At 66.1% G+C, this 56329-nt stretch carries 52 protein-coding genes, 1 tRNA gene and 1 pseudogene (1 of these 54 cut by a window edge); 37 read left to right on the top strand and 17 right to left on the bottom strand.

Features of this window, described 5'->3' with window-relative positions:
• On the top strand, positions 1-643 hold the 3' portion of the coding sequence (locus tag JMF82_RS03675; RefSeq protein WP_201313188.1) for a VOC family protein. 104 nt of this gene lie to the left of the window's left edge; only the last 643 of its 747 coding nucleotides appear in the window; the start codon falls outside the window, past its left edge; the stop codon is at positions 641-643.
• A gap of 162 nt (positions 644-805) precedes the next feature.
• On the opposite strand, the gene JMF82_RS03670 is transcribed toward JMF82_RS03675, so the two are convergent.
• Positions 806-882 (bottom strand) — tRNA-Pro (locus JMF82_RS03670).
• A gap of 202 nt (positions 883-1084) precedes the next feature.
• Here JMF82_RS03670 and hisS point away from each other — a divergent pair.
• Both hisS and JMF82_RS03660 read left to right on the top strand, forming a co-directional pair.
• Complete coding sequence (hisS, locus tag JMF82_RS03665; RefSeq protein ID WP_201313187.1) at positions 1085-2458, top strand: histidine--tRNA ligase; 1374 nt, start codon at positions 1085-1087, stop codon at positions 2456-2458.
• An 84-nt stretch (positions 2459-2542) separates the two neighbouring features.
• Entirely contained in the window at positions 2543-4435 is a 1893-nt protein-coding gene (locus JMF82_RS03660) for an aromatic amino acid lyase (RefSeq protein WP_201313186.1), read from the top strand.
• Between the two features lie 59 nt (positions 4436-4494).
• Here the strand turns inward: JMF82_RS03660 and JMF82_RS03655 are convergent, their stop codons facing one another.
• The 3 genes from JMF82_RS03655 to JMF82_RS03645 are packed head-to-tail and all read right to left on the bottom strand — an operon-like array spanning position 4495 to position 7079.
• Positions 4495-5115: a DUF998 domain-containing protein gene (locus JMF82_RS03655; protein WP_201313185.1), complete on the bottom strand. Its 621-nt coding sequence runs from the start codon at positions 5113-5115 to the stop codon at positions 4495-4497.
• An 18-nt stretch (positions 5116-5133) separates the two neighbouring features.
• Entirely contained in the window at positions 5134-6648 is a 1515-nt protein-coding gene (locus JMF82_RS03650) for an MDR family MFS transporter (protein ID WP_201313184.1), read from the bottom strand.
• Positions 6645-7079: a MarR family winged helix-turn-helix transcriptional regulator gene (locus tag JMF82_RS03645; protein ID WP_236585282.1), complete on the bottom strand. Its 435-nt coding sequence runs from the start codon at positions 7077-7079 to the stop codon at positions 6645-6647. The genes JMF82_RS03650 and JMF82_RS03645 overlap by 4 nt, the downstream gene beginning before the upstream one ends.
• Positions 7080-7652: 573 nt before the next feature.
• Here JMF82_RS03645 and JMF82_RS03640 point away from each other — a divergent pair.
• The 14 genes from JMF82_RS03640 to JMF82_RS03575 all read left to right on the top strand — a co-directional run bounded on the left by JMF82_RS03640 (position 7653) and on the right by JMF82_RS03575 (position 20727).
• Positions 7653-7988 carry a YerC/YecD family TrpR-related protein gene (locus JMF82_RS03640; protein ID WP_201313182.1) on the top strand — a complete coding sequence of 112 codons (336 nt, stop codon included), beginning with the start codon at positions 7653-7655 and terminating at the stop codon, positions 7986-7988.
• Positions 7985-8878: an ATP phosphoribosyltransferase gene (gene hisG, locus JMF82_RS03635; protein WP_201313181.1), complete on the top strand. Its 894-nt coding sequence runs from the start codon at positions 7985-7987 to the stop codon at positions 8876-8878. Before JMF82_RS03640 ends, hisG begins: the two co-directional genes overlap by 4 nt.
• A gap of 27 nt (positions 8879-8905) precedes the next feature.
• Positions 8906-10213 carry a histidinol dehydrogenase gene (gene hisD / locus JMF82_RS03630; RefSeq protein ID WP_201313180.1) on the top strand — a complete coding sequence of 436 codons (1308 nt, stop codon included), beginning with the start codon at positions 8906-8908 and terminating at the stop codon, positions 10211-10213.
• Entirely contained in the window at positions 10210-11271 is a 1062-nt protein-coding gene (hisC, locus tag JMF82_RS03625; protein ID WP_201313179.1) for a histidinol-phosphate transaminase, read from the top strand. Before hisD ends, hisC begins: the two co-directional genes overlap by 4 nt.
• Positions 11268-12332: a bifunctional histidinol-phosphatase/imidazoleglycerol-phosphate dehydratase HisB gene (gene hisB, locus JMF82_RS03620; protein WP_201313178.1), complete on the top strand. Its 1065-nt coding sequence runs from the start codon at positions 11268-11270 to the stop codon at positions 12330-12332. Before hisC ends, hisB begins: the two co-directional genes overlap by 4 nt.
• The gene (hisH, locus tag JMF82_RS03615) at positions 12332-12922 is read left to right on the top strand and encodes an imidazole glycerol phosphate synthase subunit HisH (protein WP_201313177.1); all 591 of its coding nucleotides are present in this window, start codon (positions 12332-12334) and stop codon (positions 12920-12922) included. The genes hisB and hisH overlap by 1 nt, the downstream gene beginning before the upstream one ends.
• Positions 12919-13647 carry a 1-(5-phosphoribosyl)-5-[(5-phosphoribosylamino)methylideneamino]imidazole-4-carboxamide isomerase gene (hisA, locus tag JMF82_RS03610; RefSeq protein WP_201313176.1) on the top strand — a complete coding sequence of 243 codons (729 nt, stop codon included), beginning with the start codon at positions 12919-12921 and terminating at the stop codon, positions 13645-13647. Before hisH ends, hisA begins: the two co-directional genes overlap by 4 nt.
• Positions 13641-14411, top strand: coding sequence for an imidazole glycerol phosphate synthase subunit HisF (hisF, locus tag JMF82_RS03605; protein ID WP_201313175.1), 771 nt, complete (start codon positions 13641-13643; stop codon positions 14409-14411). The genes hisA and hisF overlap by 7 nt, the downstream gene beginning before the upstream one ends.
• A 59-nt stretch (positions 14412-14470) precedes the next feature.
• Positions 14471-15103, top strand: a complete 633-nt coding sequence (gene hisIE / locus JMF82_RS03600; RefSeq protein ID WP_201313174.1) for a bifunctional phosphoribosyl-AMP cyclohydrolase/phosphoribosyl-ATP diphosphatase HisIE — start codon at positions 14471-14473, stop codon at positions 15101-15103.
• Between the two features lie 278 nt (positions 15104-15381).
• Positions 15382-16785 (top strand): FAD/NAD(P)-binding protein, encoded by a 1404-nt coding sequence (locus tag JMF82_RS03595; protein WP_201313173.1) that lies wholly within the window; start codon positions 15382-15384, stop codon positions 16783-16785.
• Between the two features lie 124 nt (positions 16786-16909).
• Positions 16910-17911: a sulfate ABC transporter substrate-binding protein gene (locus JMF82_RS03590; RefSeq protein WP_201313172.1), complete on the top strand. Its 1002-nt coding sequence runs from the start codon at positions 16910-16912 to the stop codon at positions 17909-17911.
• Between the two features lie 4 nt (positions 17912-17915).
• The gene (cysT, locus tag JMF82_RS03585; RefSeq protein ID WP_201313171.1) at positions 17916-18740 is read left to right on the top strand and encodes a sulfate ABC transporter permease subunit CysT; all 825 of its coding nucleotides are present in this window, start codon (positions 17916-17918) and stop codon (positions 18738-18740) included.
• Positions 18737-19600, top strand: a complete 864-nt coding sequence (gene cysW / locus JMF82_RS03580) for a sulfate ABC transporter permease subunit CysW (protein WP_201313170.1) — start codon at positions 18737-18739, stop codon at positions 19598-19600. The genes cysT and cysW overlap by 4 nt, the downstream gene beginning before the upstream one ends.
• An 8-nt stretch (positions 19601-19608) precedes the next feature.
• Complete coding sequence (locus JMF82_RS03575; protein ID WP_201313169.1) at positions 19609-20727, top strand: TOBE-like domain-containing protein; 1119 nt, start codon at positions 19609-19611, stop codon at positions 20725-20727.
• Between the two features lie 10 nt (positions 20728-20737).
• On the opposite strand, the gene JMF82_RS03570 is transcribed toward JMF82_RS03575, so the two are convergent.
• The 4 genes from JMF82_RS03570 to JMF82_RS03555 all read right to left on the bottom strand — a co-directional run bounded on the left by JMF82_RS03570 (position 20738) and on the right by JMF82_RS03555 (position 23830).
• Positions 20738-21757: a C13 family peptidase gene (locus tag JMF82_RS03570; protein ID WP_201313168.1), complete on the bottom strand. Its 1020-nt coding sequence runs from the start codon at positions 21755-21757 to the stop codon at positions 20738-20740.
• Positions 21758-21775: 18 nt separating this feature from the next.
• Positions 21776-22462, bottom strand: coding sequence for an acireductone synthase (gene mtnC / locus JMF82_RS03565; protein ID WP_201313167.1), 687 nt, complete (start codon positions 22460-22462; stop codon positions 21776-21778).
• 157 nt (positions 22463-22619) lie between these two features.
• A complete protein-coding gene (locus JMF82_RS03560; RefSeq protein WP_201313166.1) occupies positions 22620-23186 on the bottom strand; it encodes an acireductone dioxygenase in 567 nt (188 codons plus the stop codon).
• On the bottom strand, positions 23183-23830 hold the full coding sequence (locus JMF82_RS03555; RefSeq protein WP_201313165.1) for a methylthioribulose 1-phosphate dehydratase: 648 nt from the start codon (positions 23828-23830) through the stop codon (positions 23183-23185). Before JMF82_RS03555 ends, JMF82_RS03560 begins: the two co-directional genes overlap by 4 nt.
• 160 nt (positions 23831-23990) lie before the next feature.
• Here JMF82_RS03555 and JMF82_RS03550 point away from each other — a divergent pair, with 160 nt between their 5' ends.
• Positions 23991-24326 carry a high-potential iron-sulfur protein gene (locus JMF82_RS03550; protein WP_201313220.1) on the top strand — a complete coding sequence of 112 codons (336 nt, stop codon included), beginning with the start codon at positions 23991-23993 and terminating at the stop codon, positions 24324-24326.
• A 500-nt stretch (positions 24327-24826) separates the two neighbouring features.
• On the opposite strand, the gene JMF82_RS03545 is transcribed toward JMF82_RS03550, so the two are convergent.
• Both JMF82_RS03545 and JMF82_RS03540 read right to left on the bottom strand, forming a co-directional pair.
• Positions 24827-26299: an amino acid permease gene (locus JMF82_RS03545; RefSeq protein WP_201313164.1), complete on the bottom strand. Its 1473-nt coding sequence runs from the start codon at positions 26297-26299 to the stop codon at positions 24827-24829.
• Between the two features lie 84 nt (positions 26300-26383).
• Positions 26384-27934 (bottom strand): amino acid permease, encoded by a 1551-nt coding sequence (locus JMF82_RS03540; RefSeq protein WP_201313163.1) that lies wholly within the window; start codon positions 27932-27934, stop codon positions 26384-26386.
• A gap of 243 nt (positions 27935-28177) precedes the next feature.
• Here JMF82_RS03540 and JMF82_RS03535 point away from each other — a divergent pair, with 243 nt between their 5' ends.
• Positions 28178-28708, top strand: coding sequence for an NUDIX hydrolase (locus JMF82_RS03535; protein WP_201313162.1), 531 nt, complete (start codon positions 28178-28180; stop codon positions 28706-28708).
• A 426-nt stretch (positions 28709-29134) separates the two neighbouring features.
• On the opposite strand, the gene JMF82_RS03530 is transcribed toward JMF82_RS03535, so the two are convergent.
• From JMF82_RS03530 to JMF82_RS03515, 4 genes are all read right to left on the bottom strand, one after another.
• Positions 29135-29656 carry a 3-hydroxyanthranilate 3,4-dioxygenase gene (locus tag JMF82_RS03530; protein WP_201313161.1) on the bottom strand — a complete coding sequence of 174 codons (522 nt, stop codon included), beginning with the start codon at positions 29654-29656 and terminating at the stop codon, positions 29135-29137.
• Between the two features lie 62 nt (positions 29657-29718).
• Entirely contained in the window at positions 29719-30789 is a 1071-nt protein-coding gene (locus tag JMF82_RS03525; protein ID WP_201313160.1) for a PLP-dependent cysteine synthase family protein, read from the bottom strand.
• Between the two features lie 256 nt (positions 30790-31045).
• Positions 31046-32935 (bottom strand): DNA topoisomerase IV subunit B, encoded by a 1890-nt coding sequence (gene parE / locus JMF82_RS03520; protein WP_201313159.1) that lies wholly within the window; start codon positions 32933-32935, stop codon positions 31046-31048.
• A gap of 266 nt (positions 32936-33201) precedes the next feature.
• Positions 33202-35001 carry an aminopeptidase P family protein gene (locus JMF82_RS03515; protein WP_201313158.1) on the bottom strand — a complete coding sequence of 600 codons (1800 nt, stop codon included), beginning with the start codon at positions 34999-35001 and terminating at the stop codon, positions 33202-33204.
• Between the two features lie 224 nt (positions 35002-35225).
• Here JMF82_RS03515 and cyoA point away from each other — a divergent pair, with 224 nt between their 5' ends.
• The 12 genes from cyoA to truD all read left to right on the top strand — a co-directional run bounded on the left by cyoA (position 35226) and on the right by truD (position 47503).
• A complete protein-coding gene (cyoA, locus tag JMF82_RS03510) occupies positions 35226-36194 on the top strand; it encodes a ubiquinol oxidase subunit II (RefSeq protein ID WP_201313157.1) in 969 nt (322 codons plus the stop codon).
• A 3-nt stretch (positions 36195-36197) separates the two neighbouring features.
• Entirely contained in the window at positions 36198-38222 is a 2025-nt protein-coding gene (gene cyoB, locus JMF82_RS03505) for a cytochrome o ubiquinol oxidase subunit I (protein ID WP_201313156.1), read from the top strand.
• A gap of 3 nt (positions 38223-38225) precedes the next feature.
• Complete coding sequence (gene cyoC, locus JMF82_RS03500) at positions 38226-38861, top strand: cytochrome o ubiquinol oxidase subunit III (RefSeq protein ID WP_201313155.1); 636 nt, start codon at positions 38226-38228, stop codon at positions 38859-38861.
• Positions 38861-39238: a cytochrome o ubiquinol oxidase subunit IV gene (gene cyoD / locus JMF82_RS03495; RefSeq protein WP_201313154.1), complete on the top strand. Its 378-nt coding sequence runs from the start codon at positions 38861-38863 to the stop codon at positions 39236-39238. The genes cyoC and cyoD overlap by 1 nt, the downstream gene beginning before the upstream one ends.
• Before the next feature lie 351 nt (positions 39239-39589).
• On the top strand, positions 39590-41260 hold the full coding sequence (locus tag JMF82_RS03490) for a CTP synthase (protein WP_201313153.1): 1671 nt from the start codon (positions 39590-39592) through the stop codon (positions 41258-41260).
• Positions 41257-42090: a 3-deoxy-8-phosphooctulonate synthase gene (kdsA, locus tag JMF82_RS03485; protein WP_201313152.1), complete on the top strand. Its 834-nt coding sequence runs from the start codon at positions 41257-41259 to the stop codon at positions 42088-42090. Before JMF82_RS03490 ends, kdsA begins: the two co-directional genes overlap by 4 nt.
• A 95-nt stretch (positions 42091-42185) precedes the next feature.
• On the top strand, positions 42186-43499 hold the full coding sequence (gene eno / locus JMF82_RS03480; protein WP_201313151.1) for a phosphopyruvate hydratase: 1314 nt from the start codon (positions 42186-42188) through the stop codon (positions 43497-43499).
• 19 nt (positions 43500-43518) lie between these two features.
• On the top strand, positions 43519-43842 hold the full coding sequence (gene ftsB, locus JMF82_RS03475) for a cell division protein FtsB (RefSeq protein WP_201313150.1): 324 nt from the start codon (positions 43519-43521) through the stop codon (positions 43840-43842).
• 1 nt (position 43843) lies between these two features.
• A complete protein-coding gene (gene ispD / locus JMF82_RS03470) occupies positions 43844-44533 on the top strand; it encodes a 2-C-methyl-D-erythritol 4-phosphate cytidylyltransferase (protein WP_201313149.1) in 690 nt (229 codons plus the stop codon).
• A gap of 14 nt (positions 44534-44547) precedes the next feature.
• A complete protein-coding gene (gene ispF / locus JMF82_RS03465) occupies positions 44548-45021 on the top strand; it encodes a 2-C-methyl-D-erythritol 2,4-cyclodiphosphate synthase (RefSeq protein ID WP_304487910.1) in 474 nt (157 codons plus the stop codon).
• Positions 45018-46436 (top strand): magnesium transporter, encoded by a 1419-nt coding sequence (mgtE, locus tag JMF82_RS03460; RefSeq protein WP_201313147.1) that lies wholly within the window; start codon positions 45018-45020, stop codon positions 46434-46436. Before ispF ends, mgtE begins: the two co-directional genes overlap by 4 nt.
• 53 nt (positions 46437-46489) lie before the next feature.
• The gene (gene truD / locus JMF82_RS03455; protein ID WP_201313146.1) at positions 46490-47503 is read left to right on the top strand and encodes a tRNA pseudouridine(13) synthase TruD; all 1014 of its coding nucleotides are present in this window, start codon (positions 46490-46492) and stop codon (positions 47501-47503) included.
• Positions 47504-48579: 1076 nt separating this feature from the next.
• Here truD and JMF82_RS03450 read toward each other — a convergent pair.
• Positions 48580-49126 (bottom strand): annotated as a pseudogene (locus JMF82_RS03450) (Smr/MutS family protein).
• Positions 49127-49311: 185 nt separating this feature from the next.
• Between JMF82_RS03450 and surE the strand changes: the two are divergent.
• The 4 genes from surE to JMF82_RS03430 all read left to right on the top strand — a co-directional run bounded on the left by surE (position 49312) and on the right by JMF82_RS03430 (position 52471).
• Entirely contained in the window at positions 49312-50103 is a 792-nt protein-coding gene (gene surE, locus JMF82_RS03445; protein WP_201313145.1) for a 5'/3'-nucleotidase SurE, read from the top strand.
• Between the two features lie 4 nt (positions 50104-50107).
• Entirely contained in the window at positions 50108-50788 is a 681-nt protein-coding gene (locus tag JMF82_RS03440) for a protein-L-isoaspartate(D-aspartate) O-methyltransferase (protein ID WP_201313144.1), read from the top strand.
• A gap of 31 nt (positions 50789-50819) precedes the next feature.
• The gene (locus tag JMF82_RS03435; RefSeq protein WP_201313143.1) at positions 50820-51428 is read left to right on the top strand and encodes a DedA family protein; all 609 of its coding nucleotides are present in this window, start codon (positions 50820-50822) and stop codon (positions 51426-51428) included.
• A 77-nt stretch (positions 51429-51505) separates the two neighbouring features.
• Positions 51506-52471 carry a peptidoglycan DD-metalloendopeptidase family protein gene (locus tag JMF82_RS03430; protein WP_236585281.1) on the top strand — a complete coding sequence of 322 codons (966 nt, stop codon included), beginning with the start codon at positions 51506-51508 and terminating at the stop codon, positions 52469-52471.
• 128 nt (positions 52472-52599) lie between these two features.
• Here JMF82_RS03430 and JMF82_RS03425 read toward each other — a convergent pair whose 3' ends face one another.
• Positions 52600-52974, bottom strand: a complete 375-nt coding sequence (locus tag JMF82_RS03425) for an Mth938-like domain-containing protein (RefSeq protein WP_201313141.1) — start codon at positions 52972-52974, stop codon at positions 52600-52602.
• Entirely contained in the window at positions 52974-53270 is a 297-nt protein-coding gene (gene yhbY / locus JMF82_RS03420) for a ribosome assembly RNA-binding protein YhbY (protein ID WP_201313140.1), read from the bottom strand. The genes JMF82_RS03425 and yhbY overlap by 1 nt, the downstream gene beginning before the upstream one ends.
• An 84-nt stretch (positions 53271-53354) precedes the next feature.
• Between yhbY and rlmE the strand changes: the two genes are divergently transcribed.
• Complete coding sequence (gene rlmE / locus JMF82_RS03415; protein WP_201313139.1) at positions 53355-54005, top strand: 23S rRNA (uridine(2552)-2'-O)-methyltransferase RlmE; 651 nt, start codon at positions 53355-53357, stop codon at positions 54003-54005.
• Positions 54002-55951 carry an ATP-dependent zinc metalloprotease FtsH gene (gene ftsH, locus JMF82_RS03410; protein WP_201313138.1) on the top strand — a complete coding sequence of 650 codons (1950 nt, stop codon included), beginning with the start codon at positions 54002-54004 and terminating at the stop codon, positions 55949-55951. The genes rlmE and ftsH overlap by 4 nt, the downstream gene beginning before the upstream one ends.
• Positions 55952-56329: the final 378 nt, after the last annotated feature.

Below are 56329 nucleotides of genomic sequence, written 5' to 3'. Positions count from 1 at the left end.
GATGCAGGTGGGCGGCCAGGCCTATCACGTCATCATGAATGCCGGTGAGCACATGGGCGGCTATCGCGCGTCGCAGCCAGGCGAAGCCTGCCAGTGGGGCATTTATCTCAGCGTGGCCGATGTCGACAGGAGCTATGCGCAAGCGCTCGAAGCGGGTGCGTCATCCTGCATGCCGCCCACCGATTTTCCGCCGGTGGGACGTGGTGCGACGCTGCTCGATCCGGCCGGCGCGATGTTCTCGATCTGGCGCGGAAGCAACGACGACACGCCGGATGGCGAGCTGTCGCCCGGCCAATGGTGCTGGCACGAACTTCATACGACCGACGACGCAAAGGCGCTGGCGTTCTACGAATGGCTGTTCGGTCTCGGCCACGACTCCATGCCGGCCGGCGAGGACACCTACTACGTGCTCAAGAGCGGCGATGCACGGCGTGGCGGCCTGATGCGGAACCTGGGCGGCGCGGGTCCGTCGCTGTGGATTCCGTACGTGCTTGTGCGGGATGTGGATGCGAGCGCGGCGAAGGCCCAATCCCTGGGGGCGGAAGTGACCACGGCGCCGGAGGACATTCCCGGCATCGGACGCTACGCCATGCTGCGCGATCCGCAGGGTGCGCGGTTTGCGGTGTTTTTGCCGAATCGCTGAAGCCGCAGCGTTGCCTGTAGGAGCGCACCCAGTGCGCGACCGCGGAGTTGCGGCGTTGCGGCTCCATAGGCTTTTCGCGCACTGGGTGCGCTCCTGCATAAGGAGTCCGCAAAAATGGGCCACAAAAAAGCCGGCGCAAGGCCGGCTTTTTCATCGAATCTTTGGTCGGGGTGACATGATTCGAACATGCGACTTCTACGTCCCGAACGTAGCGCTCTACCAGGCTGAGCTACACCCCGTGGGAGCCGCGTATCTTAATGACCTTCCCTGACCTTGGCAACAGGATTGTGAAATTTTTTCTCCGGCGGAGCAGGGCGCCTTGCTGGAACGGCTCGAACCCAAGGCTCGGGGGCAGCCTTCTGCTAACCTATGCGGCTCTGTCGGACCCATCGCCATCTGGCGGTTTCCCGACGCTTTTTTCACCGCTTAGCAGAGGATTTCATGGCGCTTACCCCGGCCCGTACCATGCCCGGCGTGCTCGAGCTGCTGCCGCTCGACCAGATCGCGTTCCAGCGCATGCTCGACGTGATCCGCCGCAACTATGAGCGCTTTGGTTTCCTGCCGGTCGAGACGCCGGTGATCGAATACTCCGACGTGCTGCTGACCAAGACCGGCGGCGAGACGGAGCGCCAGGTCTACTTCGTGCAGTCCACCGGCGCGCTGGAGCAGGGCGAGAAGCCCGAGCTGGCGCTGCGCTTCGATCTCACCGTGCCGCTGGCCCGCTACGTGGCCGAACACGAGCACGACTTGTCGTTCCCGTTCCGCCGCTACCAGATGCAGCGCGTATACCGTGGCGAGCGCGCCCAGCGCGGCCGTTTCCGCGAGTTCTACCAATGCGACATCGACGTGATCGGCAAGGACAGCCTGTCGGTCCGCTATGACGCCGAGTTGCCCGCGGTGATCTACAGCGTGTTCCGCGAACTGAACATCGGCGCCTTCACCATCCAGCTCAACAACCGCAAGCTGATGCGCGGCTTTTTCGAAAGCCTGGGCGTCACCGACGGCGAGCAGCAGACGCTGGTGCTGCGCGAAGTGGACAAGCTGGACAAGCGCGGCGCCGACTACGTGCGCGACACGCTCACCGGCGAGCAGTTCGGGCTGAGTGCCGGGGTGGCGCAGAAGATCCTGGACTTCGTGCAGGTGCGTTCCAGCTCGCTGCAGGATGCGTTCGACAAGCTCGACGCGCTGGGTCCCGGCCCGGAGTCGATGGAGCAGGGCCGCGCGGAACTGAAGGAAGTGCTCGGCCTGATCCGCGACTTCGGTGTGCCGGAAACGCACTACGTGCTCAACCTCTCGATCGCGCGCGGCCTGGACTACTACACCGGCACCGTCTACGAGACCACGCTCAACGATCATCCGCAGATCGGCTCGATCTGCTCGGGCGGCCGCTACGAGAACCTGGCCAGCCAGTACACCAAGTCGAAGCTGCCGGGCGTGGGCATTTCCATCGGCCTCACGCGCCTTTACTGGCAGCTGCGCGACGCCGGCCTGATCGCCACCGGCCAGAGCACGGTCGATGTGCTGGTGACGCAGATGGACGCGGCGCAGATGCCGGCGTATCTCGCGCTCGCCAATGAGCTGCGCTCGGCGGGCATTGCCACCGAAGTGGTGCTGGAAGGCGGCAAGCTCGGCAAGCAGTTCAAGTACGCCGACCGCGCGGGCATCCGCTTCGTGATCGTGTTGGGCGAGGACGAGATCGCCAAGGGCGTGGTCACCGTGAAGGACCTGCGTCGCGAAGACCAGTTCGAAGTGTCGCGCGCCGAGCTGATCAAGTCGCTGCGCGTGGAACTGGCGCAGGCCGAAGTCGGCCGTTAATCCATCGCGCCTGAAGCGGGGCCGCACTCGCCGGGTGCGGCCGCATCAACTCAATACATGGGCCCGTCCGGGCTGGAGCAAGGCATGACCGCAAAGACGATACTCCTGGACGGCAACAGCCTCACCCGCGAGCAACTGGTGGCCGTGGCGCGACAGGGCCTGCATGTGGCGCTGGATGAAACCCAGCTCAAGCGCGTACAGCGCGCGGCCGACTTTCTTGCCGACAAGGTGAGCTGCGGCGAGCCGACCTACGGCGTCACCACCGGCTTCGGCAGCAACGCCGACAAGCTGCTGGGCGCGCACCGCCTGCGCGACGAGCTTCCCGGCGGCAACCCTGGCAAGCCGGAAGGCACGCTGCTGGAAGAACTGCAGCACAACCTCATCACCACACACGCGGTGTGCGTGGGCAAGCCGTTCGCGCCGGACGTGGTGCGCGCGATGCTGGTGATCCGCATCAACACCTTGATGCGTGGCCACTCCGGCATTCGCGTGGAGACGCTCAAGGCGCTCACCGCGATGCTCAATGCCGGCGTGGTGCCGGTGGTGCCGGAGAAGGGTTCGGTGGGCGCCAGCGGCGACCTCGCGCCGCTCTCGCACCTGGCCATCGTGCTGCTGGGTGGTGGTGAGGCGTTCTACCAGGGCGAGCGCCTGCCGGGCGCCGAAGCGCTGAAGCGCGCGGGCCTGTCGCCCATTCGCCTGTCCTTCAAGGAAGGCCTGGCGCTCAACAACGGTACGGCGCAAATGCTGGCCACCGGCGCGTTGGCGCTGGAGGACCTGGAGCATCTGCTCGACCTCGCCGATCTCGCCGCCGCGATGACGCTTGATGCCTTCGCCGGCCGCAGTGGCGCGCTGCGCCCCGAGGTACATGCGCTTCGCCCGCATCCTGGGCAGGTGGACACGGCCGCGCATGTGCGTGACCTGCTGGAAGGCAGCACGCTGGTCGACATTCCCTATCACCTGGTCCCGCGCTTCAAGCCGTGGGCGGCCGAAGCCTGGGCCGACCCCGCCGACCAGGCGCTTACTTTCGATATCGGTTGGGATTGGGTGCCGGCGAACCAGCGCCATGGCCGCGAGGCGTTCTATGCGCGATTCCTGCCGTTCAAGGGCGGCAAGAAGCACCAGCCGCAGGATGCCTATTGCCTGCGCTGCATGCCGCAAGTGCACGGCGCGGTGCGCGATGCGTGGGCGCAGGCCTGCCGCGTGTTCGACATCGAGCTCAATGCCGTTACCGACAACCCGCTGATCTTCCCGGATGCCGAGAACGCGCAGTTCATCGAGGAGCAGGTGATCTCCGCGGGCCACTTCCACGGCATGCCGCTGGCGCTGGCGATGAGCTACGTGAAGGCGGCGATCCCGGTGCTGGCCTCCATCTCCGAGCGTCGCCTCAACAAGCTGGTGGACCCGGCCACCAACGACGGCCTGCCGGCCTTCCTCACCGGCAACGAGGACGGCACCGATTCGGGCTTCATGATCGTGCAGTACACCGCGGCGGCACTGGTGAACGACCTCGCCACGCGCGCGCATCCGGCCAGCGTGTATTCGGTGCCCACCAGCGCGAACGCGGAAGACCATGTGTCGATGGGCGCCAACGAGGCACGCCACGTGCTGGAGATGATGGAAGACCTCGGCCACGTGCTTTCGCTGGAGCTCTACACCGCGGCGCAGGCGCTGGATTTCCGCCAGGCGATGCTCAACGCGGCATGCCGCCTGGCGTCCCGTGGCGATTGGCAGGCGCTGGCCGGCAAGGTGTCCAACGCGCCGCGCGAAGGCCATCCGCATTACGCGCAGTTCGTGGCCGAAGTGCAGCAGCTCACCCGGGCATTGGCGAGCGTGGGCGATTTCCACGCGGGTGAGGCCGTGCGCAAGGCACACGACGCGCTGCGCGAGCACATCGCCTTCATGCCGCGCGACCGCGCCATGGATGGCGACGTGCGCACGGTGTGCGAGCTGGTGCGCCGGCGCGTGTTCGCGGCGTAAGAGCGGCGCGTCGTTTCCGCATCGACGCTCCTTTTGCAGGAGCGCACCCAGTGCGCGAATCAATCTCGCCGCTGCCCCCGCCATAGCTGCCACGCCGCCCATCCCAACCACAGCAGGATGAGCACGATCAGCAGCTTTTGGGTCAGGCCGGGCGGCAGGCCCCTCCACAGCGCCAGCACCCACATCTGCACGAAGGCGAGCCAGGCCAGCACGAGGCCGGCTCGCCGCGTGCGTGTGCCTTCCTGTCGTTGCCAGCGCGACGACCACAACAGCATGCCCATGACCAGGCAAAGAAAGGTGGCCTGCGCCGCCAGGCCATGCACCAGTCGAGCAAGGTTTTCCTGCGCCGTGTTCTCGAACAACACCGTGTAAGCCACGACCGGCAGCGCCAGCGCCGCGATTATGAAAAGGGCGCTGGCCAGTGCGCTGCGTGACGTATGTGCCGCGGCGCGATAGCCGGCGAAGGCGAATGCGGCCAGCGATGCCGCCATCAGGTAGTAGGCGCCGCGCAACCAGTAACCGCCGGGACCGCGCAGATACGTGCTGAGCGGCATGGCGACGGGATCGAGATCGGCGCGCGTGAACTGCAACGCGCCTGCTGTCAACGCAAAGACAGCGACGGCGGCGCAGAGCAGGGTGATGGACAATCGTTGCAATGCTGCATGATGAGGCTTGTCCATCGTGCTCCTCTCCTGGGTTCAGCTGCCCGCGGCTGCCGGTGCGCCGTGATGATCGCGCAACGGCAGCTCCGGCATCAGCAGGATGAGCAGGAATGCGCAGGCGATCACGCAAGTGCCCACGAGGAAGGTCGTGGTGATGGCGTGTCGATAGAGCGGCACGGCGGTGCTCGCTGCGTGCGACCAGTCGAACGCTGCGCCACCTTCGCCAGGGAGCGGCGAGACGGTCGTTGCGCCGCCATGGGTGCGTAGCTGCCACGCCAGGATCGCGCCCGACCCCGCCACGCCGACCAGTCCGCCCAGCGAGCGGAAGAATGCCAGCGTGGCCGTACCGACGCCGCGATGGACGGGCGCCAACGCGTTTTGCACGGCGATGGTCATGTTGGGCATCACCAGTCCCAGGCCCAGGCCCAGTGCGAGGATCGCCGGCTCGATCACCGCCAGGCTCCGGGACGTCGCCGCGCCCCAGGTGAGCACGGCAAAGGCGAGCGTGGCCGCGGCCAGCCCGGTGACCTGCGCCGGCTTGTAGCGCCCGGCACGCAACAGCACGCGACCATTGAACAGGGACGCGGCCGCCATGCCGATCATCAACGGCCCGATCAGCAGGCCGGACCGGGCGGGACTCGCGCCCATGACCAACTGGAAGAACAACGGGAAGAACAGGCTGGCGCCCATCAGGCCCATGAAGGTCATCGCCATCACCGAGCTGGCGATGACGAACAGCCGGTTGTGGAACAGGCCCAACGGAAGCACCGGTTCTGGCTCGTACTGCACGTGGCGCACGAACAGCGCGCCGCACACCAGGGCAAGTGCCGCCATGCTTGCGAGCGGCGTCGAGAACCACGGCCAGGTCGATCCGCCCAGCGTAAGCACCAGCAGGAAGGCGACCGTCGCCACCGTCATCAGCAACGAGCCGATGTAGTCGATGCGTCGCGCATGCAGCGGCGTGTACTGGCGCAGGGCGCGCCCGATCATCACCATGGCCACCGCGCCGACAGGCAGGTTGATGTAGAAGATCCAATGCCACGACAGCAGGTCGGTGATGACGCCGCCAAGCAGCGGGCCGAGCACGCTGCAGATGGCGAAGATCGCCGCGATCACGCCCTGCCATCGCCCGCGGCGGGTTGGCGTGAGCATGTCGCCGATGATGATCTGCGCCAGCGGCACCAGGCCACCCGCGCCCAGGCCTTGCACGGCGCGAAACACGATCAGCTCGACCAGGTTGCGCGAGGCGCCGCTCAGCACCGAGCCCAGCAGGAAAGTGATCACCGCCACGTAGACCATCGGCTTGCGGCCGTACTGGTCGCTCAGCTTGCCGTACAGCGGCATGGTCGCGGTGGAGGCAAGCACGTACGCCGTCACCACCCACGACAGATGATTGATGCCGCCGAGGTCGCTCACGATGCGCGGCAGCGCGGTCGCCACGATGCTCTGGTCGATGGCGCCGAGCGCCAGCATGATGATCAGGCCGATGAAGACCTGGCGTATCTCGCGTTCGGTGGGAACGATCGTGGTGTCGATGTGCGGGGAGGTCATAGATCCAGTTCGTTCAGGGCCGGGATGGCGGCGCGGATGGCGTTCCGCGACTCGACCGGAAGCTTGGCCAGGGCCTGCGCGAGCCGGTCGGTGCGCCGTTTGCGATGGGCATCGATGGCGTCGTTGCCCTGTGCGGTGGCGACCAGGCCCACGCGGCGCCGGTCGCCCGCGGCCGGTTCGGTGCGCTCCACCAGGCCCGCGGCGACCATCGCGTTGACATGGCCGCTGATGGTCGGGCTGCGCAGGTTTTCCTGCCGCGCCAGGTCGCCGACGCCGATGCCTGGCTGGTCGATGATGGCGATCAGCAACTGCTTGCGTAGGGGCGGAATGCCGTCGTTGTGGGCATCGCGGCGAAGCTGCCGGTAGATGCGCCGCAGTGGCGTGCGCAATTCTTCGGCCAGCAGCCGGGCATCGCTGGGGATCGGGGACATGGCGGCTTTCATCTAAATAGGTAGGCTACCTATTTAATATAGCGCGCTCGATGGCTGCACGGGAAGGGCGTCTGCGAAACATGGGCGGCCACAGGGGGATCACCCCAGTTTTTGCTGCTGTTGCAGGAGCCCACCCAGTGGGCGACCGCGGCGCGTCGGCGTCACCGCTCCGTTGGCTTGTCGCGCACTGGGTGCGCTCCTACAGGGGGGATCACCAGTTTTTGCTGCTGTTGTAGGAGTCCACCTGGTGGATGACCGCCGCGCGTCGGCGTCACCGCTCGGTTGGCTTGTCGCGCACAGGGTGCGCTCCCACAGGCGCGATCACCTTCAGTCTTTGCTGCTGTTGTAGGAGCCCACCCAGTGGGCGACCGCCGCGCATCGGCGTCGCCGCTCCGTTGGCTTGTCGCGCACTGGGTGCGCTCCTACAGGCCCGGGTCGCGTTCGATTCGCAAGAAAACACGCCGGCGGGCCGGTCGCTCGCTTAACGCCTCGCGCGAGTAGCGGCGCGCCCGGTTGCTGCACCGCATCGTGTCGCGTATGATGCGCTCCATTGTATTAACGCATTAGTACGCTATGAAGCGCCGATCGCTCGATCCCGAAACCCCTGCCGAGTCCGCCGAGCTCAGTCTTTGCGAGGCTTTGCTTTCGCTGAAGAACGCCGAGGAAATGTCGGCCTTCCTGCACGACTTGTGCACCCCGGCCGAGCTGGAGGTGCTGGTCGATCGCTGGCGCGTGGTGCCTTACCTGCTCGATGGCGTGGCCTATCGCGAGATCCACGAGCGGACGGCGGTGAGCATCACCACCATCGGGCGCGTGGCGCGTTTCCTCAATCAGGGCAATGGCGGCTACCTCGCTGCCGCCGCCCGCGCTGCCCGTCGCCGGGCAGCCAGCAAGAAGGCCAAGGCATGAAACCGCGGGATCGACTACGTATAGCGATGCAGAAGTCTGGCCGGCTCACCGAGCCCGCGCTGGAACTGCTCAACCGTTGCGGCCTCACGTTTCGCCAGAGCCGCGACAAGCTGTTCTGCTTCGGCGAGGGCGAGCCCGTCGACCTGCTGCTGGTGCGAGACGACGACATTCCGGGGCTGATCGCGCAGGGCGTGTGCGACCTGGGCATCGTGGGCCGCAACGTGCTCAGCGAGTTCCGCTACACCGCCGGACGCGAGGCGCCGGCGCTGGCCGAATGGCGGTCGCTCGGCTTCGGTCGCTGCCGCCTGTCGATCGCCGTGCCGCAGGAGCTCGACTATCGCGAACCCGCGCAATTGCAGGGCTTGCGCATCGCCACCTCGTACCCGGGCCTGCTCGGCGAGTGGTTGCGCACGCATGGCGTGGATGCGGGGGTGGTGACGCTGGCCGGTTCGGTGGAAATCGCGCCGCGCCTCGGCACGGCCGATGCCATCTGCGATCTCGTGCAGAGCGGCGGCACGCTGGTGGCGAACCAGCTGCGCGAAGCCGACGTACTGCTGGAAAGCGAAGCCGTGCTCGCGGGCCCCGAGGCGCTGCCCACCGACGAGCGCGGCGACATGATCGACCTGTTGCTCAAGCGCCTCGACGGCGTGATCCAGGTGCGCGAGTCGCGCCTGCTGCTGCTGCAGACCTCGCGCAACGCATTGGACGCGGTGATCCGCCTGTTGCCCGGTGGTCCGCAACCGACCTTGCTGCCGGTGGCCGGCCAGCCCGACCAGCTGATGCTGCAGGCGCTCTGCGCGGGCGAAGTGAGTTGGCGGCAGCTCGAAGAGATCAAGAAGGCCGGTGCGCGCGAAATGTTCGTGCTCCCGGTCGAGAAGATGCTTGCGTGATGCAGGCGGACTGAAAGGTAGAACGTCATGAACCGCCTTGATTGGAATGCACTCGACAACGCGGCGCGTCGCGCGGCGCTGGCCCGTCCGGCGCAGTCGCGCGCCGAGACGCTGCGCAACGGCGTGGAGCAGATCGTCGCGCGCGTGCGCGCGGACGGCGACCAGGCGCTGCGCGAGCTCAGCGCACGCTTCGACCGCTGCACCCTCGATGCCATTGAAGTATCCGCGCAGGAAATCGACGAAGCCGAAGCGCGCCTGGCACCGGCACTGAAAGCCGCCATCGAGGAGGCCTCCGCGCGCATCGATGCGTTCCACCGCGCGGCGGCTCCCCAGCCGGTGGCGCTGGACACGGCCAATGGCGTGCGCGTCGAGCGCATACTGCGGCCGATCCGTCGGGTTGGCCTGTACGTGCCTGCGGGCAGCGCGCCGTTGCCGTCCACCGCGCTGATGCTGGGCGTGCCCGCACGCATCGCCGGTTGCGCCGAGGTTGTGCTGTGCTCGCCGGCGCGCGCGGACGGACGCTGCGACGAAGCCGTGTTGTATGCGGCACGGATCACCGGCGTGCACAAGGTGTTCAAGCTGGGCGGCGCGCAGGCGATCGCGGCCATGGCCTATGGCACCGTATCGGTGCCCAAGTGCGACAAGCTGTTTGGTCCCGGCAATGCCTGGGTGACCGAGGCGAAGCTGCAGGTGTCGTCCGACCCGGAGGGTGCCGCCATCGACATGCCGGCCGGTCCCTCGGAAGTGCTGGTGATTGCCGATGAGCAGGCCAATGCGGCCTTCGTCGCCGCCGACCTGTTGTCGCAGGCCGAGCATGGCCCGGATTCGCAGGTGATCCTGCTCAGCCCGTCGGCGTCGTTGCTGGACGCCGTCGAAAGCGAGGTGGCGCAACAGTGCGCACTGCTGCCGCGCGCGGACATCGCCACGCAGGCACTCTCGCAGAGCCGGCTGATTGCCGTGTCGTCGCTGGCGCAGGCGGTGGAGGTGAGCAATCGCTACGCGCCCGAGCACCTGATCCTGCAGGTGGAACAGCCGCGCGACCTGCTGGCGGGCGTGCAGAGCGCCGGTTCGGTGTTCCTCGGCGCGTGGACGCCGGAGTCCGTGGGTGACTATTGCAGCGGCAGCAACCACGTGCTGCCTACCTACGGTTATGCACGCAGCTACAGCGGCGTTTCCGTGGCGAGCTACCAGAAGCAGATCACCGTGCAGGAACTCTCGCCGGCTGGCCTGCGCGAGATCGGTCCCTGCACGGCGACGCTGGCCGCCGCCGAGCAGTTGGAGGCGCACCGCCGCGCCGTCACCCTGCGCCTTGCCGCGTTGGAGACGGCCGCATGAGCATCGTGGACATTGCACGCCCGGAGATTCGCGCCATGCAGCCGTATTCCTCCGCGCGCATGGAGGCGAGCGGCGGCGCGATCCTGCTCAACGCGAACGAATCCTCCTGGGCGCCACCCGGCGATGACGCGCTGGACTGCAACCGCTATCCCGACCCGCAACCGCCCGCGCTGATCGAAGCGCTGGCGACGCTCTATGGCGTGCGTCCGGCGCAGGTGCTGGTGGGGCGGGGCAGCGACGAGGCGATCGACTTGCTGGTCCGCGCGTTTTGCCGCGCCGGGGAAGACGCCATCGCGATCCAGCCGCCGACCTTCGGCATGTACGCCGTATGCGCGCGCATCCAGAACGCGGCGGTGCTGGAGCTTCCACTGGCCGAGGATTTCTCGCTGGACGTGGACGCCGCGCTTGCCGCACTGACACCGGCGGTGAAGCTGGTGTTCGTGTGCACGCCAAACAATCCGACGGGCCAGCGGGTGACCCAGGCCCAGGTGGAGCGCCTTGCGCAGGCACTCTCCGGCCGGGCATTGCTGGTGGTGGATGAGGCCTATATCGAATTTTCCGACATGGCGAGCGCGGCACCACTGATCGACCGCTACGACAACCTCGCCGTGCTGCGCACGCTGTCCAAGGCCTGGGCGCTGGCGGGCGCGCGCATCGGCACCCTGCTGGCGAACGAAGAGGTGATCGCGTTGCTCCGTCGCATCATCGCGCCATACCCGTTGCCGCGCCCTTGCGTGGCGCTGGCGCTGCAGGCGCTGACGGCGGCTGGCCAAGCCGATGCGCGGCAACACATCGCCATCGTGCGTGAGCAGCGCGCGCGGATGGCCGCGGCGCTGGCGGCCTTGCCGGGCGTGCGCGCGGTGCTGCCGTCGCAAGCCAACTTCCTGGCGGTGCGGCTGGACGATCCCGCCACGGTCTACCAGCGCCTGCTCGACGCCGGCATCGTGGTTCGCGACGTACGTCGTTATCCACGGTTGGGCGACGCATTGCGCATCACCATCGGCACCGCGGAAGAAAACGACCGCGTGCTCGCCGTGCTCCAGGACATCGACGCATGAGCCGCAAGATACTCTTCATCGACCGCGACGGTTGCCTCATCGAGGAGCCGGCAGATTTCCAGATCGACAGCTTCGAGAAGTTCGCGCTGTTGCCGGGCGTGATCGGCGCGTTGCAGCGCATCGTGGCGGGCGGTTACGAGCTGGTGATGGTGACCAACCAGGATGGCCTTGGCACCGACAGCTTTCCGGAGGCCGATTTCACCGGCCCGCACGAACTGCTGATGCGCATTCTTTCCTCGCAGGGGATCACGGTGCGCGAAGTCCTGATCGACCGCAGTTTCCCGCACGAGAACAAGGACACGCGCAAGCCGGGCGTGGGCATGCTTCGGCACTATCTCGCCGATGATGGATGGAGCCGCGCGGCGTCGGCGATGGTCGGCGACCGCGAGACCGACCTGCAGTTCGCCGCGAACATGGGCGTGCGCGGCTTTCGCGTCGGCCCACAGGGGCTCGCGTGGAACGAGGTCGCGCACCAGTTGCTCGACGCGCCGCGCATGGCCACGGTCGAGCGCAACACCCGCGAGACGCGCATTACCGTGAGCGTCAACCTGGACAAGACCGCCGAGCCGCAGATCCATACCGGCCTGGGCTTCTTCGACCACATGCTGGAGCAGATCGGCAAGCACGGTGGCTTCGCGCTGGCGTTGGGTTGCGACGGCGATACGCATATCGACGAACACCACACCATCGAGGATTGCGCGCTGGCGCTCGGCCAGGCCCTGCGCCAGGCGTTGGGCGACAAGCGCGGCATCGGCCGCTATGGCTTCGTGCTGCCCATGGACGAAGCGCAGGCCAGTGCCGCGCTCGATCTCTCCGGTCGCCCCTATTTCGTCTTCGAGGGACGGTTCCCGCGTGAACGCGTGGGCGACATACCCACCGAGCTCGTGCCGCATTTCTTCCGTTCACTGTGCGAGACGCTGGGCGCCAACCTGCACCTGAGCGTGCAGGGCGAGAATGCGCACCACATGGTGGAAGCCTGTTTCAAGGTCGTGGCGCGGGCGTTGCGCCAGGCGATCCGGCGCGAAGGCAGCGACCTGCCCAGCACCAAGGGAGCGCTGTGATGGGTGTCGTGCTGGTTGATGCGGGCGGCACCAATATCGGGTCCGTGCGCTATGCCCTGCAGCGTCTGGGCGTGGACGCTGCGCTCACCTCCGACGCCGAGACCATCCGCACCGCGGACAAGGTGATTCTTCCGGGCGTCGGCGCCGCCGGCCCGGGCATGGCTCGCCTGCGCGAGCTTGGCCTGGTCGAGGAGATCCGCTCGCTTACGCAGCCGGTGCTGGGCGTTTGCCTGGGCATGCAGCTCTTGTGCGAACGCTCGGAAGAGGGTGACACCGCGTGTCTCGGCGTCGTGCCGGCAACGGTGCGTCGCTTTGCGGAGCAGCCTGGCCGGCGCGTGCCGCACATGGGCTGGAATCGCGTACGCCGCCAGCGCGAGCATCCGTTGCTGGCTGGCCTGGGCGATGACGAGTGGGCGTACTTCGTGCACAGCTACGCGGTGCCGATGGGCGACTATGCGCTGGCTTCCACCGATTACGGCGATGACTTTGCCTGCGTGATTTCGCGAGGCAACTTCCATGGCATGCAGTTCCACCCCGAGCGTTCGGCCAAGGTCGGCGCCCGCCTGCTGAAGAATTTCCTCGAGCTATGAGCTTTACCGTCATCCCCGCCATCGATCTTCGCAGCGGCCGCGTGGTGCGCCTCAAGCAGGGCGACTACGCGCAGCAGACCACCTATGAATTCGACCCGCGGGCGCTGGCTGGCCGCTATGCGCAGGCCGGCGCCGAATGGCTGCACCTGGTGGACCTGGATGGCGCCCGTGGCGGCAGCCTGGAAAACCTCGCGGTGATCGAATCGATCGCCCGCGATGGCATGCGAATCCAGGCCGGCGGCGGCGTGCGTTCGGAAGCCGACGTGCAGCGCCTGTTCGACGCCGGCGTGTCGCGCGTGGTGGTCGGCAGCCTCGCCATCCGTGAACCGGAGCGTGTCGCCGGATGGCTCTCAACGCATGGCGCCGGGCGCATCACGCTGGCGCTGGACACCTTGCAGCAGGACGGCGCGTGGCGCCTGCCCAGCGCGGGATGGACCGAGACCGAAGCGCGTACCCTGGATGAGCTGGCGCCATGGTATGCGGTGCGCGGTGCGCGGCACCTGTTGTGCACGGACATCCATCGTGACGGCATGCTCGCCGGATTCAATCTCGACCTGTACGCCCATCTGTCGGCCACGGTGCCGAGCCTGGCGGTGCAGGCTTCCGGCGGCGTGCGCTCGCTCGACGACATTCGCGCAGCGCGCGAGGCAGGCGCCAAGGGCGTCATCCTCGGGCGGGCCTTGCTCGAAGGCCGCTTCAGCGTGGAGGAGGCCTTGGCATGCTGAGCAGACGCATCATCCCCTGCCTGGACGTGCGCGACGGCAAGGTCGTCAAGGGCGTGCGGTTCCGCGATCACGTCGTGATGGGCGAGATCGTCGACCTCGCGCTTCGTTATCGCGACGAAGGTGCGGACGAACTGGTGTTCTACGACATCACCGCCAGCCCCGAGGGGCGCAGCGTCGATCGTGGATGGGTGGAGCGCGTCGCGAGCGTCATCGATATTCCGTTCTGCGTGGCCGGTGGCATCCGCAGCGTGGAAGAGGCGAGGGCGGTGCTGCATGCGGGTGCCGACAAGATTTCGGTCAACTCGCCTGCGCTGGAGCGCCCGGCCTTGATCGGCGAACTGGCTGCCGCTTTCGGCGTGCAGTGCGTGGTGGTCGGCGTGGACAGCCTGCGCGACGCGGACGGCGAATGGCGCGTGCGGCAGTACACCGGTGATCCGACGCGGACGCAGGCACTGCCGCGCCGCACGCTGGACTGGATCCTGGAGGCGCAGCAGCGCGGGGCCGGCGAAATCGTGCTCAATTGCATGGGCAGCGATGGCGTGCGGCAGGGTTACGACCTTGAACAGCTGGCCGTCGTGCGCGCGCTCTGCCATGTGCCATTGATTGCCTCGGGCGGAGCCGGCGCGCCCGAGCACTTCCATGACGCATTCGCGCAGGCCGATGTGGACGGCGCGCTCGCGGCAAGCGTGTTTCATTCCGGTGCCATCGCCATACCTGCACTGAAGCAATCACTGGCCGCGTGGGGCGTCAACGTACGGCCTTAGCATCGATCGACCGGCGCCTCTTTCGCGCAGCGATGGGCGCCACTTTCCGGACATTCAAGATGACTTCGACTTTCCCCGATTCCACGCAGCCCGACTGGTCCAAGGGTGCCGGTTTGCTGCCGGTCATCGTGCAGCACTGGTTGACCGGCGAAGTGTTGATGCTGGGCTATATGAATGCCGATGCTTTGGCGACGACACGGGCCACCGGCCATGTGACCTTCTACAGCCGAAGCAAGCAGCGCCTGTGGACCAAGGGCGAAACATCCGGCAACGTGCTGGTGTTGAAATCGCTGCGCATCGATTGCGACGCGGACACGCTGCTGGTCATGGCCGACCCGCATGGACCGACCTGCCACAAGGGCACGAGCAGCTGCTTTGGCGATGACGTGCGTCCGGCGGGCGGTTTTCTTGCCGAGCTGGATGCGCTGGTGGCGCGCCGGCACGCCGAGCGCCCGGAGGGCAGCTATACGACGCGCCTGTTCGAAGGCGGCATCCGGCGGATGGCGCAGAAGGTCGGCGAAGAAGGCGTGGAAACGGCGCTCGCCGCCGTCGCGCAGGACGACGACGCGCTGCTCGGTGAGGCGGCCGATCTCATCTTCCACCTGCTGGTGACCCTGCGCGCGCGCGGCCTCGGCCTTTCCGAGGTCGCCACCGTGCTCGCGCAACGGCATGCCGATCGCGGCGGGCACTGACGGGACCCGCCTCATAACCTCCGGGGAATGAGGCGTGCTGCAACGCGACGGACGGCTAGCGCCACCTTAACGGCGCCTATGTTTGATTCTGCATCACGCAGGCAGGCATCGCATCGACGGTGCGTGAGCCTGCGACACAGGCTTCGACCGGGTGATTGGAATCATCCAGTGTCGTGAAGATCGTTTTCACCTGTGGTGTGAAGCTAAGGGGAACGTCGCCGGTTGACCCGTCGTCGACGGATCGTCCGGTGTCATGTCCGCAGTCCGAGGAGCGAGTGATGGCTGATATCGCGGTGATCGGTGGTGGGGCAGCGGGCGCGGCCGCCTTTGGCGAGTTGCTTGCGCAATACGAGGCCGGGACGGTCCATTGGATCGTCGGGCAGCAGACGCCGGGGCGCGGCGTCGCCTACGCCACGGGCGATGACAGGCACCTGCTGAACGTGCGTGCGTCAGGCATGGGGGTGTTCCATGAGCACGCGGAGGATTTCATCCAGCATGCGTCGCGCCAGCTCGGCCAGGTCAAAGGCACGGACTTCCTGCCGCGCCGTTTGTTCGGCGATTTCATCCAGGCGCAGGTCGGTGCGCGCATCGATGCGGCGCGCCGCGCCGGCCGAAGCTTTCGCATCCATCCGGGCAGCGCACGCGAAGTGATGGCGCGCGCCGAGGGTGGTTACGCCGTGCGTATCGGGGCCGACCGCTGGCTTGATGTTTCGCGGGTGGTGCTGGCGATCGGCTCGTTGTCGCAGCGGCCGCTGCGCACCGTGTCGACCACGGCATTGGCCGGCGGCGCCTATGAACTCGATCCATGGCGGCTGGATCGCCACCCCAAACCGCCGCGGCGCATCGTCGTCATCGGCACCGGGCTCACCGCGGTCGACACCTTGCTGTCGGCCGCCGTGCGATGGCCGCACGCGGAACTCTTGGCCGTGTCGCGCCACGGCCTGTGGCCCTTCACGCACTCTGCACTGCCGCTCGGTACCTATGCGCACCAGCAGGAACTCAACCGCGCCTTGCTGGCCAGCGACGGCCCGGCGGCGATGCTGCGGCTGGTGCGACGCGCCATGGCGGAGGCGCCCGATACGGATTGGCGCAGCCTCGTCGATGGCATGCGGCCCATCAATGCGTTGCTCTGGCAACGCATGAGCCACCCGCAGCGTCGCCAGTTCTTGCGCCATGCACGCTGGATCTGGGAAGCCTCGCGTCATCGCATGGCGCCGGCCTCGGGCGAGGCGATCCACCAATTGCAGGAAGAGGGGAGGCTGCAGGTGCTTGCATCGCGCGTGCTCGATGTCGATGGCTCCTCCCCCTTGCAGCTGACGCTGCGTGAGCGCGCGACGCAGCTCGTGGCGACCATCGAGGCGGATCTGGTCATCCAGGCCACCGGGCTGGATACCGCGGTCGCCTATGGTGCCCACGAACTGCTTTCGCAGTTGCTGCGCGATGGCCTCGCCGTGGCCGATCCCCTGCAGTTGGGTATTTCCGCCCATCCGGATGGCCAGCTGCTCGACGATCGCGGCGCGCCACGGCCGGGCCTGTACGCGATCGGGTCGCTGCTTCGCGGCAATCTGTGGGAATGTACGGCCATGCCGGAAATCCGTGCGGCCGCCCATCGGTTGGCGCAGCACATGGTGGCAATGGGCAGCGCGCGCGCGTCCCGCGACAGCGTCAGCGAAGGTTCGTGAGGCGAGTCAAGGGGGATTGCGCTGATTTCGCGCATGGCGAAGCCATGAGGTTATGCCATATTGCGATTTCGCATACGCACGCCGGCCCGATAGTCTGGTCGTTCGTGCCTTCGCAGGAGACGTCATGAATAAGCTCGTTCCGTGCCTGGTGGCGCTCGCTGGCACCCTGCTGGCAGCCAGCGTGGCAGCCAAGGATGTCACCCTGCTCAACGTTTCCTACGACCCGACGCGCGAGCTGTACCGGGACATCAACAACGCGTTCGCCGCGCAGTGGAAGGCGCAGCATGGCGACAGCGTGACCATCCAGATGTCGCATGGTGGCTCGGGCAAGCAGGCACGCTCCGTGGTCGATGGCCTGCCGGCCGACGTGGTCACGCTCGCGCTCGCCTACGACATCGACGCCGTGTCCGATCGCGGCCTGATAGCCAGGAACTGGCAGACGCGGCTGCCGGACAACGCATCGCCCTATACCTCCGCCATCGTGTTCCTGGTGCGCAAGGGCAATCCCAAGGGCATCAAGGATTGGGCCGACCTGGTGCGTCCTGGCGTGCAGGTGGTGACGCCCAATCCGAAGTCGTCCGGCGGCGCGCGCTGGAATTTCCTGGCGGCGTGGGGCTATGCGCTCAAGCAGCCCGGCGGAAACGAAGCCAAGGCCAGGGCCTACGTGCAGGAGTTGTACAAGCACGTGCCGGTGCTCGATACCGGTGCACGTGGCGCCACCAATACCTTCGCGCAGCGCGGCATTGGCGACGTGCTGATCGCCTGGGAAAACGAGGCTTTGCTGGCGCAGCGCCAATTGGGCAAGGACAAGTTCGAGGTCGTCGTGCCGTCGGTCACCATCCTGGCCGAGCCGCCCGTGTCGGTGGTCGATGCGAATGCGGACAAGCACGGCACGCGGGCCGTGGCCGACGCGTACGTGCAGTTCCTGTACACGCCGCAAGGGCAGGAGATCGCCGCGAAAAACTATTACCGGCCACGCCTGCAGGACGTCGCCGCGCGCTACGCAAGCCAGTTCCCGGCCACGCATACGTTCACCATCGGCGAGGTGTTCGGCGACTGGCGACAGGCGCAGGCAAAGTTCTTCGCCGAGGGCGCGATCTTCGACCAGTTGGGCGCGGGACGCTGATTTCATGCGAAGACAGGTGCTCCCCGGTTTCGGCCTCAGCTTCGGCTATGCGCTGACCTACCTGGGGTTGATCGTCCTGCTGCCGCTGGCGGCACTGGCCTGGAAGGCGACCGGCATTGGCTTCCACGGGCTGATCCAGCTGCTGTCCGGCCCACGCACGTTGGCGGCATTGCGGCTCAGCCTGTTCGGCGCCCTGCTGGCGGCATCCATCAACGCCGTGGTGGGCTTGCTGATCGGCTGGGTGCTGGTGCGCTATCGGTTCCCGGGGCGGCGCCTGTTCGACGCGCTGGTGGATCTGCCGTTTGCGCTGCCGACGGCGGTGGCCGGTATCGCGCTCACGACCTTGTATGCGCCCAATGGCTGGCTGGGCCGATGGCTGGAGCCGCTGGGCATCAAGGTGGCGTATACGCCGATCGGCGTGCTCGTCGCCATGGTGTTCGTCGGCTTCCCCTTCGTGGTGCGTACGCTGCAACCGGTGCTGGCGTCACTGGAGCGCGACGTGGAAGAAGCGGCGGAAAGCCTGGGGGCGCGTCGCCACCAGACCTTTTTCCGCGTGATCCTGCCGATGCTGGCGCCCACGCTGCTTACCGGCTTTGCGTTGGCGCTGGCGCGTGCCGTGGGTGAATACGGCTCGGTGATCTTCATCGCGGGCAACATCCCCATGCATTCGGAGATCGCGCCGCTGCTGATCGTGCAGAAGCTCGAACAGTTCGACACCGCCGGCGCCGCCGCGCTGGGCGTGGCCCTGCTGCTGCTTTCCTTCCTGCTGCTGGTGGTCATCGCCCTGCTGCAGCGCTGGAGCAACCGCTGGGCGGAGCGTGCCGCATGAGCAGGCATCCACGGTCGCGTTCGATGGGCTGGCCGCGTCGGATCGCGCATGTCGCGCTGATCCTGCTTGCCCTGGTGTTCCTGGTCGCGTTCCTTCTGCTGCCACTCGCCACCGTGTTCGTGGAGGCGTTCCGCCAGGGCGTGGCGCCTTACCTGCAAGCCATCTGGCAGCCTGAAGCGCGGTCGGCCATTCGCCTGACGCTGCTGGTGGCGGCGATCGCGGTGCCGCTCAACGTGGTCTTCGGCGTTGCCGCGGCCTGGGCGATGACGCGCTTCGAATTCCGCGGCAAGACGCTGCTCGGCGCTTTCATCGACCTGCCGTTCTCGGTCTCTCCGGTGATTTCCGGCCTGGTCTACGTGCTGCTGTTCGGCGCGCAGGGCTGGTTCGGCCCGTGGATGGAAGGGCATGGCCTCAAGGTCATCTACGCGGTGCCCGGACTGGTCCTGGTGACGGTCTTCATCACGTTGCCGTTCGTGGCGCGCGAGCTGATTCCGCTGATGCAGTCGCAGGGCAGCGAGGAAGAAGAGGCCGCGCGCGTGCTGGGGGCCAGCGGCTGGCAGCTGTTTTTCCGCGTCACCATGCCGAACATCCGCTGGGCGCTGCTGTACGGCGTGCTCTTGTGCAATGCGCGCGCGATGGGCGAGTTCGGCGCGGTGTCCGTGGTTTCCGGGCACATCCGCGGGCTCACCACGACCATGCCGCTGGAAGTGGAGATGCGCTACAACGAATACGATTACGTGGGCGCTTTCGCCGTGGCCTCGTTGCTGGCGCTGCTGGCCTTGCTCACGCTGGCCGTGAAAACCCTGCTGGAATGGCGGTATGGTGATGAAATCGCCGCGCACGCGCCGGGCGGGCATTGAGGACACCCATGACGCTCGAGCTGTCCCATCTGAACCGACGCTTCGCCGAATACCAGGCACTGGACGATGTCAGCCTGGAGATCGCGCCGGGTGAATTCCTCGCCTTGCTGGGGCCCTCGGGCTCGGGCAAGACGACCTTGCTGCGCATACTTGCCGGCCTCGATTATCCCGACACCGGAAGCGTGCTGAAGGATGGCAAGGACTTCCTCGCCACCACGGCGCGCGAGCGCAATATCGGCATGGTGTTCCAGCATTACGCGCTGTTCCGGCACCTTACCGTGCTGGAGAACATCGCTTTCGGCCTGCGGGTGCGCCCCTGGCGCAAGCGGCCCTCGCGCGCGGTGATCCGCGAGCGGGTCGAGCGCCTGCTCAAGCGCGTGCAACTGGACGGGCTGGGCCGCCGCTATCCCTCGCAGCTTTCAGGCGGCCAGCGTCAGCGCGTGGCGTTGGCGCGCGCGTTGGCCGTGGAACCCGACATCCTGCTGCTGGACGAACCGTTCGGCGCGTTGGACGCACAGGTGCGCGTCGCCTTGCGCCGCTGGTTGCGCGAGCTGCATGAGGAACTCCAGCTCACGACGGTCTTCGTCACGCACGATCAGGAAGAGGCGCTGGAGCTGGCCGACCGCGTGGCGGTGATGAACAACGGTCGCGTGGAGCAGGTCGGATCGCCCGAAATGATCTATCAGCAACCGGCCACGCCCTTCGTTTGCGAGTTCATCGGCAAGGTCAATCGCTTCACCGTGAGGCGCAACGGTGCCGGGTTGGCCGCCGGTGGATGGAAGCCCGAAGACGATCCCTGGCAGGGCCGGCATACCGAAGCCGTGGCCTACGTGCGACCCGAGCAATTGCGCCTGGCGGTGCCGGCTTCGCAGCCGGCGTGGGAGGCGCGGCTGCGCCATATCTACCTGGCCGGCAGCGTGGCGCATCTCGAACTGCAGGTGGAGTCACTCGAACAGCCGCTGGAAGCCGACATCGCCAGCGAGGACTTGTCGCGACTGGGCCTGCAGGCAGGCATGGAGTTGCGCGTGGCACCCCGTGGCGCGGTGTTGTTCCCCCGCGATGGACAGGGCGCCACGATCAATCACGAGCGCTGGATCTGGCACGCGCGCAGCCCCGTGCCGGCCTGACCCAACGGTGTTACTGGAGGTGCGCGGCCGGTGTCGTTGGCGTGGGCTTGAACGCCACGGCCGGCCCGGGCACGAGGTGGCGGCGCCACAGGGCCAGCTGGTCGGCGATGCCCGCGCCGACGCTGATCTGCGGTTCGGAGGGCGTCAGTTTGTCCTTGGCCTCCCACTGCGCGATCTCGCTGGAGGCCTGGCGGAAGGCTTCCATGAAATCCGGCGTGTGGTTGAGCCCGTCGACCAGCCAGGCACGGCCGAAATAGGTGATATCCGAGTCGCTGCCGCAGCCGAATGAGCTGCGATCGGCGCGGGCGGCCGTGATCACCATGGTGCCGGTGCTCTTCAAGGGAGGAAGAAACCCGCCCGAGTAGCACGCGTTCACCACCACGACCTTCCATTTGAACGGGCGCTTGTTGAGGATATCGGCAAGGTCGGGGGCGCCGATCTGGTCCAGCGGAAGTGGATCCATGTCGACGAGCAGATTGTGTTCCTCGTCGCCGTGCGTGGTCATGTACAGCAGCAGGATGTCCTCATCCGGCTTCATCACGTCGGCCAGCCCGTCCAGCGCGGTCTCCAGGTTGCTCCATGACGCGAGCGGGCGCTCGCCCAGCGAGGCCGGGTTGTTCTCCAGCACCATCACGTGCGTCGCGGCGCCGAAGCGCTGCGGAAACATCTTCGCGGCGTATTCCGTCTCGTTGCGGAACACGTCTTCTCCGCCGTCGCCACCGAAGGCGAGCACATACAAGTTGGGTTGGCCGGCGACGCGCGTGCCCAGGTGCTCCAGCGCCTTGTGCACCATGCCGCGCTGGGCATACATCACCTGTTCGGGCGATGGCGCCTGCTGCGGCCAGTTATCGGATGAGGTGTCGGCCTCGTCTGTCGTCTGGTTGTCGGCGGGTGCGGTGCTCGCGCTTGCCGGCGCGGCACGAGGGGCGGATGCGTCGGGTTCACCGGCGGGCAGCGCATGCCGCGTCAGTCCCACCATGAGCAACACGCCGGCCGCGAAGGCGAGCAGGGCAGTCAAAGCGATACGCATGGCGTGAACCCGGGCAGGTCAGAGAACGATGGCGTCGAAGTCGCGGTAGGCGGGATGGCGCGGCGCGTCGGGCAGCGCCAGCGGCTCACGCAGCAACCAGCCGGTATGCAGGCCGGCGGCCTTGGCGGCGTCCAGTTCCTCCACGATGTCGGACAGGAACAGGATGTGGCCCGGCTGTTCACCGATCGCCTCGGCGATCTTCTCGTAGGACGCGCGCTCGCGCTTGGGGCCGGTCTCGGTGTCGAAGTAGCCCGAGAACAGCGGCGTGAGGTCGCCCGCCTCGCTGTAGCCGAAGAACAGCTTCTGCGCCGGCACGGAGCCTGAGGAGTACACGTACAGATGCAGGCCATCGGCGCGCCACGCGTGCAGCCGGGCGGAGACTTCCGGGTACATGTGCGCCTGGTAATCACCGTTCGCGTAGCCGTCCTTCCAGATCATGCCTTGCAGCGCCTTGAGCGCCGTGGACTTGCGGTCCTCGTCGATCCAGCGCAGCAGCATCTCGATCACTTCCTGCCGCGGGGCCTCGACGATCCCGGCCTCCTTGGCGGCCTCGTGCAGCCAATGCTGCACTTCGGGCGTATCGCCATGGGTTTCCACGAAAGCAGGCAGTCGCTCGCGGGCGTAGGGAAACAGCACGTCCTTGACGAAGCGGATCGAGCTGGTGGTGCCCTCGATGTCAGTGACGATGGCGCGGATGACGGTCATGCGGGGAAAACCAGGGCTACAGGGCAGACAAGCTTACCCGTGGCCGGGGCGCCCGGCGAGGGCTCTCGCCGGCGCGCCCGCAGGAGTGCAACCCAGTGCGCGATCAGCCATCGCGGAGGCCCTGGCCGCACGGGCGAGTTCCCGCAAGGGGATGAGTTCAGGCCGCCTGCGCGGAGCCGTGCGGCGTCATGCGCGGAAAACGCCCGGCGATGTCCTCGCCGGTGAAATTCGCCACCCAGCCGTCCTTGTTGGTGAACAGCCGGATCGCCACGAAGTACGGCGACTCGCTCATGTCGAACCAGTGCCGGGTGCCGTCCGGCACGCCGATCAGGTCGCCTTGTTCGCACAGGATGTCGTAGACCTTGTCGCCCAGGTGCAGGGTGAATTGGCCCGCGCCGGCGACAAAGAAGCGCACCTCGTCTTCGCTGTGCGTGTGCTCGCTGAGGAACTTCTGGCGCAGCGTCGCGCGATCCGGATGGTCAGGCTTGAGGCTGATGACGTCGACAGCCTGGTAGCCCTCTTCGGACATCAGGCGATCGATGTCGGCGCGATAGGCCGCGATCACTTCATCCTGGCTGGCGCCGGGCGCGATCGGCTGGCTGGCTTCCCACTGTTCGAAGCGCACGCCGGCCTTCGCCAGTTCGGTGGCGATCTCGGCGTGGTCGGTGAATACGCTCAGCGGGGCGTCGGGGCGGCTGTCCTGGAAAATGCGCAGGCGGCTCATGCGGAAAGTCTCCTCAGGTCGAGTTCGCAGCCGAGCAGGAATTCCAGCGCCTCCAGATGGCGGCGCGTCTCGGCCATGTCACGGCCCCAGGTGTAGATGCCGTGACCGTTGATGAGATAGGCGTGCAGCGGCTTGCCGGCGTCGAGCCAGGCGTCCACCTGCGCCACCAGTTCGGGCATGTGCTGCGTGTTGGGAAACACCGGGATCGCCAGCTCGGCGTCGTGGGTGGTTTGGCCCGCGATGGCCTTCTGCAGCTCCCACCCTTCCAGCGTCACCACGCCATCGCGCGCGAACAAGCGCGAGGCCACGCTCTGCGTGCGCGAATGCGTGTGCAGCACCACATTCATCCCGGGCATGCGGCGATAGATCTGCGTGTGCAGCTCGGTCTCGGCGCTGGGACGGGCGGAAGTGCCGACCGCCTTGCCCTGCATGTCGATCACCATGATGTCGTCGCGGCCCAGCTTGCCCTTGTCGCGCCCCGAGATCGTGATGGCGGCGTGCTCGCCGTCCAGGCGCATGGAGAAGTTGCTGCTGGTGGCCGGCGTCCATCCTGCCGCGGCCAGTTCGCGCGCGGCGTCGGCGATGGCGTCGGCGCGCTGTGCGAACAGTTCGGCGGGAATCGTGGCGGGAAGGATCTGGCTCATGGGGTTATGGACGTCCAAATGAATGGCAACTATACCACGTCGATTTCACGCCCAATGCCGAAAATGCGATTCGTTCTCACGACTTATCCGTGAGGCTAGTAGCATGTTGTCAGATCTGCCACGGGCGTGGCGGGTATTTTTACGGACGGAGGTTGGACCAATGTCGCATGAAAAAGATATCGAATCGCGTCGTCGCTTTCTCAAGGCCGCAGCCGGGACTGCAGCGGCCGCCGTGGTGATTGGCGGCGGCCTGCCGCGCTTCGCGCGCGCCGCGGACCTTCCGCATGTGGCTGAGTCCGATCCGACGGCGAAGGCCCTCGGTTACGTCGAAGACGCCAGCAAGACGAGCGATGCGAAGCACAAGGCCGGCGACACCTGCGCCAACTGCCAGTTCTACAGCGGCGGCGCGTCGGGCTACGGTCCGTGCCAGTTGTTCCCGGGCAAGTCGGTCAACGCGAAGGGCTGGTGCGTGTCGCACGCGCCGAAGAAAGCCTGAAGCTTCCGACATGGGTTCGACGCGAAGGCCGGCATTGCCGGCCTTCTTGTTTTGTGGCGATGGAAAAACGCGCATGAGCGCGGCGCGCACGCAGCATGCGCATCCATGGCATCGCACAGGCGAGGACGCGACAACACCGCGCTGACCTGATCTTCGCGTGATCTTTATGCAAGTGAGGAAGTACTCGAACCGAAGAACTCGGTGAGTAGAAGATGCTGCCCAGACGCGTCAGGCCGAGGAGCTGACCCGCCTGACGCGCCGGGCGGCAATCCGGGGCCCACTGCCAAGTGATCAACCCACGGAGCACAGATGATACTCCTGGAGGGCGGTTTTGGGGCCTGGCGGCCCCAAAATTTTATCGAAAAAGTCTCGTTAAAACGATAAAAAACAATAACTTATCGTTGTATTCGAGACTGCGCCTCACGAATGCTCCATAGGGACCTTTCATTCGTTACGCCGGGTGGGGCATCGGTCACCCGGCGGTTTCGGCGAAGTTGGCGTCAGATCGCCGAAGAATCCGAATTTTGGCGGACGGGCTGGCGGTGGAGGCGGCTGTGGCGGATGCCGTAGCCGAAGTAGATGGCCAGCCCCATGGCGGTCCAGACGATCATCAGCAGCCAGTTGAACCAGCTCATGAAGGCCAGCAGGGCCAGGCAGCTGATCACGCCGGCAGGGCAGATCACCCACGCCCACGGCACGCGGAAACCGCGGTGCAGCTCCGGCGACGTATAGCGAAGGATCAACACGCCCGCGCATACCGCGACGAACGCGATCAGCGTGCCCATCGACGTCAGGTCGGCCAGCAGGTCGAGCGGGAATACCGCCGCCAGGATCGCGATGCCGACGCCAGTGATCACCGTATTGATGTGCGGCGTGCGGTGCTTGGGATGGATGCGGTTGAACACCTTCGGCAGAAGGCCGTCGCGCGACATGATCATGAAGATGCGTGGCTGCGCGATGATCATCACCAGGATCACCGAGGACAGGCCGATCAGCGCGCCGATTTCCACCACCGTGCGCAGCCAGCCCAGCTGCGGATGGCCCTTGATGGCGGTGACCACCGGTTCGCTGGTGCCCAGGTCCGTATACGAGGCCAGGCCCGTCAGCACGGCAGCCATCGCAAGATAGAGGATGGTGCAGATCACCAGCGACACCAGCGTGCCGAACGGGAGATCACGCTGCGGGTTCTTGCATTCCTGCGCGGCGGTCGATGTCGCTTCGAAGCCGATATAGGCGAAGAACACCATGGCCGCGCCGCGCATGATGCCGGACCAGCCGTACTTGCCGGGCCCCTGGTTTTCCGGAATGAACGGATGCCAGTTCGACGGATCGATGTAGCGATAGCCGGCGACCACCACGATGATGATCAGGCCGACCTTGAGGCCCACCATCAGCACGTTCAGGCCCGACGATTCGCGGATGCCGACGTAGCAGAGCCAGGTGAGCGCCAGCACGATCGCCACCGCCGGCAGGTTCATGATGTGGCCGGTTGCGACCAGGTGCCCATCGGTGAAGGCCAGCGGCGCCTCGGTCAGCGCCTGCGGCAGATGAATGCCGAGCTGGTCGAGCAGGCTGGTGAAATAGCCGGTCCAACTGGCGGCCACCGCGGAGGCGGAGATGCCGTATTCCAGCACCATGTTCCAGCCGATGAACCAGGCCACCAGCTCACCCAGCGTCGCGTACGCGTAGGAATAGGAGCTGCCCGAGATAGGGATCAGCGTGGCGAATTCGGCGTAGCACAGCGCGGTGAAGCCGCTGCAGATCGCCGCCAGGACGAATGAGATCAGCACCGCCGGGCCCGCGTGTTCCGCGGCAGCCTGGCCGGTGACCACGAAGATGCCGGTGCCGATCACGGCGCCGATGCCGAGGGCCGTGATGCCCCAGGGGCCGAGCGTGCGGCGCAGGGTAGGGCCGTGGGAGGTGTCGTCGGCGTCGGAAAAGTCGGTCTTGCGGGCGAGTAGCTGTTTGAGCATGCGTCAACCTGGTGAAGCTGGGGCCGTCATCGCCCCCGGTCATAACGAGAGGGCCGGCACTGGGCCGGCCCTTCGTGTGTCGGATCAGGAGTTTTGCTTGCGGAGCTTGCTATGGGAATACCCATAGAAGAAATAGATCAGCATGCCGAACGCGGTCCAGCCCACCATCAGCGGCCAGTTGGCGCGGAACGACTGCCAGAACAGGTACAGGCAGATCACCGAACCCAGGATGCTCACCACCCAGATGCCCGGCACGCGGAACGAGCGCGGCAGCTCCGGACGGGTGTAGCGAAGGATCAGCACGCCGATGCACACGGTGGTGAAGGCCAGCAGGGTGCCCATCGACACCAGCTCGCCCAGGATGCTGACCGGGAACAGGCCGGCGAGCACCAGCGCGGAAACGCCGGCGATGATGGTGGCGACGTGCGGGGTACGGTGCTTGGCATGCACGCGCGAAATGGTCTTCGACAGCAGGCCGTCCTTCGCCATGCTGAAGAAGATGCGCGAGGTGCCCAGCAGCATCACCAGGATCACCGAGCTGAGGCCGGCCAGCGCGCCGAACGAGACGATCGCCTTCAGCCAGTTGAGTTCGGGATGGATGCTCAGCGCGGTGGCCACCGGTTCGGGCGTGCCCAGCATCCGGTACGGGGCGATGCCGGTGAGGGTCAGCGCCATGGCGATGTACAGAATGGTGCAGATGAGGAGCGAGCCCAGGATGCCGATGGGCATGTCGCGCTGCGGGTTCTTGGCTTCGCCGGCCGCGGTCGACACCGCGTCGAAACCGACGTAGGAGAAGAACACCAGCACGGCGGCGCGGAAGATGCCGCTGGTGCCGAAGCGGCCGGGACCTTCTTCCGGCGGGATGAACGGATGCCAGTTCGAAGGATCGATGAAGCGGAAGGCGAACACCAGGAACAGCAAAATCACGATCACCTTGATCGCCACGATGATCGAGTTGACGAAGGTCGACTGCGTGATGCCGCGATAGCACAGCATCGTCAGCGCGGACACGATCAGGATGGCCGGCAGGTTGATGATGGTGTTGGTGCTGACCAGGAAGAAATGCTCGGAGAACTTCGCGATCACATGCTGGCCGGCCTTCAGGTGTTCAATCTGGCTGCCATCCATGAACGCGAGCGGCGCCGAGGCCAGGCTGTCGGGCAGCGACAGCGACAGCCCCGTCCAATGGCTGAGGATGGAGAGGCACTCGTTGAAATAGCCCGACCAGCCCGCCGCCACGGTGGCGACCGCGAAGAGGTATTCGAGGACCAGGTTCCAGCCGATGAACCAAGCGACGATTTCGCCGAGGGTGGCGTACGAGTAGGCGTAGGCGCTGCCGGAAACCGGGATCATCGCGGCGAATTCGGCGTAGCACAGGCCCGCGAAGGCGCAGGCGATGCCGGCGACGATGAAGCTGATGATCAGGGCGGGGCCGGCGTGTTCCGCGGCGGCCTGGCCGGTGATGACGAAAATACCTGCGCCGATCACGGCGCCGATGCCCAGCATGACCAGATGACGCGCGGTGAGTACGCGCTTGAGGCTGGCCTCGCCTTGCAGGCTGTCGTGCGGCAACTCGCCCGCGTCGACGTGCGGCGACGCCTGGATCGGATGCGTCGCGAACAGGTTTTTCAGCATGTTTCTCCCCTACCGCCTTGTGGTCGTTCTTACCGCTTATGACCGTGCCAAACGTCACGGTCCACTCGTCGCTACCCCGGCAACGACGGGGCACCATAGCCCAGCGGGGTGCGGGCATACAAGTTGCACTGCGGTCGGGCCGCGGGAGCCTCGCAGGGCGATGCGCGGCGGGGGAAGTCCTGAAATAATCGGTGTTTGCCGCCTGCCTCGAGGCGGCGTTCGGTGATCGGTCGGGATGCATCCATGCACAGGTTGACAGAGCAATTCCAGCAATACGGTCGGCGCTGGCCGGAGGAAAAGGACGTATCGCATTTCATCGAGCTGCTCGATGGCGGCGAACACCGCTTCCGTCGCGAATCGGTGGAGGCCCATTTCACCGGCTCCGCCTGGCTGGTGAGCGCCGACAACGAGCGCGTGCTGCTGACCCATCACCGCAAGCTCGGGCGCTGGTTGCAGCTGGGTGGCCACGCCGATGGGGATGTGGACCTCGCGCGCGTCGCGCTGCGCGAGGCCGAGGAGGAGTCGGGCATCGTTGGCCTGAGCGTCGAGCCGGCACCGTTCGATCTCGACCGCCACCGCATCCCCGCGCGTGGAGCCGAACCCGAACATTGGCATTACGACGTGCGCTATGTCGTGCGCGCGGGCGCCAGCGAAGCGTTTGTCGTCAGCGAAGAGTCCCACGCGCTCGCATGGCGCCCGATCCGGCAGATTGCCGACGACCCGCAAAGCGATGAATCCCTGCGCCGCATGGCATGGAAATGGCTGCAGCGCTGAGCAGGCTTCACGCTCCGTTGTAGGAGCGCACCCAGTACGCGATGGGCGTCGCCACCGACGCCGTCAACGCGACAGGCAGGCCTCTCGTGGGTGCGCACCCTGCGCGCGACCTGCGTCAGGCTGATCCATCGCTGCGCCGCATGGCATGGAAATGACCACGGCTCCGCCTTGGGCCCGCGGGTCTGCTTTTTTTGTAGGAGCGCACCCAGTGCGCGATCAACGCTGCGACTAAGGTTGCAATCCCGACAGAATTGCCCCGTGGGAGCGCACCCTGTGGGCGACAACGTCAAGGCAATATGCAGCCATACGGAGTGCATGCGCCTCCATGCGGTCGATAAATGTTGATCCGATGCCGTGACTGCGGCGTCACCCGTCGCGCACAGGGTGCGCTCCCACAAGGCAAGCGGGCTCGGAACAATGTGCTGGTCAGCCGTACTTCGCTGGCGCCGGGTTGAGATGCCCGCACTGCTCGCAGGTGCGCGCATCGATCGAGCGATAGAAGCGTTCGAACACCGGCGGGAAATCATGCTCGATGCTGTCTAGCGTGAAGTACTCTTCATACAGCTTGTGGTTGCAGCGTTCGCAGAACCACAGCAAGCCATCCTTTTCACCAGCCAACCGGCGCCGTTCGATCACCAGCCCGATGGACTCGGGCATGCGTTGCGGCGAGTGCGGCACGCAAGGCGGCAAATAGAACAACTCGCCGGCGCGGAGCGGAATATCGCGTGCGACGCCTTCGTCCTGCACCTTCAACACCATCTCGCCTTCGATCTGGTAGAAGAACTCGGGGCCTTCGTCGTAGTGATAGTCGGTGCGCGCGTTGGGGCCGCCCACGATCATGATGATGAAGTCGCCATCGACGATGCATTTGTTGCCCACGGGCGGCTTGAGCAAATGGCGGTGTTCGTCGATCCAGCGCTTCAGGTCGATGGGTGGCAGCAGGGACATGGCGCCGTCCGATGGTGGGGAGCCATCAAGATAACGCCATGGCGGAGCGGTGGGAAACCCGGTCAGTCGATCCAGCGGCCGTCGCGCACGATGGCCTCCAGGCGCGCGAGCTGGGGTGCGAGGTCCAGCCCTTCGGAAGTGATCCATTCGTCGTTGTAGTACGAGCAGCGATAGCGATCGCCGCCGTCGCAGATCAGCGTGACCACCGGGCCTCGTTCCCCGGTCTCGCGCAATTCGGCCATGAGCTGCAGGGCGCCGACCAGGTTGGTACCGGTCGAGCCCCCGCAGCGGCGACCCAGCAAGTGTTCAAGCAGGCGTAGCGCGGCGATGGAGGCGGCGTCCGGCACGCGCATCATGCGGTCGATGACGCTGGGCAGGAACGAAGGCTCCACGCGTGGACGACCGATGCCTTCGATGCGCGAGCCGCGGCTCAACTGCAGGCTGGTGTCGCGACAGTTGTAATAGTCGTAGAACACCGAATGTTCCGGATCCACGACGGCGAGGCGCACGGGCGCGTGCTGTGCGGAGCGATAGCGGATATAGCGACCGATGGTGGCCGAGGTGCCGCCCGTGCCCGCGGGTACGACGATCCAGCGGGGATCCGGATCGGGCTCGCGCTGCATCTGGCGGAAGATGGATTCGGCGATGTTGTTGTTGCCGCGCCAGTCGGTGGCGCGCTCGGCGTAGGTGAACTGGTCCATGTAGTGACCGCCAAGCGCCGTAGCGAGGCGCTGTGCGGCGCCGTAGACGTCGGTGTCATCGATGAAATGGCAGTGGCCGCCGAAGAACTCGATCTGCGCCACCTTGTCCCGCGAGGTGCTGCGCGGCATCACCGCGAAAAAGGGCAAGCCGAGCAGGCGGGCGAAATACGCCTCGGAAATGGCGGTGCTGCCGCTGGAGGCTTCCACCACGGGCTGGTCCGCCTGCAGCCAGCCGTTGCAGATGGCGTACAGGAACAGCGAGCGCGCGAGGCGATGCTTGAGGCTGCCGGTGGGGTGGACGGATTCGTCCTTCAGGTACAGCGGGATGCCAGGGAAGGCGGGGAGATCCAGGCGGATCAGATGCGTGTCGGCCGAGCGGTTCGCTTCGGACTCGAGGACTTGGACGGCTTGGCGGGTCCAGGCGGTGTGCATCCAGGCAGTCTAGCCCCGGGGTGTGAGAGGGGCGTTGACGTCGATCAGTGCGCGATGTCTTCCTCTCCCCTCTGGGGAGAGGATTGAGGCGAGGGGTGGGTGCTCGCGGTGGCGCTGCACGAGAGCGGGCTTTGAACCGGCCTTATCGCAAGAATGAGCCCTCACCCCAGCCCTCTCCCCGGAGGGGAGAGGGAGCCAGGAGCTTCAGACTTCCAGCGGAGCCGGGAGCTTCAGACTTCCAGCGGAGCCAGGAGCTTCAGACTTCCAGCGTGGCCAGGTCGCCCTTTTCTTCCAGCCAGGCCTTGCGGTCGCCGGCGCGCTTCTTGGCCAGCAGCATGTCCATCAGCTTGGTGGTGCCGTCGTCGGTGTCGACGGTGAGCTGCACCAGGCGGCGGGTGTCAGGATGGATGGTTGACTCGCGCAGCTGCGCCGGGTTCATCTCGCCCAGGCCCTTGAAGCGCGTGGTACTGACCTGGCCCTTCATTTTCTCGCGCTGGATGCGCTCGAGCATCGCGTTCTTTTCGTTCTCGTCCAGGCAGTAGAACACCTGCTTGCCCACGTCCACGCGGAACAAGGGCGGCATGGCCACGAACACGTGGCCCTCGCGCACCAGCGCCGGGAAGTGCCTGAGGAACAGCGCGCTCAGCAGCGTGGCGATGTGCAGGCCATCCGAATCCGCGTCGGCGAGGATGATGACCTTGCCGTAGCGCAGGCCCGAGAGATCGTCCTTGCCCGGGTCGCAGCCGATGGCCACGGCGAGGTTGTGCACTTCTTCGGAAGCGAGCACCGAGCCCGACTCCACTTCCCAGGTGTTGAGGATCTTGCCGCGCAGCGGCAGGATCGCCTGGAACTCCTTGTCGCGTGCCTGCTTGGCGCTGCCGCCGGCCGAGTCGCCTTCCACCAGGAACAGCTCGGTGCGGGTGAGGTCGGTGGCGGTGCAGTCGGCGAGCTTGCCGGGCAGGGCGGGGCCCTGGGTGATCTTCTTGCGCACCACCTGCTTGGCGGCCTTCAGGCGCGCGCTGGCGCGCTCGATGGCGAGCTGGGCGATGCGCTCGCCGAGATCCACGTGCTGGTTGAGCCACAGGCTGAAGGCGTCGTGGATGACCCCTTCCACCATGCCCGCGGCGTTGCGCGAGGACAGGCGTTCCTTGGTCTGGCCGGCGAACTGCGGATCCTGCAGCTTGGCCGACAGCACGAAGGCCAGGCGCTCCCACACGTCTTCCGGCGCCAGCTTCACGCCACGCGGCAGCAGGTTGCGGATGTCGCAAAACTCGCGGATGGCATTGGTGAGGCCCGAGCGCAGGCCGTTCACGTGGGTGCCGCCCTGCGCGGTGGGAATCAGGTTGACGTAGCTTTCCTGCACCAGTTCGCCTTCCGGCACCCAGGCCAGCGCCACGTCGAGGCCGTCGGCCTCGCGCTGCACGTGATGCACGAACAGTTCGGCCGGGATCGCCTCGGCACCGGACAGCTCATCGCGCAGGTAATCGCGCAGGCCGTCCTCGTAGTACCACTCGTTGACCTCGCCGGTGGCCTCGTCAACCAGCTTCACGCTGAGGCCGGCGCACAGCACGGCCTTGGCGCGCAGCAGGTGGCGCAGCTTGCCCAGCGAGATCTTCGGCGAGTCGAAGTACTTGGGATCGGCCCAGAAGCGCACCGTGGTGCCGGTCTTCTTCTTGGGCACCGTGCCGATCACTTCGAGCTCGCTGGCGCGATCGCCGTTCTCGAAGGCCATGCGGTATTCGTTGCCATCGCGGCGGATGGTCACTTCCACGCGGTTGGACAGCGCGTTCACCACCGACACGCCCACGCCGTGCAGGCCGCCGGAGAAGTTGTAGTTCTTGCCGGAGAACTTGCCGCCCGCATGCAGGCGCGTGAGGATCAGCTCGACGCCCGGCACGCCTTCTTCCGGGTGGATATCCACCGGCATGCCGCGGCCGTCGTCGGTGACCTCCACCGAGCCGTCGGTGTGGACGATCACTTCCAGCGACTTGGCGTGGCCGGCCAGGGCCTCGTCCACCGAGTTGTCGATCACTTCCTGCGCCAGGTGGTTCGGGCGGGAGGTGTCGGTGTACATGCCCGGGCGGCGCTTGACCGGGTCAAGGCCAGAAAGGACTTCGATGTCGGCGGCGTTGTAGCGACTGCTCATGGGTAGGTTGAAGCTCGGGAATCGGGGGAGGATGGCTGGGTGAGGGTGAGGGGTCAAGATGGCGGGGTGTATGCCACGGCCGGGCCTGCCTTTTTGTTCGTCATCCCGGCGCAGGCCGGGATCCAGTAGCCGGGCGCCTCGTTCTTCGCTGCCGTCCGGATGGTTCTTCCGCGAAAGCCGTCCATTGGCGCTACTGGACCCCTGCCTGCGCCGGGATGACGGTCGAAAGCAATGGGCGTCGCACGCTTGTATCTATCGCCACGTGCCTAAAGCGGCGCGCAATGCCGCTCCAGCCAGGCCAGGTCCGCATCTTCCAGCAAGGGTGCCAGGGCGGCGCGCACGGTGGCGTGATAGTCGTCCAGCCAGGCGCGCTCCTCGGGGTTGAGCAGGCCCGGTTCCAGCGCGCGGCGGTCGAACGGGCACAGGGTCAGGGTCTCGAAGGCGTAGTACTCGCCGAATTCGGTCTTGTCGGCCTCGACCACCACCGCCAGGTTCTCGTGGCGGATGCCGTGGCGGCCCGGTTTGTACAGGCCCGGCTCGATCGAGGTGATCATGCCCGGCTCCAGCGGAACCAGCGTCGCGCCCGAGACCGGCGGACGGATGCCGTGCGGGCCTTCGTGCACGTTGAGAAAGTAGCCCACGCCGTGACCGGTGCCGTGGCCATAGTCCATGCCGCTGGCCCACAGTGGCGCGCGGGCGAGGGCATCCAGTTGGGGGCCGCTGGCGCCCTTGGGGAAGCGGGCGCGGCTCAGCGCGATCATGCCCTTCATCACCAGCGTGGCGTCGCGGCGTTGTTCGGCGGTGGTTCCACCCAGCGCCAGCACGCGGGTGATGTCGGTGGTGCCGCCCAGGTACTGGCCGCCGGAATCGACCAACAGCAGGCCCTGCGGCTTGAGCGCGCTGTGCGACTCGGACGTGGCCCGGTAATGGGGCAGCGCGCCGTTCGCCTGGTAGCCGGCGATGGTGGAAAAGCTCTCGCCCACGAAATCCGGCTGGGCCGAGCGTTCCTCGCGCAGCAGGGCGTCGACGTCGAGTTCGGTCTGGCGCATGCCGGCATTGACGCGTTCTTCCAGGCGGCGGAACGCGCGTGCCAGGGCGGCGCCGTCGCGGCGCATTGCGTCGCGGATGTGGTCGAGCTCGGCTTCGGTCTTGCGCGCCTTGAACAGCGTGGTGGGGTTGGCCGCTTCGATGAGCTGCACCTTCGGCGAAATGGCCGAGGCTACCGCCACCACGACACGGCCGCTGTCCAGCAACAGGCGATCATTCGCACCCAGCTCGGACAATGCATCGGTGATCGTGGCGTAGTCGGCGAGGCGCATGCCGTCGGCGGCCAGCGACTGCACCAGTACGTCGGTGAACTTGCCGCGCCCGACGAACAGTGTGGCGTGGCCCTCCGCCTGCACCAGCAGGTGGGCAAGGAAAACGGGGTTGCACTCCACGTCGCTGCCGCGCAGGTTGGTGAGCCACGCGATGTCGTCCAGGCTCGATGCCAGATGATGCGTGGCGCCGAGCTTGCGCATGGCGGTGCGCAGGCGCGCGAGCTTGTCGCCGCGAGGCTGCGTGGCAAAACGCGGCGGATGCTCGGTCACCGGTGCCGTGGGCAGGGCGGGGCGGTCGGGCCAGATCTGGCCGGGCAGGTCCAGGTTGGTACGCAGGCGGGCTCCGATGGCTTCGAGCCGTCGCTCCAGGTTGCGCGCCGTGGCCAGCGACACGCTGTCGCCCGCAACGGCCAGAGTCTCGCCGCCCCTCAGGTGCTGCAGCAGCCACTCCACGTGTTCGGGTGCATGGGCCACGCGCTGCTTCATCAATTCGATGCCGGTGCCGGCGAGCTGCTGGGCGGCCTGCGCGAAATAGCGGCTGTCGGTCCACAGGCCGGCATGATCGGCGGTGACCACCAGGGTGCCGGCCGACCCCGTGAAGCCCGACAACCAGGCACGGGCTTCCCAATGTGCCGGCAGGTACTCGGAAAGGTGCGGGTCGGCGCTGGGAATCAGGCAGGCGGCGATGCCGTGTTGCTGCATCGCCTGGCGCAGGGCGGCCAGTTTCGAGGGTGCGGTGGTTTCCATCGCCGCATGGTAGCAGGGCGCCCGGCAGCGGCGATTCAAGCGTTTTTGCGCCGATTTCCTGCCCGCAAGGCGGGTGCTGGCGCTTGCATTTTTGTGTCAAGTAGCCGCAGTCATCTGCGCAAGAATTTTCAGCTGCGACATTGTGTCTCGGAGGCATTCAAACCCGTGCGGCATGCCGCTAGCATGCCGCGTCCCCACGCAGTGCCCCCAGGTTGTTCGTGAACATGCATTCCCTCCTTTCGCGCTTGCGCTACGCAGGCGTTGGCGTCGCCGTGCTGCTCAGCGGCTGCAACATGGAAGTGCTCACCCCCAAGGGTGACATCGGCGCCCATGAGAAATCCCTCATCCTGATCGCGCTGGGTCTGATGGCCATCGTGGCCATTCCGGTCATCGCGATGACGCTGTGGTTCCCGTGGCGCTACCGCTCGGGCAACAAGAAGGCGGCCTATGCGCCGAACTGGTCGCACTCGACCCGGATCGAGCTGGTGGTGTGGACCATCCCCGCCATCATCATCGTCATCCTCGCGGCCATTACCTGGACCAGTTCGCACGCGCTGGATCCGTACAAGCCGCTGCAGTCCGAGGCCAAGCCGGTGACGGTGCAGGTCGTGTCGATGGATTGGAAGTGGCTGTTCGTCTACCCGGAATACGGCGTGGCTTCGGTCAACGAGCTGGCCTTCCCGGTCGACCGCCCGGTGAATTTCCAGATCACCTCCGATTCGGTGATGAACGCGTTCTTCATCCCGCAGCTGGGCAGCCAGATCTACGCGATGGCCGGCATGGAGACCAAGCTGCATTTGATCGCCCGCGAGCCGGGCAGCTACGACGGCCTTTCGACCAACTTCAGCGGCGAAGGCTTCTCGGACATGCATTTCAAGGCCATCGCCACGTCGGAGGATGGCTTCAAGGACTGGATCGCCAAGGCCAGGGCCACGCAGGCCACGCTGGATGGCGAGAGCTACAAGACGCTGGCGCAGCCCAGCCAGAAGGCGCCGGTGTCGTACTACGGCCAGGTGACGTCGGGCCTGTTCGCCAGCGTGGTCAACAAGCACATGGGTGACATGTCGCACGGCGAGATGCCGATGGATTCGCACCACGACATTTCGCAGGCCGACATGCCGATGGACATGCACCACCACGAGGACGGGGACGCTGTGTCCTCGAACACCACCCCGACTCAGGCAGAGAAGTAAGCCATGTTTGGAAAGCTCACCCTTGATGCGATCCCGTATCACGAGCCGATCGTGATGGGCACGCTCGCCGCCGTGATCCTGGGCGGCATCGCAATGTTCGCCGTCGTGACCAAGTACCGTCTGTGGGGCTACCTGTGGAAGGAGTGGTTCACCTCGGTGGACCACAAGAAGATCGGCATCATGTACATCATCGTGGCGCTGGTGATGCTGCTGCGCGGCTTCTCCGACGCGATCATGATGCGCCTGCAACAGGCCATGGCCGCCTCCGACGCCGCCGGTTACCTGCCGCCGCACCACTTCGACCAGGTGTTCACCGCCCATGGCGTGATCATGATCTTCTTCGTGGCGATGCCGTTCATCACCGGCTTGATGAACCTGGTGGTGCCGCTGCAGATCGGTGCGCGCGACGTGGCCTATCCGTTCCTGAACTCGCTCAGCTTCTGGCTGTTCGTGTCGGGCGTGGTGCTGGTGATGGTGTCGCTGTTCGTCGGTGACTTCGCCGCCACCGGTTGGCTGGCTTATCCGCCGCTGTCGGGCATCAAATACAGCCCCACCGTGGGCGTCGACTACTACATCTGGTCGCTGCAGTTGTCCGGCCTTGGCACCACGCTCAGCGGCATCAACTTCATCGTGACCATCATGAAGATGCGCGCGCCCGGCATGAAGCTGATGCAGATGCCGGTGTTTACGTGGACCTCGCTGGTCACCAACATCCTGATCGTGGCTGCGTTCCCGATCCTGACCGTGACGCTGGCGCTGCTCACGGCCGACCGCTACCTCGACATGCACTTCTTCACGAACGAACTTGGCGGCAACGCCATGATGTACGTGAACATGATCTGGATCTGGGGTCACCCGGAGGTCTACATCCTGATCCTGCCGTGCTTCGGTGCGTACTCGGAAATCGTCGCGACGTTCTCCAGGAAGCCGCTGTTCGGCTACAAGTCGATGGTGTACGCCACCTCGTGCATCGGCGTGCTGTCTTTCGTGGTGTGGCTGCACCACTTCTTCACCATGGGGTCGGGCGCCAACGTCAATGCCTTCTTCGGCATCACGACGATGATCATCTCGGTGCCCACCGGCGCGAAGCTGTTCAACTGGCTGTTCACCATGTTCCGCGGCCGCGTCGAGTACAACGTGCCGATGCTGTGGACGGTGGGCTTCATGGTCACGTTCGTGATCGGCGGCGTCACCGGCGTGCTGCTGGCCGTGCCGGGCGCGGACTTCGTCCTGCACAACAGCGTGTTCCTGATCGCGCACTTCCATAACGTGATCATCGGCGGCGTGGTGTTCGGCGTGTTCGCCGCGATCAACTACTGGTTTCCGAAGGCCTTCGGCTTCCGCCTCAACGAGTTCTGGGGCAAGGCCTCGTTCTGGTGCTGGCTGGTGGGTTTCTGGCTGGCCTTCGCGCCGCTGTACGTGCTGGGCCTGAAGGGCATGACGCGTCGCATGAACCACTATGCCAACCCGGACTGGCAGCCGTACCTGATCGTCGCCGCGCTCGGCGCGGCCGTGATCGCGGTGGGCATCTTCTGCACCCTCGTGCAGTTCTACGTGTCCATCCGCGACCGCAAGAAGCTCACCGATCCCAGCGGCGACCCATGGGGTGGCCGCACGCTCGAATGGTCCATCAGTTCTCCCGCCCCGTTCTACAACTTCGCCACGCTTCCGCAGGTGCGTGAGTTGGATCAGTTCTGGGAAGACAAACAAAACGGAGTCGCTTACGTGCAACCTGCCAAGTACGAAGACATTCATATGCCCCGCAACACCGGCGTCGGTGTGGTGATGGGCGCGTTCGGTACGGTCCTGGGCTTTGCGCTCGTGTGGCATATCTGGTGGATGGCTGCCGCGGGCCTGGTCGGCATGGTGGCCGCGTTCATCGTGCGCGCCTACGACCGTGACATCGATTACTGGGTGCCGGCGGCCGAGGTCGAGAAGATCGAGCGCTCGCGCCACGCCAGGTTGCAGCAGGTCCAGACCACGCAGGTGGCTCCGGTGGCGGCGCCCCAGCGTCAGAAGGTGGCGTAACCCATGGGCAGTACCGCAGTTCGCGTCGCCCACGGCGCACTCGACGACGTCCACGGCGGCGGCGTCGACCATCACCACCACGACGATGGATCCAAGACCCTGCTGGGGTTCTGGATCTATCTGATGAGCGACTGCCTGATCTTCTCGGGCCTGTTCGCCACGTTTGCCGTGCTGGCCAACAGCACGGCGGGCGGCCCCACCGGCAAGGAGCTGTTCGAGCTGCCGTACGTGCTCGGCGAGACCATGCTGCTGCTGGTCTCCTCGGTCACCTTCGGCATGGCCATGCTCAACATGCATGCCGGCCGCAAGGGCAGGCTGCTGGCGTGGCTGGCGGTGACCTTCGTGTTCGGCGCCGGCTTCATCGGCATGGAAGTGTACGAGTTCGCCAAGCTGGTCCATGAGGGCGCGGGCCCGAGCACCAGCGCGTTCCTGTCCAGCTACTTCACCCTCGTGGGCACGCACGGCCTGCACGTCACCTGCGGCCTGATCTGGCTGGTGGTGATGATGGACATGGTCCGCCGCCACGGCCTCGACGATGCGAACCGTCGCCGCCTGTCGTGCCTGAGCCTGTTCTGGCACTTCCTGGATATCGTCTGGATCTGCGTGTTCACCTTTGTCTACCTGCGGGGGGCCATCTGATGTCGGGCGCTCACCCTTCCCACGACGCGGCCCATCACGGGGCCGCCCATGCCGACCACGGCAGCACCCGGTCGTACCTGATCGGCTTCGCGCTGTCGGTGGTGCTGACCCTGGCCTCGTTCGGCGTGGTCATGAGCGGCCTGGTGCCGCACGACCTGATGATGCCGGGCATCATCGTGTTCGGCGTGGCCCAGCTGGTGGTCCAGCTGGTCTGCTTCCTGCACATGGGCACCTCGCCGTCGCAGCGCGGCAACCTCGCCATCATGCTGTTCACCCTGCTGATCCTGGCCATCGTGGTGGTCGGCTCGCTGTGGGTGCTGCACAACATGAACGTGAACATGATGCATCCGACGTCGAAGATGATGCCGGTGGAGTAGGGCTGGCTCATCGGAGTAGCAACAAAGGCGCCCGTGGGCGCCTTTGTTTTTGGTCCTTGGCACACTTCAACAGCCGGCTGTAGGCCCCACGCGCCCGTCATTCCGGCGCAGGCCGGAATCCAGTTGCGGTGAGACGCGGCTGTCGTAGGAACGCCCTAGTCGCTCAGCGACAGCCCGGCCATACGGCTGCTGGATTCCGGCCTGCGCCGGAATGACGGTGAGGGGTGGGTCGGCATTTCGGGCTGTGGCTCGGGGCCAAATCTTGAACGATCCAGTCATCTAACCGCCTGCAGCCCTCGCGGCCGGACCGTTCTTCCTCTAAAATACAAATTTCCAGCACGGCTGCATCCCATGACCCCCCTGATTTTCGTCACCGGCGGTGTGGTGTCCTCGCTTGGCAAGGGCATCGCCGCGGCGTCGCTGGCTTCCATCCTGGAAGCGCGTGGCCTCTCGGTCACCATGATGAAGCTCGATCCGTACATCAACGTGGATCCGGGCACCATGAGTCCCTTCCAGCACGGCGAGGTCTACGTGACCGACGACGGCGCCGAGACCGACCTGGACCTGGGCCACTACGAGCGCTTCGTCCATACCCGCCTCACCGGCAAGAACTCCATCACCACGGGCAAGATCTACGAGTCGGTGATCCGCAAGGAGCGCCGCGGCGACTACCTGGGCGCCACCGTGCAGGTCATCCCGCACATCACCGACGAGATCAAGCACTGCATCCACGAGGCCACCCGCGGCTTCGACGTGGCGCTGGTCGAGATCGGCGGCACGGTGGGCGACATCGAGTCGCTGCCGTTCCTGGAGGCCATCCGCCAGCTGCGCATCGAGCATGGCCCGGAGAAGTGCCTGTTCATGCACCTGACCCTGGTGCCGTACATCAAGGCCGCCGGCGAGATCAAGACCAAGCCGACCCAGCACTCGGTGAAGGAGCTGCGCTCGATCGGTATCCAGCCGGACGTGCTGCTGTGCCGTTGCGAGCAGCCGCTGCCGGACGGCGAGCGCCGCAAGATCGCCCTGTTCACCAACGTGCCCGAGAACGCCGTGATCAGCGCGGCCGACGTGGACATCATCTACAAGCAGCCGTTGTGGCTGCACAAGCAGGGCCTCGACGAGATCGTGGTCAAGCGCCTGAACCTGCAGGCCGGCCCGGCCGACCTGTCCTCGTGGCAGCGCACGGTCGACGCGGTGGAGAACCCGAAGGACGAGGTCACCGTCGCCATCGTCGGCAAGTACGTCGAGCACAAGGACGCCTACAAGTCCCTGGGCGAGGCGCTGCGCCACGGCGGCATCAAGCAGCAGACCCGCGTCAATCTCAACTGGGTTGATTCGGAGCAGGTCGAGGCCGAAGGCGCGGCCAAGGTACTCGGTGGCGCCGATGCCATCCTGGTGCCGGGCGGCTTCGGCAAGCGCGGCTTCGAAGGCAAGGTGCTGGCCGCCAGGTACGCCCGCGAGAAGGGCGTGCCGTACTTCGGCATCTGCTATGGCATGCACGCGGCCGTGGTGGACTTTGCGCGCAGCGTCGCCGGTCTCACCGCCGCCGATTCCAGCGAGAACGACCGCAACACGCCTGACCCGGTGATCGCCCTGATCACCGAGTGGACCACCGCCACCGGCGAAGTCGAGCAGCGCAGCGAGCGCTCGGACCTCGGCGGCACCATGCGACTGGGCGCGCAGGAGTGCCGCCTGAAGACCGGCACGCTGGCCCGCCAGCTGTATGGCCAGGACGTGGTGCGCGAGCGTCATCGCCACCGTTACGAGTTCAACAACCGCTATCGCCAGTCGTTCGAGGACCTGGGGCTGGTGATCTCCGGCAAGTCGATGGACGACCTGCTGGTGGAGATCGTCGAGCTGCCGCAGCAGAAGCACCCGTGGTTCCTCGGCTGCCAGGCGCATCCAGAATTCACTTCCACCCCGCGCGACGGCCATCCGCTGTTCATCGGCTTCGTGCAGTCCGCCCGCGAGTTCAAGGCGGTGCGCGAGGGTGAGCGTCTCGCCAAGGAGTCCGTTGCATGAAGTTGTGCGGCTTTGAAGTCGGCCTGGACCAGCCCCTGTTCCTGATCGCCGGCCCCTGCGTGGTCGAGTCCGAGCAGTTGCAGCTGGATACCGCCGGCACGCTCAAGGAAATCACCTCCAAGCTCGGCATCCACTTCATCTTCAAGTCCAGCTTCGACAAGGCCAACCGTTCCTCGGGCACCAGCTTTCGCGGTCCGGGCATGGAAGCGGGCCTGAAGATCCTGGGCGAAGTGAAGCGCCAGCTTGGCGTGCCCGTGCTCACCGACGTGCACGAATACACGCCGATGAACGAAGTGGCCGCGGTGGTCGACGTGCTGCAGACGCCGGCCTTCCTGTGCCGCCAGACCGATTTCATCCAGAACGTGGCGCGCGCCGGCAAGCCGGTGAACATCAAGAAGGGCCAGTTCCTCGCGCCCTGGGACATGAAGAACGTGGTCGAGAAGGCCAAGGCCGTCGGCAACGACGACATCATGGTCTGCGAACGCGGCGCGAGCTTCGGCTACAACAACCTGGTGTCGGACATGCGTTCGCTGAGCGTCATGCGCGACACCGGCTGCCCGGTGGTGTTCGACGCCACGCACTCGGTGCAGCTGCCGGGCGGGCAGGGCACCAGCTCGGGTGGCCAGCGCGAATTCGTGCCGGTGCTGGCGCGCGCGGCAGTGGCCGTGGGCGTGTCGGGCCTGTTCGCGGAAACGCACCCCAATCCGGAAAAAGCCCTGAGCGACGGCCCCAACGCCTGGCCGCTCGGCAAGATGGAAGCGCTGCTGGAAACCCTGCTCGAACTCGACCGGGTGACCAAGCGCCACGTGTTCCTGGAACACACGCTCTAGATTTGCCCTTGGGGGAGGCGAATGAAGCCAATCCCCCGCAAATCAGGCAGGATGGTTCCCCCTCGCTTCATTCACCTCATCAAGCTACGGACCTCATGAGCACTGAAATCACCCGCATCCACGCACGTGAAATCCTCGATTCCCGCGGCAACCCCACGCTTGAAGCGGAAGTGACCCTTGCTGGCGGCGGCTTTGGCCGCGCCGCGGTGCCGAGCGGTGCGTCGACGGGTTCGCGCGAGGCGGTCGAGCTGCGTGACGGCGACAAGTCGCGCTACCTGGGCAAGGGCGTGAAGAACGCCGTGCTCAACGTCAACAATTCCATCGCCAGCGAGCTGAAGGGCTTCGACGCGGCAAACCAGGGCGGCCTGGACGCCAGGCTGATCAACCTCGACGGCACGCCGAACAAGGGCAAGCTGGGCGCCAACGCCATCCTCGGCGTTTCGATGGCCGCCGCGCATGCCGTCGCCGCGCAGAACCGCCAGCCGCTGTGGCAGTACCTCGCCACCATCAACGGCACCACCGGCAAGCCGGGTTCGCTGCCGGTGCCGATGATGAACATCATCAACGGCGGTGCGCATGCCGACAACAACGTCGACGTGCAGGAATTCATGGTGCTGCCGGTTGGCCTGCCGACCTTCGCCGAGGCGCTGCGCGCCGGCACCGAGATCTTCCACGCGCTCAAGAGCGTGCTGAAGGGCAAGGGCCTCAACACCGCCGTGGGTGACGAAGGCGGCTTCGCGCCGAACCTGCGTTCGAACATCGAGGCGCTGGACACCATCCTCGAGGCGATCGGCAAGACCGGCTACCAGGTGGGCAGCGACATCCTGCTTGGCCTCGACGTGGCCAGCTCGGAGTTCTTCAAGGACGGCAAGTACGACCTGGAAGGCGAAGGCAAGGTCTACACGCCGGAGCAGTGGGTCGACGTGCTGGCCAGCTGGGCCAGGCAGTACCCGATCGTCACCATCGAGGACGGCATGGCCGAAGGCGACTGGACCGGCTGGAAGCACCTCACCGACACCATCGGCAAGCGCGTACAGCTGGTGGGCGACGACCTGTTCGTGACCAACCCGGCGATCTTCCAGGAAGGCATCGACAAGAAGATCGCCAACGCGATCCTCATCAAGGTCAACCAGGTCGGTACGCTGTCCGAGACGCTGGAAGCCATCGCCATGGCCGACGCCGCCAAGTACGCCGCGATCGTGTCGCACCGCTCGGGCGAGACGGAGGACACCACCATCTCCGACATCGCCGTGGCGACCACCGCGACCCAGATCAAGACCGGTTCGCTGTGCCGCACCGACCGCGTGGCCAAGTACAACCAGCTGCTGCGCATCGAAGAGGCGCTGGGTTCGGCCGCGACCTACGCCGGTCGCAACGCGTTCCCGAACCTCGCCCACCTGCCGGGCTGACAGGGAGCGACGATCGACGATGGTGCGTTGGGTCGCCCTGGTCCTTATCGTCCTGCTGATCGCGCTGCAGATGAAACTGTGGCACGGCAATGGCGGCGTGCGCGAGGTGGAAACCTTGCGCGCGGCGGTGAAAAAGCAGGGTGAGGACAACGACAGGTTGCAGCAGCGCAACCAGGCGCTGGGTGCGGACGTGGACGACCTCAAGCACGGCGAACAGGCCGTCGAGGCTCGCGCACGCGCCGAGTTGGGCCTGATCAAGCCGGGCGAAACGTTCTACCAGGTGGTCGAGAAGCCGGGCGCCAGCCAGGCGCCCGCGCCGGCCGCATCCACCGGCGGCCGTTGACATGGCGGCCCTGTGGTGTGTGGTGCCGGCGGCGGGTCGCGGCACCCGGGTCGGTGGCGATCTTCCCAAGCAATACCTGCCGCTCGCGGGGCGCCCGTTGATCCTGCACACGCTGGATCGCCTGGCCGCCCATCCGCTGATCGCTGGCCTGATGGTGGTGCTGGGAGAAGGCGACGCGCTTTGGCCCGCCATCGACCAGCTCGGCGGCAAGCCGGTGCTGACCGCCATCGGCGGCGCCGAGCGTTGCGACTCCGTGCTCGCGGGGCTCAATGCGCTTCCCACGGATGTCGCCGAAGAGGCGTTCGTGCTGGTGCACGACGCCGCGCGCCCCTGCGTGCGCGAAGCCGACATCGCGCGCTTGGTCGAGCGTGGCGTGCCGGCCGGTGGTGGCCTGCTTGGTGCGCCGCTGCGCGACACGCTCAAGCGGGCGGGCATGGATGGCCGCAGTCATGAGACCGAACCGCGCGACCATCGCTGGCGCGCCTTCACGCCGCAGATGTTCCGCCGCGGTGATCTTTCACGGGCACTGCAGGCGGCATCGGTCGCCGGCGTCACGGTGAGCGACGAGGCGATGGCGATGGAGCGGGCAGGTTTTTCGCCGTTGCTGGTCGAGGGTGCCGAAGACAACATCAAGGTGACGACGGCCGCGGACTTCGCGCTGGCCGAGTTCCTGTTGCCGCGAACCAGGTAAGGAGTTTCTTCATGATGCGGATCGGCCAGGGCTTCGATGTACACGTCTTCGGCGAGGGCGACCATGTGATGCTCGGCGGCGTGCGCGTGCCGCACAACCGTGGCGTGGTGGCGCATTCCGACGGTGACGTGGTGATCCACGCCCTGTGCGACGCGATCTTCGGTGCGTTGGCGCTGGGGGACATCGGTCGCCATTTCCCGCCGAGCCAGGAACAGTGGCGCAACGCGGACAGCCGGATCTTCCTGCGCCACGCCGCGAAGCTGATGCGTGAGCAGGGTTATGCGCTGGGCAATGCCGACGTCACGGTGATCTGCGAGGCGCCCAAGGTCGGGCCGCATTCCCTGGCCATGCGGGAGGCGGTGGCCGAAGCATTGGGTTGTGAGCTCGGCCGCGTGAGCATCAAGGCCACCACCACGGAAAAGCTGGGCTTCACCGGCCGCGGCGAAGGCATTGCCGCCCAGGCCTGCGTGTTGCTGGTCATGGCATGAGCGAGGCTGGCGCCCGCGGATCGGCTTCGCGGTTGCACGAGCAACTCGACCTGATCAGCGAGTTGCTGCGCAAGCTGCGCGGCCTGGGGCAGCTTCCCGAGCCCGACGCCGACCTGGGCTTCCGCGAAAGCCAGGTGGAACTGCAGCGACTGCTCGACGCGCTGCATCCGGCCGACATCGCCTATGTGCTCGAGGCGCTGCCGCTGGAAGACCGCCTCGCCATCTGGCAGCGGGTGAAGGCGGATCGCGATGGCGAAATCCTGCTGGAAGTGTCCGACGCGGTGCGCGAATCGCTCATCGCGGACATGGACCAGCACGAGATCCTCGCCGCGGTGGAGCCCCTGGACGCGGACGAACTGGCCGATCTCGTCGAGGACCTGCCCACCGAGGTGCTGCCCGAACTGATGGCCAGCCTCGACGCGCAGCAGCGCGAGCGCGTGCAGGCGGCGTTGTCCTACCCGGACGACCAGGTCGGCGCGTTGATGGACTTCGAGATGGTGACCATCCGGGAAGACATCACGCTGGAAACCGTGCTGCGCTACCTGCGCCGCTTCGACGAGCTGCCCGCGCAGACCGACAAGCTGTTCGTGGTCAACCAGGACAACCTGCTCACCGGTGTGTTGCCGGTGCATTGGCTGCTGGTCAATTCGCCGGAAAAGACGGTCAGCGAGGTGATGGCGCCGGACGTCAACACCTTTCATCCCACGGACGACGCATACGCGACCGCACAGGCTTTCGAGCGTTACGACCTGGTCACCGCGCCGGTAGTCGATGGCAACGGCCACCTGATCGGGCGCATCACCATCGATTCGATGGTGGACGTGCTGCGTGAGGAAAGCGAAAGCGAGGCGCTTAGCCGTGGCGGCCTGCGCGAGGAAGAGGACATCTTCGCCTCGGCCTGGAAATCCGTGCGTAACCGCTGGGCCTGGCTGGCGATCAACCTCGTCACCGCCTTCATCGCGTCGCGCGTCATCGGCCTGTTCGAAGGCTCCATCCAGCATCTGGTGGCGCTGGCTGCCTTGATGCCGATCGTCGCCGGCATCGGCGGCAACTCCGGCAACCAGACCATCACCATGATCGTGCGCGCGCTGGCGTTGGACCAGATTTCTCCCGCGAGCGCCCGGCGCTTGTGGGGCAAGGAAATCATCGTGGCGCTGGTCAATGGCCTCGTGTGGGGCGGCGTGATCGGCACGGTGGCATGGCTGCTCTACGACAATCCGCACCTGGGCGCGGTGATGACCGCCGCCATGACGCTCAACCTCGTGCTGGCGGCCTTCTGCGGCGTGGCCATTCCCATGCTGATGACGAAGCTGGGCCGCGATCCCGCGCTGGGCTCCAGCGTGATGATTACCGCCATGACCGACTCGGGCGGCTTCTTCATCTTTCTCGGCCTCGCCACGCTGTTCCTGATGTAATGCGCCGCTGGCGCCATTCAACTTCTTGATGCCGGCGTGCCCGGTGGAGTCCCATGTCCGATCTCGAACTGCCCTATGCCTATGGCAACCCGGCGCTGACCGCGGTGTTGCGGGCTGCCCCGGAAGATTTCCAGGTGGAGGAAATCCTGGGCTATGACGCCGATGGCGAAGGCGAACACGCACTGCTATGGGTCGAAAAGCGCGGCTCCAACACCGACTGGGTAGCGAAAGAACTGGCGCGCTTCGCCGGGGTGCCGCCGCTCAATGTCGGCTACGCCGGCCTCAAGGACCGCCATGCCGTCACGCGGCAGACCTTCTCGGTGCAGCTGGCCGGCAAGCCCGATCCCGACTGGTCCGCATTCCCGCACGCGGAAGTGAAGGTGCTGGCGGCAACGCGCCACAAGCGCAAGCTCAAGCGCGGCGCCCTGCGTGGCAACCGTTTCGTGCTCGTGCTGCGCGACGTGCAAGGAGACCGCGCCGTGGCGGAGCAGGTGCTCGCCCAGATCGCGCAGCGTGGCGTGCCCAACTATTTTGGCGAGCAGCGTTTCGGTCGCGAAGGCGGCAACGTCGCGCAGGCGAGGGCGATGTTCGCGGGGCGTCGCGTCGACCGCGACAAGCGGCATTTCCTGCTCTCCGCCGCGCGCTCGCACATCTTCAATGCCGTGCTGGCCGCGCGCGTCGAGCAGGCCGGCTGGGATGCGCCGATGGAAGGCGAAATCTGGGCGCTGGATGGTTCGCGCTCGTGGTTCGGCCCCGAGCCGTTCGATGCCGTGCTTTCCGAGCGACTCGCCAAAGGCGACATCCATCCTTCGGGCCCGCTGTGGGGGCGTGGCGATACGCCGGCCCAAGCCGATGTGGCCGCGCTCGAAAACGCGGTCGCCGCAGCCAACAGCGATCTCGCGGATGGCCTCGTCGCCGCCAAGATGGACCAGGAGCGTCGCGCACTGCGCATGATTCCCCGCAACCTCAACTGGCGCTGGCTGGCAGGCGACGCGCTGGAGCTGAGCTTCGAGCTGCCGGCAGGGGCCTATGCGACGACGGTGGTGAGGGAGCTGGCGAGGACGTAGGCGACGCGTGCCCTGCCGTCGATGGAACGCGTTGGGAGACGCTATCGTCTCCACGCCGCCTTCTGTAGGAGCGCACCCAGTACGCGACCGCCTTTCGCCTCGATCCCCATGAGCGTCATCCCGGCGTAGGCCGGACAAGCGCGAAGCGCGCAGAGCGCCCGTAGGGCGGCCTCGAAGGGCGAGCGTAGCAAGCCATCCAGTGGCGTCAGTCTTCGATTGTGGCGCCGCCGCCAACGGGACGCCTACGCAGCGGCAATCCGAGAGCCTGCTTTAAGTCCTCTTCGTATCGGCGCGTTGCGGTGTAGCCGCTCCGCTTGAGGTAGTAACGAGCGCACCGTAGCTGGCCTCGGTCATCCGACGCTTCTACCCCGCATATCGCCATGAGCTCTGGCTCTGAAGGCCATTTTCTTTGGGTTACTTTCGACGCGAAGCTAGTCCCCGTGGGATCTTTGACTCCGGGCATCCTGCCCTCCGCCCTACGGGCCGGCTTCGCCGTTCGCACGCGCTCCTGCGCGTGCGTGGGCCAGCAAAAGAAAAGTGACTCGGCGGTCCCACGGGACTAGCTTTGCGTCGTCCCACGGGGACTAGCTTCGCGTCGCCGGCAGGACGTCGAAACGCCCGCTGCGTAGGCGGCACCCTGGCGTTAGCGGAGCTACCGAAGGGAATAGCCTGCTCTCATAAAAGCCACAACCATGCAGACCGCCGCGAAAGGCGGTCGCGCACAGGGTGCGCTCCTACAGAGGCCGGCAGGGGATCGAGCGCCGCGTCACACGGGGACTTTCTACGGTCGTAGGCGGCATGCTCGCGATAGCGTGGCAACCGGAGGCAAACCGTCATCACAAGAGCAATAGACGTGCAGACCGGCGCGAAAGGCTGTCGCGCACAGGGTGCGCTCCTACAGGGGGCGGCAGGACGTTGAAACGCCCGCCGCGTCCCACGGGGGACTTCCTACGGTCGTAGGCAGCGCGGCAACCGAAGGCAACAGCCGGCATCAAAAGAGCGACGACATGCAGACCGGCGCGAAAGGCGGTCGCGCACAAGGTGCGCTCCTACAAAAGAAAGGTGACCGGGACAGTTCACCCCTTCAAAAGCACCACTACCGCCCCCGTTCCCCCCTCGCATCGGCCTTGCCGAAGCAAACGCCACCACGTCATCACGCCGCCTCAACATCCGGTCCGTCAGCACTTTCAGCACCGGGCCGGCCGCGCGCGAGCGCAAGCCCTTGCCGTGCACGATGCGCACGCAGCGGATGCCCCGTCGCTTGGCGTCGGCGAGGAAATCGTTGATGCAGGCCTGCGCCGCGGCGGCGTTCATCTGGTGCAGGTCGATGTCGTCCTGCACGCTGAATTGGCCACGCTTGAGCTGGCGCAGCAGTTTGGGCGGATAGCCATCCCGTAGATAGCTCAGCTCTTCGCCGACTTCGAGCAGCGTGGGATCGAAGGCCATGTCCAGCAGTTCACCGGGTACGGCGGCTTCGTCCGCTTCGAACATGCGTGGCTCGGGGGCCGGCTTGGGCGCGGCCGGCGGCGGAGCCACCGGGTCAAAAGCCTTTACCTCGCCGATGGCTTCGCGAAACAGGCGTGCATCGTCATCGGAGACCTGGGCTGGCGGGCGATGTTTCATGCCTGCATCGTAATGCAGCCGAAGGATTCCGGCGTCGCGGCGGCCATGAGCCGGGTTGGTGGCGGGCCTGCGGAACCGGGCTTCCGGGCAATGTGAAACCATGGCCCCGGTCCGGTAGACTTCAGGCTTCACCCGGCGTGTTTCGTCGAAACCGAAGCGCCGCGATTGGCTTTGAACGGATCATCATGCGAGTTCTGGTAAGCAACGACGACGGCGTGGATGCACCTGGCATCCGCGTGCTCGCCGAGCGCCTCGGCGCGGTCGGCCAAGTCACGGTGGTGGCGCCGGACCGAGACCGTTCCGGCGCCAGCAATTCACTCACGCTGGATGCCCCCATCCGCGCGCTGCGGATGGACAACGGTTATTACCGTGTCGCCGGCACGCCGACCGATTGCGTGCACCTGGCGCTGGCGGGCATGCTCGACCACGAGCCCGACATCGTGGTGTCCGGCATCAACAATTCCGCCAACCTCGGCGACGATGTGATCTATTCCGGCACCGTGTCAGCGGCCATGGAAGGGCGCTTCCTGGGCCTGCCCGCCATTGCCGTGTCGCTGGTGAGCAAGGACCACAACGGCATCCACTACGAGTCGGCGGCGAACGCCGTGCTGCTGCTGATGCAGCGACTGCTGGTCGATCCGTTGCCGGCGGACACGATCCTCAACGTGAACGTGCCGGACCGCCCGTGGGATGAAATCCACGGTTTCGAAGTCACCCGCCTGGGCAAGCGTCATCGTTCCGCACCGTGCATCAAGCAGACCGATCCCCGCGGCAAGACCATCTGGTGGATCGGCCCCGCGGGTGACGTGGACGATGCCGGTCCCGGCACCGACTTCAATGCGGTGCGTCGCGGCTATGTCTCGGTGACGCCCATCCATGTGGACCTCACGCGCTTCCAGGCGCTGGAAAAGGTCAGCAGCTGGGTCGGCGCGTTGAACAAGGGTGTCGGCGGCAAGAACGCCGAAGAGGCGGCGTGAGGGCATGAACGTGCATCCATTGCCGCCATCCGCATTGAAGGGCGAGGGCATGACCTCGCAGCGCGCGCGCGATCGCCTGGCTACCAAGCTCAAGGAAGAGGGCATCCGCGACCAGCGCGTGATCGACGTGATCCGCAACACGCCGCGCCATCATTTCATCGACCAGGCGCTGCACTCGCGCGCCTACGAAAACACCGCGCTGCCGATCGGCCATGGCCAGACCATCTCCCAGCCATGGGTGGTGGCGCGCATGACGGAAGCGCTGCTTGAATTCGGCGTGCCGCAGAAGGTGCTGGAAATCGGCACTGGCTCGGGTTACCAGGCCGTGGTGCTGGCCCAGGTGGTGCCGCAGGTCTATACGGTCGAGCGCATCGAGGAGCTGCTGCGCCAGGCGCGCCGCCGCTTCCGGCAATTGGGCCTGACCAACATCCGCTCGCGTCACGACGACGGCAAGCTTGGCTGGCCGGACGAGGCGCCGTTCGACGCCATCATCCTCACCGCGGCGGGCGATGCGATCCCGCATGCCGTCCTCGACCAGCTCAGCCCCACCGGCGTGCTGGTGGCGCCGGTGGGTTCGCCCAGCAACCAGATGCTGATCCGCATGCGCGGCGACGGGCAGGGCGACTTCATCCAGGAGGAACTGGCAGCGGTCAGTTTCGTGCCATTGCTCGGCGGCATCGGTTGATGCGCCACTGCCTACAAGGACATTCCTGAGCATGCGTCTGTTCGGACCGCTGTATGCGCGCGCACTCACGTGGGCGCGCGATCCCAGGGCTGTGTACTACCTCTGCGGATTGAGCTTCGTCGAGGCCTTCATCTTCCCGATCATGCCGGAAGTGATGCTTGCGCCGATGATGCTCGGCAAGCGTCACAAGGCCTTCTTCTACGCCAACATCAGCCTGCTGTTCTCGTTGCTCGGTTCGCTGGTCGGCTACGCGCTCGGCCACTGGGCTTTCCACGCGCTGTCGCCGCTGCTCGATTCGCTGCATCTGCTGGCGCCGATCGAGAAGGGCGTCGACAACCTGCGCATGCAGATGAACGAGCATTGGCTCGGCCTGCTGGTGGTGCTCGCGCTCGCGGCCCTGCAGCCCGTCGTCCCGATGAAGTTCGTCACCTGGGCGTCGGGCATCGTCGGCGTGCCGGTGATTCCGTTCCTGGTCTGCATGGCCGTCGGCCGCGGCAAGCGGGTGTGGTTGCTCGCGCTGCTGATCCGCATTTTCGGCGAGCGCGCCGAACGCATCCTGCACAAGCACATCGAACGGATCGGCTGGGCGGCGCTGGTGATCCTGGCGGGCTTGCTGGCCTGGTGGATCTGGTCGCGCTGAACGATGGCCGTGGCGCTGACGCACCGTCGGGCGTCGTACGCATGAAAATACCGTGCCGCCTCGCTATGCTCATTGCCATGAATGGATATCTCCGGTCGCTCACCCTGACCTCTGCCATCGTGGTGTTGGCCGCCTGCGGAACGCAGCGCTCGGTCGTGGTCGAACCCACGGCAGGAACCTCCTCCTCTCGCACCGCGGCCACCGTTGCCCCGGCGAGCCGGCCCGCGCCGGGTGGCACCTACAAGGTCAGCAAGGGCGACACGCTCTATTCGATCGCGTTTCGTAACGGCGTCGATTTCCGCGACCTTGCCAGCTGGAACAACATCGCTTCGCCATACACGATCTGGCCTGGGCAGGAATTGAAGCTGGCGGCCCCCAACGGCACGCCGGCGGCCCCTGCGCATGCAGCGCCCGCAGCCGTGGCTGCCACGACTGCCAAGCCATCGACTCCGGCGCCCGCTCCCGCGCATGCCGCCCCTGCGGGTCAGTCGCCCGTGGGCACGCAACCCGCAGCGCCTGCCCAGACGCCGCCGGCTCCGGCCGCTCCGCTCGCCTCGGCGGCGAGCACCACGCCGGTCGTACCGATTGCCGGAGCGCCGGCGGCCACGGCCAGCAACACGCCCCCACCGGCACCGCCGGCCGCCATTGCGCCGGGAGCCACGCGTGCCAACGGCGGCGTGACCTGGCGATGGCCCGCGGACGGTTCGCTGATCAAGCGTTTCCAATCCGGCGACGCCATTCCCGGCATCGAGATCGCCGGCAAGTCAGGCGATGCCGTGCGTGCCGCCGCCGATGGCGTGGTGGTCTACAGCGGCAATGGCCTGGTGGGTTACGGCGAGCTGATCATCGTCAAGCACAACGACAGCTACCTGTCGGCCTACGGCCACAACAGCAAGCGACTGGTGAAGGAAGGCCAGCGCGTGACCGCCGGGCAGCAGATTGCCGAGATGGGTTCCACCGGCGCATCGCGTGACGAACTGCAGTTCCAGATACGCAAGGACGGCAATCCGGTCGATCCGCTGGGTTATCTGCCGTCGCGCTGATTCACCGCGCCGCGATATTCGTTTTGCAGGAGCGCACCCAGTGCGCGACCGCAGCGCTTCAGGCTGGCCCCGAGGCAGGCTATCGCGCACCGGGTGCGCTCCCGCAGGGATGGATAGGGATGCCCGGATCAGCCCGGCAGAATGAAGGCGACCACCACGCGCCGACGCTCGCCGGCCAGCAGGTCATAGGTACGTGCCGCGGCCGCGTTGTCCATCACCTCGATGCCCACGCCCTTTCGCAGCAGGCCGGCCATGAAGGCGGGGGCGGGAAACACCTGGCGCTCGCCGGTGCCCAGCAGGACGACTTCCGGATCCAGTTCGAGGATGGCGTCCACATGGCTGGCGTCCAATTCCTTCGACGCAGCCACCGGCCAGTTTTCCACCGCACGCTCAGGCGAGAGCAGGAAGCTGGAGGTAAGTTCGCGATCGACCACGATGATGCTGCGTGGGCCCACGCGGCGCACGAACAGGTAATTGCCGGGACGGTCGAGCGAAAGATCCATCAGCGGGGCAGGGCGAGCTTGGGCTCGTCTTCGTTGCGGCGGAAAAGCACGACGATATGACCGATCTGCTGCACGCTCTCTGACTGGGTGCCTTCGGCGAGGAAGTCGATCTGCTGCTGGCGCTCTTCCTTGTCACCGCCCGAGAGCTTCACTTTCACGAGCTCATGATGGGACAGGGCAAGGTCCAGTTCCTTCACCACGGCATCGGTCGCGCCCTTGGCGCCGAGCAGGATGACCGGGTGCAGGTCATGGGCGAGGCTGCGCAGATAGCGACGCTGCGAGGGGGAAAGTGCCATGCGTTCAGTCTCGGATTCGCTGCGATAGGACCGCTAAGGTTATCATGGGGTCATCTCCCCCGTATCTGTGGCAGTTGCCGACCCATGTCTCGCAGCAAAAGCAGTTCCCGCTGGCTGCGGGAGCATTTCGATGACGTTTATGTGAAGAAAGCCCAGGCGGAAGGGGCTCGCTCGCGTGCGGTCTACAAGCTGGAAGAACTGATCGACAAGGACCGCCTGCTCAAGCCCGGCATGCGGGTGGTCGACCTGGGCGCGGCGCCGGGCGGCTGGTCGCAGCTGGTGCGGCAGCGCCTGGGCGACAGCGGCACCGTGGTCGCCATGGATATCCTGCCCATGCAGGGCATCGGCGGGGTGGACTTCCTCCAGGGCGACTTCCGCGAGGAATCGGTCCTGCGCGAGCTGGAAAGCCGCCTGCAGGGCCAGCAGGTCGATCTTGTGCTGTCTGATATGGCCCCCAATATGAGTGGCGTGGCCCTGGCCGACCAGATCCGGGCGATGGACCTGGCCGAGCTGGCGCTGGATTTCAGCCGCCAGTGGCTCAAACCGGGCGGGTCTTTCCTGATCAAGTTGTTCCAGGGGACAGGCTTTGACGAATACATACGCAGCTTGCGCGCAGACTTCACCCGCGTAACGATGCGTAAACCTAAGGCTTCCCGCGCGCGTTCGCGTGAAGTGTATGCATTGGCCATGGGGCGCAAGATCCATGGCGGGCAATCGGGCGAGAACCGTGCATGAATGAAATGGCGAAAAACCTGCTGCTCTGGCTGATCATCGCAGTCGTACTGCTGACGGTGTTCCAGAGCTTCAATCCGCATGGCGCGTCCTCCTCGGATCTGCCCTACAGCAGCTTCGTGCAGAGCGTGGACAACGGCAACGTGGCCGCGGCCACCATCAGCGCCGACCAGCCGGCCACCATCAGCGGCAAGCTGAAGGACGGCAGCTCGTTCCGCACCGTCGCGCCGGTCCTGGGCTGGTCCACCAACTCGGTGGTCAAGCAGATGCAGGACAAGGGCGTGGAAGTGCGCCAGGAACCCTCCAACAACGGCTTCTCGTTGCTGGGCCTGCTGCTCAACTGGCTGCCGATCATCCTGATCGTGGGCGTGTTCATCTGGTTCATGCGCCAGATGCAGGCCGGCGCGGGTGGGCGCGGCGCCATGAGCTTCGGCCGCTCGCGCGCCAAGCTGCAGGGTGAAGACCAGATCAAGGTCAATTTCAGCGACGTCGCCGGCTGCGACGAAGCCAAGGAAGAAGTGGGCGAGCTGGTCGAGTTCCTGCGCGACCCGGGCAAGTTCCAGAAGCTGGGCGGCAAGATTCCGCGCGGCGTGCTGATGGTGGGCCCGCCGGGTACCGGCAAGACCCTGCTGGCCAAGGCCATCGCGGGCGAGGCCAAGGTGCCGTTCTTCTCCATCTCCGGCTCCGACTTCGTCGAGATGTTCGTGGGCGTCGGCGCCAGCCGCGTGCGCGACATGTTCGAGCAGGCCAAGAAGCACGCGCCGTGCATCATCTTCATCGACGAGATCGACGCCGTCGGCCGCCATCGTGGCGCCGGCCTGGGTGGCGGTCACGACGAGCGCGAGCAGACCCTCAACCAGTTGCTGGTCGAGATGGACGGCTTCGAGGGTACCGAGGGCGTCATCGTCATCGCGGCCACCAACCGTCCGGACGTGCTGGACCCGGCGCTGCTGCGTCCGGGCCGTTTCGACCGCCAGGTCGTGGTCGGCCTGCCGGACGTGAAGGGCCGCGAGCAGATCCTCAAGGTGCACATGCGTCGCGTGCCGATCGCCACGGACGTCGATCCGATGACCATCGCGCGCGGCACCCCGGGCTTTTCCGGCGCGGACCTCGCCAACCTGGTCAACGAAGCGGCGCTGTTCGCGGCCCGCGAGAACGCGCGCGAAGTTCGCATGACCCATCTGGACAAGGCGCGCGACAAGATCCTGATGGGCACCGAGCGCCGCTCGATGGCCATGAGCGAGGACGAAAAGAAGCTGACGGCGTATCACGAGGCGGGTCACGCCATCGTCGGTCGCCTGGTGCCGGAGCACGACCCGGTCTACAAGGTCACCATCATTCCGCGTGGTCGTGCGCTCGGCGTCACCATGTACCTGCCGGAAGGCGACAAGTACAGCATCAACCGGGTGGCCATCCAATCGCAGCTGTGCTCGCTGTACGGTGGCCGCGTGGCCGAGGCGCTGATCTTCGGCGAGGACAAGGTCACCACCGGCGCCTCCAACGACATCGAGCGCGCCACCAAGATGGCCCGCAACATGGCGACCAAGTGGGGCCTGTCCGACAAGCTCGGCCCGGTGACCTACGGCGAGGAAGAGGACGAAGTATTCCTGGGCCGCGCCGTGACCCAGCACAAGAACGTCTCCGACGAGACCGCGCGCAAGATCGACGAGGAAGTGCGCGCGATCCTGGATCGCGCCTATTCGCGCACCAAGCAGCTGCTTACCGACAACATCGAGAAGCTGCACGTGATGGCCGATGCGTTGCTGCAGTACGAGACCATCGATGCGCACCAGATCGACGACATCATGGCTGGTCGCGTTCCGGGTCCGCCGGCTGACTGGTCGAAGAACAGCACCAGCAGCTCCACGCCGCCGCCACCGCCGCCGCGCGGGGACACCGGCGCCAAGGTGGGCGACCCTGCCACGCAGACTCGCTTCGCGGATCGTTGAGCAACGCGCAGCACAGCAGAAAAGGCGGCCTCAGGGCCGCCTTTTTCTTTGCTTTCCTTTCCGTTGTCGCGCCGCACCGGTCCGGCGTTGCAGCGTCTCCAGTGCGCGACCGCGGCACGATGGCTTGCTTTCTTTGTTCGGCCGCGCGGGCGATGTACCGCCACGCGCAGACACATCGCGGAAATATTTCCAGCGAAGCTATAGCCGAATGTGAAGATGCTCGTTAGACTATGCGGCTCGGGTGAAGCGCGTTCACCGCCGGACATGAAGATTCTTCAACGGCGATGAAAAAAATATGAAAAAAAGTATTGACGCACCGACCTCGAATCTGAATAATTCCGCTTCTGGCTTCGGCGCTTTCCACTAAAATGGTTAAGC

The organism is Dyella sp. EPa41 (assembly GCF_016586165.1).
Taxonomy (GTDB): Bacteria; Pseudomonadota; Gammaproteobacteria; order Xanthomonadales; family Rhodanobacteraceae; genus Dyella.
Note: the sequence above shows the minus strand (reverse complement) of the source record. Positions and strands in the feature narration are given on the sequence as shown.

Bases quoted from the DNA above. Each gene is read 5' to 3' on its own strand.
- hisS (WP_201313187.1), top strand. From the start codon at position 1,085: ATGGCGCTTACCCCGGCCCGTACCATGCCCGGCGTGCTCGAGCTGCTG.
- JMF82_RS03660 (WP_201313186.1), top strand. From the start codon at position 2,543: ATGACCGCAAAGACGATACTCCTGGACGGCAACAGCCTCACCCGCGAG.
- JMF82_RS03655 (WP_201313185.1), bottom strand. From the start codon at position 5,115: ATGGACAAGCCTCATCATGCAGCATTGCAACGATTGTCCATCACCCTG.
- JMF82_RS03650 (WP_201313184.1), bottom strand. From the start codon at position 6,648: ATGACCTCCCCGCACATCGACACCACGATCGTTCCCACCGAACGCGAG.
- JMF82_RS03645 (WP_236585282.1), bottom strand. From the start codon at position 7,079: ATGTCCCCGATCCCCAGCGATGCCCGGCTGCTGGCCGAAGAATTGCGC.
- JMF82_RS03640 (WP_201313182.1), top strand. From the start codon at position 7,653: ATGAAGCGCCGATCGCTCGATCCCGAAACCCCTGCCGAGTCCGCCGAG.
- hisG (WP_201313181.1), top strand. From the start codon at position 7,985: ATGAAACCGCGGGATCGACTACGTATAGCGATGCAGAAGTCTGGCCGG.
- hisD (WP_201313180.1), top strand. From the start codon at position 8,906: ATGAACCGCCTTGATTGGAATGCACTCGACAACGCGGCGCGTCGCGCG.
- hisC (WP_201313179.1), top strand. From the start codon at position 10,210: ATGAGCATCGTGGACATTGCACGCCCGGAGATTCGCGCCATGCAGCCG.
- hisB (WP_201313178.1), top strand. From the start codon at position 11,268: ATGAGCCGCAAGATACTCTTCATCGACCGCGACGGTTGCCTCATCGAG.
- hisH (WP_201313177.1), top strand. From the start codon at position 12,332: ATGGGTGTCGTGCTGGTTGATGCGGGCGGCACCAATATCGGGTCCGTG.
- hisA (WP_201313176.1), top strand. From the start codon at position 12,919: ATGAGCTTTACCGTCATCCCCGCCATCGATCTTCGCAGCGGCCGCGTG.
- hisF (WP_201313175.1), top strand. From the start codon at position 13,641: ATGCTGAGCAGACGCATCATCCCCTGCCTGGACGTGCGCGACGGCAAG.
- hisIE (WP_201313174.1), top strand. From the start codon at position 14,471: ATGACTTCGACTTTCCCCGATTCCACGCAGCCCGACTGGTCCAAGGGT.
- JMF82_RS03595 (WP_201313173.1), top strand. From the start codon at position 15,382: ATGGCTGATATCGCGGTGATCGGTGGTGGGGCAGCGGGCGCGGCCGCC.
- JMF82_RS03590 (WP_201313172.1), top strand. From the start codon at position 16,910: ATGAATAAGCTCGTTCCGTGCCTGGTGGCGCTCGCTGGCACCCTGCTG.
- cysT (WP_201313171.1), top strand. From the start codon at position 17,916: ATGCGAAGACAGGTGCTCCCCGGTTTCGGCCTCAGCTTCGGCTATGCG.
- cysW (WP_201313170.1), top strand. From the start codon at position 18,737: ATGAGCAGGCATCCACGGTCGCGTTCGATGGGCTGGCCGCGTCGGATC.
- JMF82_RS03575 (WP_201313169.1), top strand. From the start codon at position 19,609: ATGACGCTCGAGCTGTCCCATCTGAACCGACGCTTCGCCGAATACCAG.
- JMF82_RS03570 (WP_201313168.1), bottom strand. From the start codon at position 21,757: ATGCGTATCGCTTTGACTGCCCTGCTCGCCTTCGCGGCCGGCGTGTTG.
- mtnC (WP_201313167.1), bottom strand. From the start codon at position 22,462: ATGACCGTCATCCGCGCCATCGTCACTGACATCGAGGGCACCACCAGC.
- JMF82_RS03560 (WP_201313166.1), bottom strand. From the start codon at position 23,186: ATGAGCCGCCTGCGCATTTTCCAGGACAGCCGCCCCGACGCCCCGCTG.
- JMF82_RS03555 (WP_201313165.1), bottom strand. From the start codon at position 23,830: ATGAGCCAGATCCTTCCCGCCACGATTCCCGCCGAACTGTTCGCACAG.
- JMF82_RS03550 (WP_201313220.1), top strand. From the start codon at position 23,991: ATGTCGCATGAAAAAGATATCGAATCGCGTCGTCGCTTTCTCAAGGCC.
- JMF82_RS03545 (WP_201313164.1), bottom strand. From the start codon at position 26,299: ATGCTCAAACAGCTACTCGCCCGCAAGACCGACTTTTCCGACGCCGAC.
- JMF82_RS03540 (WP_201313163.1), bottom strand. From the start codon at position 27,934: ATGCTGAAAAACCTGTTCGCGACGCATCCGATCCAGGCGTCGCCGCAC.
- JMF82_RS03535 (WP_201313162.1), top strand. From the start codon at position 28,178: ATGCACAGGTTGACAGAGCAATTCCAGCAATACGGTCGGCGCTGGCCG.
- JMF82_RS03530 (WP_201313161.1), bottom strand. From the start codon at position 29,656: ATGTCCCTGCTGCCACCCATCGACCTGAAGCGCTGGATCGACGAACAC.
- JMF82_RS03525 (WP_201313160.1), bottom strand. From the start codon at position 30,789: ATGCACACCGCCTGGACCCGCCAAGCCGTCCAAGTCCTCGAGTCCGAA.
- parE (WP_201313159.1), bottom strand. From the start codon at position 32,935: ATGAGCAGTCGCTACAACGCCGCCGACATCGAAGTCCTTTCTGGCCTT.
- JMF82_RS03515 (WP_201313158.1), bottom strand. From the start codon at position 35,001: ATGGAAACCACCGCACCCTCGAAACTGGCCGCCCTGCGCCAGGCGATG.
- cyoA (WP_201313157.1), top strand. From the start codon at position 35,226: ATGCATTCCCTCCTTTCGCGCTTGCGCTACGCAGGCGTTGGCGTCGCC.
- cyoB (WP_201313156.1), top strand. From the start codon at position 36,198: ATGTTTGGAAAGCTCACCCTTGATGCGATCCCGTATCACGAGCCGATC.
- cyoC (WP_201313155.1), top strand. From the start codon at position 38,226: ATGGGCAGTACCGCAGTTCGCGTCGCCCACGGCGCACTCGACGACGTC.
- cyoD (WP_201313154.1), top strand. From the start codon at position 38,861: ATGTCGGGCGCTCACCCTTCCCACGACGCGGCCCATCACGGGGCCGCC.
- JMF82_RS03490 (WP_201313153.1), top strand. From the start codon at position 39,590: ATGACCCCCCTGATTTTCGTCACCGGCGGTGTGGTGTCCTCGCTTGGC.
- kdsA (WP_201313152.1), top strand. From the start codon at position 41,257: ATGAAGTTGTGCGGCTTTGAAGTCGGCCTGGACCAGCCCCTGTTCCTG.
- eno (WP_201313151.1), top strand. From the start codon at position 42,186: ATGAGCACTGAAATCACCCGCATCCACGCACGTGAAATCCTCGATTCC.
- ftsB (WP_201313150.1), top strand. From the start codon at position 43,519: ATGGTGCGTTGGGTCGCCCTGGTCCTTATCGTCCTGCTGATCGCGCTG.
- ispD (WP_201313149.1), top strand. From the start codon at position 43,844: ATGGCGGCCCTGTGGTGTGTGGTGCCGGCGGCGGGTCGCGGCACCCGG.
- ispF (WP_304487910.1), top strand. From the start codon at position 44,548: ATGCGGATCGGCCAGGGCTTCGATGTACACGTCTTCGGCGAGGGCGAC.
- mgtE (WP_201313147.1), top strand. From the start codon at position 45,018: ATGAGCGAGGCTGGCGCCCGCGGATCGGCTTCGCGGTTGCACGAGCAA.
- truD (WP_201313146.1), top strand. From the start codon at position 46,490: ATGTCCGATCTCGAACTGCCCTATGCCTATGGCAACCCGGCGCTGACC.
- surE (WP_201313145.1), top strand. From the start codon at position 49,312: ATGCGAGTTCTGGTAAGCAACGACGACGGCGTGGATGCACCTGGCATC.
- JMF82_RS03440 (WP_201313144.1), top strand. From the start codon at position 50,108: ATGAACGTGCATCCATTGCCGCCATCCGCATTGAAGGGCGAGGGCATG.
- JMF82_RS03435 (WP_201313143.1), top strand. From the start codon at position 50,820: ATGCGTCTGTTCGGACCGCTGTATGCGCGCGCACTCACGTGGGCGCGC.
- JMF82_RS03430 (WP_236585281.1), top strand. From the start codon at position 51,506: ATGAATGGATATCTCCGGTCGCTCACCCTGACCTCTGCCATCGTGGTG.
- JMF82_RS03425 (WP_201313141.1), bottom strand. From the start codon at position 52,974: ATGGATCTTTCGCTCGACCGTCCCGGCAATTACCTGTTCGTGCGCCGC.
- yhbY (WP_201313140.1), bottom strand. From the start codon at position 53,270: ATGGCACTTTCCCCCTCGCAGCGTCGCTATCTGCGCAGCCTCGCCCAT.
- rlmE (WP_201313139.1), top strand. From the start codon at position 53,355: ATGTCTCGCAGCAAAAGCAGTTCCCGCTGGCTGCGGGAGCATTTCGAT.
- ftsH (WP_201313138.1), top strand. From the start codon at position 54,002: ATGAATGAAATGGCGAAAAACCTGCTGCTCTGGCTGATCATCGCAGTC.